The organism is Yinghuangia seranimata, from assembly GCF_029953285.1.
In the GTDB taxonomy this organism is placed as follows: Bacteria; Actinomycetota; Actinomycetes; order Streptomycetales; family Streptomycetaceae; genus Yinghuangia; species Yinghuangia seranimata.
On the sequence record NZ_JASAOI010000057.1, the window covers coordinates 55,515 to 111,773 of the forward strand.

The following is a 56,259-nucleotide window of genomic DNA, read 5'->3' on the forward strand; positions in this document are numbered from 1 at the left end:
GCCCGATCCCGGACGCGCCGCCGGTGACGAGGGCCACCTTTCCGTCCAGCCTGCTACCGCTCATGGCTCCTCCTCGGTCCGGGTCCCGGCCGGGGAAGGTAGGGCAGCTGGGCGGGCGCGGCAAGAGGAACGGGTGTGCATTCTCGACGGGTTCGTCCTTCGTGCCCCTGGCCGGCGGTCCGAGGCGCGCCGCCCGAGCGCGTCGCGTCTCTGGGCGCGCGTCAGGCGTTCGCGGGCGGTGTTTGGGCGCCGCGCGGTCGAAGGCGTCGGATGAACAGGACCGCGGCGATCAGTAGCGCTCCGACGATGCCTACCACGATGGGCAGGACGGTTCCCAGGATCAAGATGGCGTCGTGGGCGTCGTTGGCGTCGCCCGCCGCGTCCTTCACGGACTTGGGTGTCTGCTGGTACGAGACGTCGGAGACCGGCAGCAGCGGGACGAAGGCGCCGCTGCTCGGGGCGATCACTCCGGCCACGCGCTGCTGGGACCGCTGCGTGTCGACCACAATGCCGGTCTCGGGATGAACCCAGAACGTGTCGGCGCTCTCCAGCGTGTATGCGAGCGGCACCGGGTCACCCAACGTCGGTAGCAACGCGGCCAGTTGCTCCTTGGCCGCGGGCGGGAGGGTCCCGAGTTGGGCGACCAGCGCCAGGGTTGCCCGCGGGACGGCCGGCGGCAGGCTGGCGAGCACCTGGGAGTCGGTGATCCGGGTGGGCGGTAGGTGCGCTTCGTACACGTACGTGCTGACGCCCGACTTGCTCTCCGTTCGCGCGTACGTGAGCGGCGTCGTGGTCATGGTCTCCGGCCGCCAGCCGACGTACGTCTTCTTCTGCGCGCCGAGCGGCCAACTCACGGTCAGTCCTTTGGCGTCGACCACTGTCCAGTCCGCCGGGTGGCTGGTGGCCGGCTGGAGTGTCTTGCGGTTGACGGCGTACTTCCAATCCGTCTTCTCGACCTGGGTGCCTGCCGCGCTGGTCGTCCGGCTGTCGCTGACCAGGGCGGTGTTGCCCGAGGTCGCCTCGACCTTCACGGTCCGCTGGACGGCCATGGGGACGTCTCGCTTGATGGCCGCCGCGATGTTGCCCTTCGCCACCTCCTGGGCGTCGACCAGGGTTCTGAAGGTGCCGGCATACGAGCGCGTGACGTCGGTGTCGCCGGGCACCCGTTCCACGTAGTCCGGCGTGATGACGTACGCGAGCACGAAAGCACCGGCGATCAGCGCCAGACCCACAACGACGCCGATACCGCGGAGCACGGTGTTCGTCCGCATAGTCCGCTCTCCCAGGCAATAGGTCCGTGATCACACCCTGTCTGAGTTCAGTGTTTCGGGGATGCCCCGATGCCGCCCCCGCTGACTGCCATCTGTGTGACGCTGCCGCCGATCGGGTGATGCTCACCGCCGGGGCAGGCCACGGGTGCGCGACCCCGCCGGACAACGACGAATACGTCACCGTGGTGGCCGCCCGGCGACCACCACGGTGACGTCTCCAACCCCTATACGAGACAAGACAAACCGCAGCTGCTCAGTACGCCAGCGTGAACCGCCGCCGGATGTGCCGGGGCTCCTCCGCCTCGTCGATCAGCGCGACCGCGAGGTCCTCCATGGAGATCGCGGACGTGCCGTCGGCCGCCACCACGAGCTCGTCGGTGCCGAGCCGGAACCGCCCCGTCCGGGTGCCGGGTTCGAGCATCGCGGCCGGGCTCAGGTACGTCCATGCCAGGTCGTCGGCGGCCCGCACCGCGGCCAGCTGCGCGTTGCACGCCTCCGCGATCGGACGCCAGGACGGCGGGAAGTCGGGCTGGTCGATGACCGTGCCGTCGGTGCCCGGGACGTTCAGGCTTCCGGCGCCGCCGACGACCAGCAGCCGTACGCCCGTGCCCGCGAGCCCCGCGAGCAGCCCGCGCGTCGCGGCGACCAGGCCCTCCTCCGCGCCGACCGGCGGCCGGGTCGCGGCGACGACGAGGTCCTGGCCGGCGGCCAGTTCCGCGACGCGCGCCGGGTCGGTCGCGTCGCCGACGGCGGGCAGCGCCCCGTCGGGTAGTTCGGCGAACCTCGCCGGGTCGCGGACGACGGCGGTGACCTCGTGGCCGCGGGCGACGGCCTCGGCGACGACGCGGCTGCCGACGCTTCCGGCGGCCCCGAAGACGGTGATGCGCATGGTGGTGCTCCTTGCTTCCGTGCGTGTGCGGGCGTGCTCATCCGTACCGACGCCCTGGGCGTCGATCTCTTAACGCTAAGAGACTTTATCTTAATGCTAAGAGATCTGGCTACACTCGATCATGTGACCGACCACGTAGACCGCGTCCTAGCCCAGTGGAACCGGCAGCGCCCCGACCTCGACGTCTCGCCGATGGCCGTCCTCGGCCGCATGTCGCGGCTGTCCCGGCTGGTCAGCGAGGAGCTGCGCCACACCTTCGCCGCGCACGGCCTGGACTCCGCGTCCTTCGACATGCTCGCGACGCTGCGCCGCGCCAACGACGCGCACCGGCTCACGCCGGGCGAGCTCACCCGCGAGTCGATGGTCACCTCCGGGGCGATCAGCCAGCGACTCGACCGGCTGGAGGAACGGGGGCTCGTGACCCGTACGCCCAGCACCGCCGACGCACGCCGCGTCGACGTCGCGCTGACCGAGGACGGGCTGGCGCTCATCGACCGGGTGCTGCCCGAGCACGTCGCCAACGGGCACCGGCTGCTCGCCCCGCTCGACGAGGCCAGGCGGGCCGAGGTCGCGGACGCGCTGCGCGTCCTGCTCGAGGCTCTCGGCGACGGTGTGGCGGACGGCTCCGATGTCGGCGGGTCCGCCTAGGGTCGAAGACTTGCCCGCCGGCCGACGAGCGGCCGACGTCCTCCTCCGAAAGGACCTCCGAGATGGCGCGCTGGGCGGATGTGGCCGAGGCGGAACCCGAGTTCGCGGCGGAGGTCGCGGCCGCACTCGACGCCTACATGCACAAGACGCTCGCCACGCTGCGCGCCGACGGGTCGCCGCGCATCAGCGGCCAGGAAGCCCGCTTCGTCGAGGGCGACCTGTACTTCGGGAGCATGCCGGGCGCGCTCAAGGCCAGGGACCTGCGCCGCGACCCGCGCTTCGCGCTGCACGGCGGCACGGGCGACGTCAGCGGCGAGACGTGGGAGCGCGACGTCAAGGTGGCCGGCCGCGCCGTCGAGATCACCGATGCGGACGAGCGCAAGCGGATCTTCGAGGCCTGGGGCAGCGAGGTCCCGGAAGGGCCGAGCCACCTGTTCCGCGCCGACCTGACGGAGGTCATCGCGATCGGCCTGAACGAGGCCAAGTCCGCGCTGGTCATCCGCACGTGGACGGCCGACGGCCGCGGGCTGCGGACGATCGAGCGCGCCTGACCCGCCCCACCCCGGTTCCACCACCCGGCGTCCGGCCCGCCCGCCTTGACGGACCCGGTACGCTCCGCCCGTCGGCGCGGTCCCATCCGGCCTCGCCGACGGGATCGGATCGGATCGAACGGGGCGGATCAGCGGGGTGGACGGGCACGTGAGCGAGCTGGAGAGTGCGACCGCGGACGGGCGGGCCGGGGACGGCGTGGCGCTGGAGCCGGTGGCGGAGGATCCCGGTCCCGCCACCGGACCGGAGCCGGAAGTCCCGGGCGCGACCGAAGACCTGATACCCCGTGAGCAGCGCGTCACGTGGGGCGAGCTGTTCTTCGACGTGGTGTGGGTCTTCGCCGTCACGCAGTTGTCGGACAGCCTGGCCCACGCGCACGGGCCGGGCGGCGCCGCCAAGGCGTTGCTGCTGCTGGTGCCGCTGTGGTGGTGCTGGGTCGGCGCGACCGTGCTGGGCAACACCGCGGGCGACGCGGTCGACTCGACGCGCGGCCGCATGGTGCTGTTCGCCCTGGCCGGGTGCGGGCTGGTGATGTCGGTGGGCATCCCGCGCGCGTACGAAAGCGGCGACCACGGCGGGGCGGTGCTGTTCGCGCTCGCCTACCTCGCGTTGCGTGCAGGCCTGTGGGCGGCGCTGCGCACCCGTCCGGAGTTCGCGGGCACGCCGTGGAACCCGTTCACGGCGGCGCTGGCCACGGCCGCTCCGCTGTTCCTGCTGGGCGCGGTCCTCGAGGGCCCGGCCCGGGTCACCGTGTGGGCGGCGGCCGCGGCGGCGGACATCCTGGCGTGGGTACTGCTGAGCTCCAAGCTGTGCCGCATCCGCTTCGAGACCGCGCACCTTCCCGAGCGCTTCGGCCTGTTCCTGATCATCGCGCTCGGCGAGACGGTGATGGCCATCGGCACCCAGGCGTCGTCGCACCCGTTCACCGCGCCGGAGCTGGCCTCGCTGGCCGTCGGGTTCGTGCTGATCCTGCTGCTGTGGTGGACGTACTTCCACTTCGGCGCCCCCGCGGCGCGGCACAGCCTGGAGACCGACCCGCGGCAGTCGCGCATCGTGCGGGAGATCTTCACGTACTGCCACGCGCTGTACGTGACCTCGATCATTTTCGTCGCGGTCGGCCTGAAGAAGCTGATGGCGCACCCGCTCGACGCGCCGGAGGGCACGCCGGCGCTGCTGCTCGCGCCGGGCATCGCGCTGTTCCTACTGACGTTCTGCTACTCGCGCTGGCAGATGTTCGGCGGCGTCGGCACGATCCGCTTCTGCGGCGGCGTCGCGGCCGTCGTCCTGGCCTGCCTCGCACCGCTGCTCCCGGGCATCGTCGTCGCCGCGCTCGGCGCCGCGATCCTCAGCACGGTCAACGTGAGCGAGGCGTACGTCGTCGGCTCGGGCCGCACGATCCCGCTGCTGAACCTGCCGTCCTTCCGCGGACGCTGACCGCCCGCATCGCCGCGTAGCCCCGCCGTTCACCCGAACGGCGGGGCTACGACGCGTCCGGCGCCTCCAGCAGCGCGCTCGCGGTGCGCTGGACCTTGGCCAGCGCGCTGAGGAGCTGCGCCAGTTCGGCCTCGGTCAGGTCGGCGGTGACGCGTTCCTCCAGCGCGCGGCGTTCGGCCTCGACGGGCCCGCGCAGCGCGCGCCCGGCGTCGGTGAGCCACAGGCGGACGAGGCGGCTGTCGTGGTCGTCGGGCCGCCGGGTGAGCAGTCCGGTGGTGGTCATCCGCGTCGCCGCTTTGGTGATCGTCGGTGTCGTGACGTGCAGCGCGGCGGCGAGTTCGCCGGGGGTGCGCCCGTCGCGCTCCCACAGCAGCGCGAGCAGGTGGTTCTGCCCGAGGTGCAGTCCGTGGCGGCGCATGCCGCGGTCGGCGAGGTCGCGCAGCGTCTTCGACGTGGTGCCGTGCAGGTCGAGGAACTCGGGCATCGCGGCCTTCCGGTGGGTGTGGTGCGGCGTCCCGGACCGCGCGAGGCGGAGGCGACGGCCGACGGGGTCGTTTGACGGCTAATCATTAACCGGCTAACGTCTCGCCACACATTCGTTAGTCGGCAAATGATCCGAGGTATGCCATGATACTTGTGACCGGATCCACCGGAAACGTCGGCCGCGAGCTGGTCCGCGAACTCGCCGCCCGGGACACCCCGTTCCGTGTCCTCGTCCGCGACCGGACCCGCGCCGTCCAGCCACCCGACCACGCCGAGCGCGTCGTCGCCGACCTCGACGACCCGTCCACACTCCCCGCCGCGTTCGCCGGCGCCGACACGCTGTTCCTCCTCACGCCCGGAATCGGCCTCGCCCACACCGCACACGCCGTCGCCGCCGCGTCGGCCGCCGGGGTCGGGCGCATCGTGCACCTGTCCTCGTTCAACGTGCTCGGCGACCCGATGCCGGCCATGGGCCGCTGGCACCACGACCGCGAGGAGGCGATCCGCGCGACGGGCATCCCCGCCACGTTCCTGCGGCCCGGCGGCTTCATGACCAACGCGCTCGACTGGCTGCCCACTCTCCGCGAGGGCCGGTACGTCCTCGACCCCGCGGGCCCCGGCCGCTACGCACCCGTCGACCCGGCCGACATCGCCGCCGTCGCCGCGCTCGCCCTGACCGAGGACGGGCACGAGGGCGCGGAGTACGTCCTCACCGGCGCCGAGACCTTCACGGTCGCCGAACAGGCCGCCGTCATCGCCGACACCGTCGGCGTGCCCCTGACCGTCCGCGACGTGGCCACCGCCGAGGAGGCGGTCCGCTCCCGTTTCCCGAACGGCGCGCCGCCCGCCCTCGCCGCCGCACTCGCCGAAGGCTTCGCGCTGATGCGCGCCGACACCGTCGGCCTGCGCACCGACACGGTCGAGAAGCTGCTCGGACGCGCGCCCGGCACGTTCGCCGCCTGGTGCGCCCGCCACGCCGACGTCTTCCGCGCCGCGGTCACCGACGCCCGGCCATAGAAGACGAGGACGCCTGCTCGTTGCCGATCCGGGACGGAGTGCCCGGCCGTGACGCGGCAGGTACACGGGGAAGGACCAGGTAGGTCAGTCCCAGACCGGCCAGGCTGAGCACGGCCCCCACAAGTCCCGTCCAGCGCAGCGCGCCCGCGGCGACGAGGAGCCCGCCGAGGGCGGAGCCGGCAGCGGCGCCGAGGTTGAACGCGCCCACGTTCACGGAGACCGCCAGGGCCGGCGCCGCCCCGGCGTGGCGCAGGATCAGGCCCTGCAAGGGAGCAATGGTGGCGGTGGACAGCAGGCCCAGGACGAGGACGGCGACGACGGCGGTGGGCTTCCAGACCACAGCGAACGGCACGGCCGCCAGCGCTCCGGTCAGACCGCCGAACACCCCCCGCACGGTCGCGGACACGGACTTGTCGGTCAGCCTGCCTGCGGCCACGTTGCCCAGGAAGCTGCCGGCGCCGTAGACGAGCAACAGGGCCGAGACGGCGGCCGGCGAGAAGCCGGCGACGTCGGTGAGCAGCGGCGCGATGTAGGTGAACACGACGGCCACACCGGAGAATCCGACCGCGGTGGTCGCGATGGCCAGCAGCACAGGCTTGCGGGTCACCACCCGCACCTCGTCGCGCAGACCCGCGACCGGGGCCTGCCGCCTCGGCAGGACCACCGCCAGCAACGCGACGGCGACCAGCGTGAGCAGGGTGAGGACCGCGAACGGGGCGCGCCACCCGGCAGCGTGTCCCAGCGCCGCGCCCAGCGGCACGCCGAGCAAGGTGGCCACGGCGAATCCCGAGGCCACGGTGGCGATAGCCGACCCCGTCCGGTGCTCGGGCACCACACTCGTGGCCGTCACCAACGCCAGCGCCAGGAACGCGGCATGGCTGAGCGAGGAGACCACCCGCCCGGCCAGCAGCATCCCGAACGTGGGGGCCAGGGCGCTGAGCGCGCTGCCCGCGGCGAACAGCAGCATCAGCCCGATCGCCAGGCCCTTGCGGGGCAGCCGCGCGGTCGCGACGGTGACCACGGGGCCGCCGACCACCACCCCGAGCGCGTAGACGGTCACCGCCTGGCCGGCCGTGCCCTGCGAGACCTGAAGGTCCGCGCCGACCTCGGGCAACATCCCCGCGACCAGGTATTCCGACGTTCCGACGACGAAGACGCTCGCGCACAAAGCGGCGAGCGAAGCGAAGCTCTTACTCATGCCCGGACGCTAAAGTCTCACATCTATGTGAGAGTCAAGCGGCGTCTCGGCCGCCGAGGCATCAGTGAGGAGGGGCACGTGCGGATCGGCGAACTGTCCCGCAGGACCGGCGTCCACGAACGGCTTCTGCGCTACTACGAGGAGCAGCACCTGCTCCGGCCCGAGCGCCGCCCCAGCGGCTACCGGGAATACCGTGAGGCGGACGTGGACACCGTGCGCCGCGTCCGCAGCCTGCTCGGCGCCGGCCTGAACACCGCCACGATCGCCACGATCCTGCCCTGCCTGCGGGACGAGGCCGACCGCCTGGTGCCGACCTGCTCCGACCTCCTCGCCGACCTGCTCAAGGAACGCGAGCGGATCACCAAGGCCATCACCGACCTGCAGATCTCCCGGTCCGCGCTGGACACCGTCATCGCCGCGGCCCCCGCCGACGTCACCGAACGCGCGATCGGCGGGGCCACGGCCGCGACTTCCCCTCGCTGACCGCGGACCGGGGCTTCACCGGTGCGGGCCGGGACCCCGCCCCGGGATCCCGGCCCACGTCGTTCTCCGGCTAGAGGAAGGGCGAGAACGGCTCTCCGCCCAGCCGCAGGTCGCCGACCGTTTCGAGCATCCGGTCCTGGACGGCCACGTGCTGGCACGCGGTCACGATGTCGCGCAACTGGCGGTCGAGCGGGGTGCGGTCGGAGTAGACGGCGTGCGATCCGGCGAGGTCGTACAGCGTCTGGACGGCCTCGCGACAGGCCCGGAAGGCGTAGCGGCGGGCCAGGGCGCCGGGGCCCTTCTCCGGTGTGCCGCCGGACGTGAGTGCCCGCCAGCTGTCCTCCAGGGTCGTGCGCACGTACGCGCCCGCCGCGCCGACCAGGGTCTCCGCATGGGCGAACTCGGCCTGGACGCGCGGGTTACGGCCGACCCGCTGCCGAGTCACGGAGTCGGTCTTCGTGCTCAGCAGCTCGCGGGTCGCGTCCAGGGCCGCGCGGCCGATGCCGAGCGCGACGCCCGCCATCTTCGCCACCAGGTGGTCGGTGGTGGCGTACAGCGGATCGGTGCGCAGCGGTGCGGCGGTGAACTCGAAGGTGTGCTCGCGCGGCACGAACACGTCGTACGCCTCGATGTCGTGCGAGCCCGTGCCGCGCAGGCCGGTGGTGTGCCAGGTGTCCAGGACGCGCAGGTCGGCGGCGGACAGCACCGCCACCCGCCAGGCGGGCGTCGGGTCCTCGGCGAGGATCCCGCACAGCACCTTGTCGGCGGCTTGGACGCCGCTGGCCATCGGCCACCGGCCCGAGACGCGGTAGCCGCCCGCGACGCGGCGGCCCCGGCCGAGGGGCGGCAGTACGGCCGCGACGAGCAGGTCGGACGCGGGGAAGAGCGTCCGCACCTGCTCGTCGGTCCAGTGCATCGCGCAGAGGCCCGCGTCGATGCCGATCGCCGCGCACCACGCCACCGAGGCGTCGGCGTACGCGAGTTCCGCGATCGCCGTGACGAGCTGATACGGCGTCATGCCGGGCCCGCCGAGCGCGACCGGGAACAGTGCGCCGAGCAGCCCGGTCGCGCGGAGTCCCTCGACCACGTCGTCGGGGATGCGGCCTTCGGCTTCGATCGCGGCGGAGCGGCCGCTGATCGTGGCGGCGAACTCGCGTACGGCGTGGAGGACGTCGTCGGCCTGCGACGGCTCGGCCGACGCCCCGATCGTGGTCGGCTGCGGCTCGGCGGCCTCCGAGACGGCCGCGCCAGGCGTGGCTTCCGCCGCCACTGCCGCCGCGCCCGGATCAGTCAGTCCGACGATCTCCCATACCCGCGCGGAGACTTCCTCCAGGGACCCGCGCACCAGCGCCGTGGCGAAGCCGAGTTCGGCCGCCGCGGCGAGGTTCGTGTCGGAGTCGTCGACGAACAGCGTCTCGGCGGCGCTCGTTCCCAGGAGTTCGAGGACGGCGAGGTACGGCGCCGGGTCGGGCTTGCGGGCCCCAACCTCGAACGACCTGACGATCACCGGGAACAGGTCGGCCCACGGGTACAGGTCCCACCACAGCGGCTCCAACTCCTTGACGGCGTTGGTGCACAGCGCGAGCGGGACCCCGGCCCGGGCCAGGCGTTCGGCCAGCGCGACGTAGCCGCGGTCGAGTGTGAACGGCGGCGGAAGCGGCATGCCCGGCGGCAGTTCGGCGCCGGGCGGGGGCAGCGGCGGCATTCCGACCGATGTCGAGCCCGGGAAGGGGCCGGGGAATCCGCCCGCCGTGCCGGCCCCGGACATCCCCGGCATCGGCATCCCCGGCATCGGCATCCCGGCCATCCCCGGCGGCATGGGCATGCCCGCCGGCATCGGTGGCATCGGCATGCCCCCGGGCAGCTTCCCGGACATCGCCTCGCGGAAGAGGTCGGTCAGCGTGATCTCGCCGCGTTCCAGGCGGTGCCACGGGTGGTCGGTGTCGGCGTCCGACGGTCCGAAGAAGTCCTTGGGCGGGGCCATCGGGCCGCCGGGCGGGTGTGCGAGGACGCCGCCCACGTCGAAGACCACGGCCTTCACCGCTGCGCTGTCGGTCATACGGCCGCCTTCAAGGAGCGTTCCACGGAGCGGAGTTCGGGCATCAGGCGACCTCGGGGTAGTCACGGAGGCGTTGCGAGTCGAGCATGCGGTTGTAGCGGGTGAAAATCGAGCCCGCGATGCCCTCGATCGTCGCCCGTGCCGCGTCGACGGTGGCGGGCGCGGCCGCCCAGGTGTCGAAGCGGATGGCGTCGGCCTCGGGGTCGGGTTCGAGCACGAGGTCGTGCGGGCTGCGCTTGAGCGTCAGGTACGGCAGCGGGCGGCCGGTCTTGTCCTCGATGCTGCGCGCCAGCGATCCGACGGCGTCGGCGTACGTCGCGGTCATCTTCTTGAGCGCGACGACCGTCCAGTAGCGCAGCAGCGGATCGGTGGTGACGTCGATGTGGTGGGTGACGACGGCGCGCAGGTCGCGGTGCGTCTCGGTGGCGCGGTCGAGGTAGATGAACTCCAGGGTGCGGCTGACCGGCCAGTCGAGGCGTTCGTCCAGGCCGAGGGAGTGCCAGTCGACGTACAGCATCTTCGAGCGCGAGCCGAAGCGGGACGCCATGCGGTTGACGGCGCGTTCGGCCGGGGTGGCGGGGAACGCGTACGGGACCATGTGCCGGTACACCGTGGGCGTGCCGGTGGTGTCGGTGGCCATGAACAGCAGCGCGAGCCGCAGCCGGGCCTCGCCCTCGTCGAGGTCGTCGGTGCGGAAGAAGTCGAGGACGCCCGACGCGGCGACCCGGTCGGTCTCCGCGCGCAGCGCCTCGACGAGCGGCCGCTGGGTGGGGTGCGGGTCGACCGGCCAGAAGTTGAACGCGTAGCCCTCCGGCCACATCGCGCCCGGCTGGTAGTCGCCTTCGCGCTCGACGGCGTCGACGGCGCGCGACGGCTCGGCGTGCGCGCGGCGACGGAGGTCGAAGCCGCCCTGGGAGAGCGTCTCCTGCGCGAGTTGCAGCATGTGGCTGTTCTGCTCGTCGATCAGCTCGAACGCGCGGACGGCGAGCCGGACGGCGTCCTTGCGCTGCTGCGCGGTGAGCTCCATGTCCGCGAACACGGTCTCGTGTTCGTCCTCGACGGCGTGGCCGGTCTCGCGCTCGAGGTGGTACTGGCCCCAGTAGATGAGTTCGCGGCCGGTGCGCGCGGTGTACCGGTCGGCCAGCCGCGTGGTGTGCCGGAACAGCGCGTTGCCGCACGCCTCGACGGCCTCGACGACGGCGTACCGCACGGCGGGGTCCTGGGCCTCGATGTACAGCTTGGTGATGGCCGTGGTGCGGCGGCGCAGCTGCTCGTTGACCTGGCTGGTGAACAGCCAGTGGAAGACCTCGGAGGGCTTCCAGCCCAGGAGGTCGTCCCACCCGAGGGTCTTGAAGTCCGCCATGAACAGCCGCGAGTGCGTCATGTCCTCGTCGGCGTGCCCGGTCAGCGCGGCGCGCGGCGCGTCCAGCCCCGCGTCGCCCTGATAGGCGATGTGGTAGATGTTCAGTTCGCGGAAATACATGATGAAGTTCGTGAAATAGAGGGAGAACCAGAGTTTCCGCTCGGGCGGGACGTCGTCCTCCTCGACCAGCCACTGGTGCAGTGGGTGGTCCTCGATCCTGACCCGCCAGTCATCGATGATCTTCCTCACCTGCTCCATGGCGGGCTTTTCTAACATCGCTTGGCTCGGTCAAGAAGAGTCGCGGGGGTTCACGCACACAATCTCGACAAACGGGAACCGTAATTCCGTTTGGCAATCGACGAATTCCGATCGGCTGCCGAGAGCATTCAACGCGCGTTCACACCGCCGTTTGTCCGCCGTCGACCGCGAGCACCTGCCCGGTGACGTACGACGCGGCCCGCGAGGCCAGGAACACCGCCGCGCCCGCGACCTCCTCGGGCTGCCCCCACCGCCGCATCGGCACCACGGCCGCGGTCTGCGCGCGCATGGCCTCGTGCTCCCAGAACGGCCGGTTCAGGTCCGTGCACACCGGCCCGGGGCAGATCGCGTTGACCCGCACCCCGGACGCCGCCCACTCGGCGGCCAGGCCGCGCGTGAACGCGACGACGCCGCCCTTCGCCGTCCCGTACGCGGCCAGAAACGGCACCCCGACGACGCCCGCCACCGAGGTCAGGTTGATCACCGAAGCGTCCCCGCGTGCGAGCAACTCCGGTGCCAGCGACCGGCATACGCTCACCGCGGAGTCGAGGTTGAGACGCCAGGACGCCTCCCACGCGGCCGCGTCCAACGCCGCGGCCGGCCCAGCGGCGGGCACCCCTCCGGCGTTGTTGACCACGATGTCGACGCGGCCCAACGCGTCGACGGCGGCACGCGCCGCGGCGTCGACCGCGGCCGGGTCGGTCACGTCGCACGGCAGCGCGAACGCCCGTCGGCCGAGGCCCTTGACCTGGTCGGCGACCGACGCGAGCGACTCGGCCGAGCGCGCGACCAGGGCGACGTCCGCGCCCGCCTCGGCCAGCGCGAGCGCGATCGCCCGCCCGATACCGCGCGACGCGCCGGTGACGAAAGCCGAACGGCCGGCAAGATCGAACATTCCCACGGATCTTCTCCCCCACGTCGGCGATGCCGCCCCGCCGCGGTTCTCTCCGACGGCGCCGTGGGCCATGATTCCCTTTTGCGCGACGAAGTGCCATCAGGCGTTTCGCGACAGCCGGTTCGCGAGTACACCCAATATCAACGACCACACAACCGGAACGACGGCCCCCGCACCATTCCGAATTCCCCCCGCGGAAAAGCCGATACGCCACGGAGCGACGATGAGATTCGGCCTCACCATGTTCGCCACCGACCTGACCATTTCGATCACGGAAATCGCGGTGGCCGCCGAGGAACGCGGCTTCGCGTCGCTGTTCGTCTCGGAGCACACCCACCTGCCCACGAGCCGGCGCAGCAACCTGCCGATGTTCGACGAACTGCCCGTCGAGTACGGGCACACGCTCGACCCGCTCATCGCGCTGACCGCCGCCGCAGGGGCCACCCGCACGCTGCGCCTCGGCACCGGTGTCTGCCTGCTCGCGCAGCGGGAGCCCATCGTCACAGCGAAGGCGATCGCGTCCCTGGACCTGCTTTCCGGCGGCCGGTTCGACTTCGGCGTCGGCTTCGGCTGGAACGTGGAGGAGGCCGAGGACCACCAAGTGGCCTGGAGCGCACGCCGCGCGATGGTGCGCGAACGCGTGCTCGCGATGCGCGGCCTATGGCGCGACGAGATCGCGTCCTACGACGGCGAACACGTGCGGTTCGCGCCCAGTTGGTGCTGGCCGAAACCCGTCCAGGCGGGCGGCCCACCGGTGTTGCTCGGCGGCATGGGCGGCCCGGTGCTCGCGCGGCACATCGCCGAGTACGCGGACGGCTGGCTCCCGGTCGGCGCGATGAGCGTCGAGTACGGCCTCCCGCTGGTCCGCCGCGCCTGCGAGGCCGTCGGCCGCGACCCGGCCGGGCTGCGCGTCGTGCCGTGCGGCGGCTTCCCGCCCACTCCCGCCGAGGTGGCCCGGTTCCACGAACTCGGCGTCATCGACGAGGTCGTCCTCACCGTCCCGCACGCGCCCGCGGACACCGTGCTGCGGACGCTGGACCACTACGTGAAGGCTTACGTGGAGGCGTAGGGCCGACCGAACGGGCGTGCCCGGCATGCCCGTTCGACCAGGCATGCCGGGCACCTGACAGGCTCGGCCAGCGGAACGCCCTTACGGAGCCGGGTCGTACAGCGACGCCAGCGCGTTCGCGTCGGCGTACGACGGCAGCCCGGCACCCGAGGCGACGCCGTCCTGCGCGATCGCCCAGGCCAGTTCGACCGCGTGGTGGACGGCCGCGCGGAAGAGCAGCGAGCCACAGCTGACCCGCGCCACGCCCAGCTCGGCGAGCCGGCCGAAGCTGTGCCTGTCCGGGGCGAACAGCACGTTCAGCGGGGCGTCGACGCCCTTGACCACGGCGGAGATGGCGTCGTCGTCCGGCAGCATCGGCACGAACAGCCCGTCCGCGCCCGCCTCGACGAACGCCTCCGCGCGGCGCAGCGTCCCGGCGAGGCGCTCGGTCGCGTCGGCGCCGCCGGTGCCGAGCCAGTAGGAGTCGGTGCGGGCGTTGACGAACAGCGTCGGCACGGTCTCCTTGACGGCCGTGATGAGCTCGGTCTGCAGCGCGAGGTCGGTCAGCGTCCCGTCGGGCCGGCCGTCCTCGATGTTGACGCCCGCGACGCCGCCCGCGGCCAACTCGGCGGCGAGCGCCGCGACCTCGGCCGGGTCGGTGCTGAAGCCGCCCTCGATGTCCACGGTGATCAGCGCGGGCAGCGGCGCGAGGCCGAGCGCCAGCGCGACCGTCTCGTCGCGGGTCAGGCCGGCCGCGTCGGGCTTCCCGGCGGCGACGGCGACGCCGAGGCTGGTGGTGCCGATCGCGGGGAAGCCCTTGGCGGCGAGCGCGGCGGCGGAGGCGTGGTCCCACGCGTTGGGCAGCAGCAGCGGGCGTTCGCCGTGGTGCAGCGCGCGGAACGCGTCGTAGCGCGCGGTCGGTTCGGTGGTGCTCATCGGGGCGTGACCTCCAGACGCGCGGGGACGCGCAGGTTGGCGGGCGGTGCGTAGACGATCGCGGCGTCGGGCTCGGCGAGCCGGAACCCGGCGAGCAGCGGCTCGAGGGTTCCGCAGGCCAGCGCGAGGGCGTGGTCGGCGCCGGGACACGGGCGCAGGCCGTGGCCGAAGGTGAGGTGCGCGGTGTGGCCGCGCGACGGGTCGAAGGCGTCCGGGTCCGGGAACACGTCCGGGTCGCGGTTGGCGGCGGCGAAGTCCAGCACGACGACGGTGTCGACGGGGAGTTCGCGGGCCTCTGGAGTCGCGTCGGCCTCGTCGGCGGTGTCGGTCGTCGCCAGGCCGAGCGGCGCCGCCACACGCCGACGCGTACCGCGCACCGGCGGGTCGAGCCGCAGCGTCTCGTTGACGAGCGCGGCGACGGGCACGCCGGGGAACGCGCCGGGTCCGTGCCGCAGGACGGTCGCGGCGGTGTTGCCGATGAGGCCGGCCGTGGCGTCGCAGGTCTGGACGAGGATGCCGATGACGTTCCCGATGCGCTCGGCCTCGTCCGCGCGCCCGTCCCCGCCGTCCCCGCCGTCCTCGCCGCCGGTGTCGGGGAGCGCCGTGACCAGTGCCGTCATGACCACGACCGCGGTGTCCGCGTCGCGCACGAGCGCCTCGTCGGCGCCCGGGTGGTAGGCGGCGGCGATGCGGGTGACCGCGTCGACGACGGTGTCGAGGTCCGGCGCCTCGAAGCCGAGCGCGGCGGCCAGCACGCGCAGGGGCACGGCGCGGGCGAGGTCTGCCATGACGTCCACGCGGATCCCTGCGGAGGCGTCGGCGGCGGCCTCAGTCGTACGGGCCGCCAGCACGGTGGCCGCCGCCTCGTACGCCGCGTCCCGCAGCGCGTCGGCGCGCACCGCCGCGAGCCGGTCCACCACGTACGCGCGCCGCCGACCGTGCGCCTCACCGTTGGCGAAGCGCGCCACGCCGGCGCGGAACCACGCGTTGTCCGGCGTGCCGCCCGGGGCCGGGGGCGCCGCGGGCACCTGCAGGCGCGGGTCCGCAAGCGCGGCGCGGACGGCGGCGTGGCGGGCCACGACGGGGAGCTCGTGGCGTACCTCTGTGGTCGTCATGCGGACGACCCTAGGCGTGCGTCGTTTCGGCGCTCACCGAAATGTGCGTGCGGCAGACTTGACGTATGCCCAGTAGCGACCACTCCGCCCCGCAGCTCGCCGCGCTCGCGGGCCTGCTCGCCGACGCGACGCGGGCGACCTTCTGCCTCGCGCTGCTCGACGGGCGCGCCTGGACCGGCGGTGAACTGGCCCGGTACGCGGGCGTCGCGCCGTCCACCGCGAGCGCGCACCTCAGCCAGCTGGTGGCCGGCGGGCTGCTCGTCGAGGAGCGGCAGGGCCGGCACCGCTATATCCGGATCGCGAACCCGCAGACCGCGCAGCTCATCGAGGACCTCGCCGCGTTCTCCGGCCCGCCGCCCGCGCCGACCGGCACCCTCAAGGCGCGTTCGGTGGGTACCGCCCTCGCGCGGGCCCGCACCTGCTACGACCACCTGGCGGGCCGGCTGGGCATCGCGATCACGGACGCGCTGACGGCGCGCGGGCTGCTCGTGCAGGACAGCGGCTTCGCGCTGACCGACGACGGCCTGGGCTGGTTCGCCGCGCAGGGCATGGACCTGGCCGCGTCCGGCGGCTCGCGGCGCCCGGTCGCCCGCCCGTGCCTGGACTGGACGGAACGCCGCCCGCACCTGTCCGGTCTGTCCGGTGCCGCGCTGTGCAGGCACGCCCTGGAGGAGGGCTGGTGCGTGCGGATCGGCTCGCAGCGCGCGCTCAAGGTGACCGACGAAGGCACCCGCCGACTGCACGAACTCCTGGGCATCGAACCGGAGGAGCTGGAGCTCGCCCCCACCGGTAACCCTTGACCCTGCGGGCCCGCACGGCGATCGTATGGCGTCCTGATCATCGCGGCGGCCCCGCGCCGCCGCCGACGACCGGAGTCGCCGTGCCCGTGCCTGAGCGAGTCCCTGAGCCCGTGTCCGAGCGTGATTCCGAGCCTGCGCCCAGGCCCGAGCCTGCGCCCAGGCCCGAGCCTGCCGCCGACGCGGCTGCCAACGCGGCCGCCGACGACGCGCGACCGTTCGCCGACACCCTGGTCATCGGCGGCGGCCCCGGCGGCCTGGCCGTGGCCGCCGCGTTGACCCGGCTCGGCATCGCGACCACCGTGCTGGAACGCGACGACGCCGTCGGCTCCAGCTGGCGGCGCCACTACGAACGGCTGCACCTGCACACGCCGCGCAGGCTCTCGCAGCTGCCCGGCTACCGGATGCCGAGTTCGTACGGGCGCTGGGTCTCGCGCGCACACGTCGTCGAGTACCTGGAGGACTACGCGGCGCACCACCGCCTCGACGTGCGCACCGGCGTGAAGGTGCTCCAGGTCGAGCGCAACGACGGCCCGCGGGCGTACGGGAAGGGCGCGCTGCCGTGGCTGGTCCGCACCGCCGACGGCAGCCGCCGGGCCCGGACCGTCGTCGTCGCGACCGGGCACAACCACACGCCGTACCTGCCGGACTGGCCGGGCCGCGAGGCGTACACGGGCGAGTTGCTGCACGCCTCCGACTACCGCGAGCCCGGGCCGTTCGCCGGGCGCGACGTGCTGGTGGTCGGCGTCGGCAACACCGGCGCGGAGATCGCCGTCGACCTGGTCGAGGGCGGTGCGCGGCGGGTGCGGATCGCGGTGCGCACGCCGCCGCACATCGTGCGGCGCAGCGTGGGCGGGGTCTCCGCGCAGGCGACGGGCATCCTGATGCGGCACGTCCCGACCGCGGTCGTGGACCGGCTGAGCCGGATCAACGCGCGCCTGACCGTGCCGGACCTGAGCGCGTACGGGCTCCCGCGGCCGGTCGACGGCCTGTACACGCGGATCAAGCGCGACGACGCGATCCCGTTGCAGGACGTCGGGTTCATCGACGCGGTGGTGGCCGGGACGGTGGAGGTCGTCGCGGCGCCCACCGGGTTCTCCGGCGGCGACGTCCGGCTGTGCGACGGCACGTCGATCGACCCCGAGGTGGTGATCGTCGCCGCCGGCTACCGGCGCGGGCTCGACGACCTGGTCGGCGACCTCGGCGTGCTGAGCGCGGACGGCCGCCCGCTGGTGCACGGGCCGCACTGCGCGGCGGGCGCACCCGGGCTGTACTTCACCGGGTACACCAACCCCATCAGCGGCATGTTCCGCGAACTGGCCATCGACGCACGGCGGATCGCCAGAGCGGTCGGACGCACCAGCTGACCCCCGCGGCACCCCGGCCGCGAGGGCCGCGCGTCACCCGGACGGCCGAGCTCGGGAACAACCGTGCCCGGCCGTCCGTTTGTCGCGACCATGAGCACTCTCGGACTGATCGGAAGCGGCAAGATCGGCGGCACCCTGGCGCGGCTCGCGGTCGACGCCGGCTGGGACGTCGTCCTCAGCAACTCACGCGGGCCGGAGACGCTCGCGGACCTCGCCGCCGACCTCGGGCCGCGGGCCCGCGCGGGCACCGTCGGCGAGGCCGCCGCGGCCGGCGACCTCGTCGTGGTCACCGTCCCCGTCAAGGCCTACCCGACCCTGCCGGACGCGGGCCTGGCCGGCAAGACCGTGATCGACACCGGCAACTACTACCCCCAACGCGACGAGCACCTGCCCGAACTGACCGGCCCCGACGCGATCACCTCCGCCGAACTGCTCCAGCGGCGCCTCGCGTCGGCCCACGTCGTCAAGCTCTTCAACACGATCTACTTCGCCCACCTGGCCACGCTCGGCCGCCCGGCCCACGACCCCCGGCGCAGCGCCCTGCCGCTGGCGGGCGACGACAAGGCGGCCAAGGAAGAGGCGGCCGCGTTCGCCGACGCGCTCGGGTACGACACCGTCGACACGGGCCCGCTCGCGGAGGGACGGCGCTTCGAACCGGGCTCGGTCGTCTACAACGTGTACGGCGACGGCCCGTTCACGGCGGGTCGGCTGAGCGCGGCGCTGGAACTGTAGGACCGGTGTCCGGCGGCCCCGGGCGGGATCGACGCCCGGGCGCCGTCAGTCCGACTCGTCGGCGCCGACCGCGGTCAGGCCGCCCGCCTCGTCCCGGAACTCCGTCCCGCAGTCCGCACACGACCACTGCGGCGAGTCCGAGCTGACGACGCACCCGCCGAGCCGGACCTCGCCCGCGGAAGCACGGTCGAACAACGACGGCGCCGGATACCCGTACACGATCGGCAGCAGACGCCCCTCGCACCGTGGGCACTTCTCGTCCATGGCCACTCCCCCATGTCGTCGCCGCGAAGACGGTTGATGCGGCTCATGATGCCCGGACGGAGGAGGCCGCGGCGACGGATTTGGCGGCGCGACGGCTCAGGACGCGTCGACGAACGCGCGGGCCGCCGCGAGGGCGGCCTGGCCTGTCGCGTCGGGGCCCTGCGTCTCGGCGTCCGCCAGCGCGTCCACGAACGGCCGTAGCCGCGCGGGGTAGTCGAGCTCGGCGGCGGCCTCCCGCACGATGAGCGTGAGGCCCTCGACCGGGTCGAGCGTGCCGTCGACGATCCGCCCCGCCCACCACAGCGCCGCCTCCCAGCGCGCGGCGTCGAGGACGTCGGGCAGCAGCGGGACGAGGCCGAGTTCCTCGGCGGCCCGGGCGAACAGCTCGCGCGCCTCGCGGTGTTCGCCGCGCGCCAGGCCGGCCAGCCGGGTCAGGGACGGCGACTCGACCCCGGCGAGCACGGCGTCGAGCGCGAGTTCGACGAGCCGCGCGTCGGACGGCCGTTGCCATGCGGCGCCCGCCAGGTCGGCGGCGGCCAGCCGCAGCAGGCTGAGCGCGACGGTCGCGTCCATGGGGGCGGCTCCTCCAGGGTGGGTCCGGGCTCAGCCGATCAGGTCGCGCTTGGGCCGGACCACGCAGAACTCGTTGCCCTCGGGGTCGGCGAGGACGAGCCAGGACTCGTCGCCGGTCTGCCCGACGTCGACCCGGCGGGCGCCGAGGGCCAGGATCCGCTCGATCTCGGCCTCGCGGTCGCCGGGGACGTCGGGGTCGGCGTTGAGGTCGAAGTGCAGCCGGTTCTTGCCGGTCTTGCGGGTCTCCCCGGCGGGCATGAAGCACAGCCCGAACGGCGCGTCCACCGCCGGCCCGACGACGACCTCGCGCGGCTTCGCCGACAGGATCGGCCAGCCCAGTACCTCCGACCAGAACCCGGCGAGCCCGGGCAGGTCGTGCGCGTCGACGACGATGTGGTGGATCGAGACCGGCATGCCCGCCAGCGTACGTCCCCGGCGTCCCGGCCTCCCGCCCGCCCGGGCGGCTCGCCGCGCCGACGTGGCGCGGGCGGGTCAGGGCACGACGTCGACGTGGTCGCCCACGTCCAGGTAGTTGAAGAACTTCACGGCCGCGGCTTGCGACAGGTGCACGCAGCCGTGCGACAGGGTGGACAGCGAGCCCTCGTGGAACCCCACCGCCGTGGCGAAGTTGACGTAGAACGGCATCTTGGCCTTGTAGATGCTGCTGACGTGGTGCTCGTCCTTGGACTGCACCGAGAACCGCCCGACCGGGGTCTTGTGGTGCGGCCGTCCGCCCAACGCGGGGACCGACGTCACGATCGACTTGTTCGGCCCGAGCAGCCAGGCCCTCTTCTGGGACACGGAGAAGCACGCACGCGCCGTGTCCCGGCAGCCCTTCGGCACCGGCGGCTCGGTGGTCTCCTTCTTCGCCGGCTTCGCGTCGTGCTTCTTCTGGTGCTTCGTGTGCTCCTTGCGCATGAGCCGGGCGGTGTGCCGCCGAACGGTCGGCACCTGCGCGGGCTCGGCCACGTCCGCGACGCCGGAACGCGCCGCGTTCGCGTCCGCCTGCCGCTCCTCCGCCGCGTCCGGTTCGCCGACGGGGAGGACGCCCCCGACCGGCGCGCCCGAGCGCTGCTGCAGGACGTGGGTCAGCTCGTGCACCAGCAGACCCCGCCCCTCCGGGGTGTGCGGCGCGTAACGCCCTTCGTCGAAGACGATGTGGTGCCCCACGGTGTACGCCTCGGCGTCGACCGCCCGCGCGGACTCCGCGGCGCGGGCGTCGGTGTGCACCCGCACGTGGCCGAAGCTGCGACCGAACCGCGGCTCCACCGCGCTGCGGGCGGCCGCGCCCAGGGGGCGGCCGCCCGAGCCGAGCACATGGTGCACGATCGGCGGCGCGACGGAGGGCGCTCCGGTGGCCGTCGCACTCGCCGAGCGGCGGAGCGGCCCCGCGTGGTCCTCGGCCGCCGTAGGGCCTGCCCAGGTCTGCGTCATGGTGGTGCCCCCTCAGGCCGCGCGGGGCCGCGGTGCGGCGGACACGCAAAGCGCCGCGGACGACTCACGGCCAATGTACCGGTTGGGGATAGTCGCACCGGGGCAATCCACCCGTTCGGGCCAGACCTCGCGTCGCGGTCACCTAGCGCGCGGCGACGGCCTCGATCTCCAGCAGCCAGGTCTCGTCGTAGATGCCGGCGATGACGACCGTCAACGCCGGGGCGTGGTCGCCGAGTGCCTCGCGCCGGATGGCGGAGTTCTCCGCCCGGTACGCCCTGTCCGACAGGAACGTGGTCACCTTGACCAGGTCGGACAGCCCCATCCCGTGATAGGCGAGTGCCGCCGCCACGTTGGCCCACACCTGCCGGCACTGCGCGGCGAACCCTTCGGGGACGCTGCCGTCCGGCGCCACCGGAATCTGTCCGGAGACATGCACCAGGCGTGCGGGGGCGGCGACTTCGTACGAGTGACGGTAGCCGCCTCCGTCGGGGACCATCGGGCCAGGGGTGATCATGCGGGCATCGTCGCAGCGCGACAGAACCGCAGCAACGGAATAGCGCGCTTCGCCGAGCCGATCGAGGGCCTGACTATCCGCTGCGACGCCACACCTCGGGCCTGCCTGGGACGCCGTGGCCGGCGGTCGTGGCGATGTACCGCGCTGGGAACCCTCACTCCGGCGCGGGAGGACGGGGCCCTCAGGCGCGTCCGGGTACCGGCGCGGTCGCGGCGACGGCGAGCGTGAGCAGGTCGGGCAGCGTTCCGGTGAAGTCGTCGAGGAGGTTGGCGACGACGACCCAGGCCTCGGTGGAGACCGGGCCGTGAACGTCGATCAGGTCGCGCACGGCCGACCGGGCGTGCGGGTCGTCGGCGAGCATGCGGCGCCGGCACGAGCGGAGCGCGGCACCCGCCGGGCGGCCCTGCGTGAGCACGTCGGCCAGCGTGAGCAGGCCTCGGTCCAGGCAGGTGTCGACCCACGTCGCGGTCTCCGGCAGGTCGGCGCGTGCCGAGTGGTGCTCAAGGCGCGGCAGCGCCGCGGTCTCGAGTGCCGCGCGCGCGGAGCCGGGCGAACTCGCGGCCAGCGTCGGGGCGAAGCGCTCCGGCGCGGCGGCCAGCGCCAACGCGGCGACGGCGTCCGGCATGTCGGCCAGCCCCAGCAGGCGGGCCCATTGGTGAGGCGCGGCATCCGGACGCGAGACCATCTCGTGGACGGTGGCCCATGCCGTGTCGCGGTCGGCGGCGAGCATGCACACGAGACTGCGCCCGGACCCGCGCGCGAAGTTGTCGGTCACCAGCGTCCGGATCATCTCCGCGGAGGCGGCGCGCACCGCGGCGGGATCGGCTGCCGTCACCGCCGGGCCGAGGCCCTCGACGACGGCGGCGCGCGGGCCCGGGGCGCGGGACTCCGCGGAAGCGGGCTCGGTGCGGAGGAACCCGGCGGCGAGGTCGAGGCGGCCGAGCTCGACGAGACGACGGCACGCGGCGACCTGGTGGGCGACGCACAAGGCGCCGTCGCCGCACAGCACTTCGCCGATCAGCGTCGGGTCGTCGCCGCCCAGCAGGTCGTCGAACACACCGCGGCCCCCTTCGCAGCCGATGTCCGTGCCGTCCCAGGCGCCGCCGTGCAGGGGCACATGCCCCGGCTCCCCCGGCGCGAGGGACATGCGGGACACGATGAGGCGACGTACCCCCTCGGAGGTGCCCCATCGGCGCAACAACGCCACATCGACCGCCGGGTTGCGCCACGCGACGGCGATCTCCTGGATGTCGCCACGTCCGCCGTACAGCGCGAGGAACGCGAGAAGGGCCGACTCGTCGGCGATCCCGGCGAACGCCGTGGCCAGTTCGGCCGGTATCGGGTAGCCCAAGCCGAGCCGCAGGATCTCGGCGTGGACGGCGGAGCGGCCGGTGCTCGTGCCGTACGGGAGATCGCTCAGCTCGGCCTTGTGCCGTGCCCAGCCGGCGTGCAGCGCGTGCTCCCAGCCGCCGAGCGGACTGGATTCGCCGGTGTCGGGCAGCGCGGCCGCCACCTCGGAGACGATCGCGCCGAGCCGGGCGGGCTCGGCCAGGCACAGCACGAAGGCCCAGGGTGAGCCGGTCTCGGCCCACTGGTTCGGGAGGCCGCGCGTCGAGTGCGGCGCGGCCGGTTCGATCAGCGGAGGCGGGGGCGGCGGAAGTTCGGCCGGCACGGGCCCACTCGCGGCGGCGCGCAGCAGTTCGGGCACGGTGCCCGCGAACCCGGTGCGTACGAGTGCGAGCAGGGCCAGCCAGCGCGCCGGGTCGTCACCGAGTTCGGCGCGTACGGCGTCCGCGAGCCTGTCGTGCGCCGCTTGGACGCCCGGCAGTTCCGCGAACTCGGGCGTGCGCCAGGCGATCGACAGCGCGAAGAGCACCGCCGGGGCGTGCACGGCACGCGTGTACACGTCGTCCGCGGTGAACGTGCCCGCGTGCAGGCCCGCGAGCAGCGCGCCGGCGTGACCGGCGGCGGGGCCTTCTCTGCGCAGCACGGCGAGTCCGGCGGAGGCGGGGCAGCGCGGGTCGGCCGCGAGGATGTCGGCGGTCTCGGAGTCCAACGGGCGCTCGTGCAACAGCCGGACGAAGGCCTCCCAGTCACCCTCGTTCCACGCCTCGAACGCGACCGCGGCCAGGCGGTCCCGGATGCGACGGCGGCGCGGGCCGTAGCTGTGGTGCCGGCGCGCCCGGACCACGGCCTCCGGCGGCCGCGCGTCGACGAGCCAGGCGTGCACCGCTTCGGGCCGCTGCGGCACCGGTTGGAAGCGCGGCCCGCGGACGACCCTGGTCGCGTGCGCGGCCACATCGCGGTTCGCGCTGTCGAGTGCCGGGCCGAGCCGGCGCCGCGAGCGAGTCGCCAGCAGGGCCGCCTTCAGCGGACCGCCGACCCGGCCCGCGACCATCCTGCGGCGCACGTCGGTCGGCGCGGCCGGGTGCATGTACGCGGCCGCGCGGACCTCGGGGTCGGGCGCCGTGGCCAACGCCTCGAACACGTCGCGGCGCGGCAACGGATGCTCCAGCAGCGCGAGTCCGTCCTCCCGGCCGCCGTGCTCGACGACCCAGGAAAGCAGCGCCCGACGCGCCTCGCCCTCGGCGGGCGGCATCCCGGCGAGCGCCTCACGCCGGCGCCGCGCCGGGAGCCGTTCGACGAGCGCGACCGCGTCGCCCGGAGGGAGGTGGTCCAACAGGCAGTTCAGGTCCGTGAGTGTGATCGACACAGGCCGCTACTCCGCCGCGTCGCGATAGCGCACGCGCTTGAACGGCCAGTCCGCGGCGAGCCACGCGGCGACGGCGTCGTGCAACGGCCCGTCCAGATCGGCGCGGTCGGCGCTCACCCACGAACTGACCTTGGCGGTGCCGTCCTCGGTGCCGTCCGCGGTGCCGTCCTCGGTGCGCGACGGGTAGATGTACACGCAGCCGACGACCACGCCCGCGTCGTCGAGGACGGTGTACGTGAAGCCGCGCCGCGCCGCGAAGTCGTCGGCGTGCCGCTGCAGATCCGCCAGGTTCGCCTCGAGGCTCATCCCGTCGACCGGAGGCCACTCGCCGTCGAATCCCGGCGTCGCGCGGATGTGCGCGATGCTCGACGTCCACGCCGCGTGGTCGGCCTCGTTGTGCTGCGGTCCGAGCGGCTCCAGCCGGTACCCGGCGCCGCTCGGCGCCACCGGTGCCGCGAACCCGTCCGGGACGAATCCCTGCTCACTCATGGCGTGAGGCTACGCCGACCGGCCGGACGTCCTCGACAGGTTTGCGGGCCGCGCCACCGGGCGGCTCGGCGTTCACCGTCGCAAAAGACGCGTTCCGAGGTTGGCCGTTGATCGCGGTCCGGCGCGGGCGGCACAGTCGAAGGGCAGTCACCCCACCGGCGCGGACACGCGGCGGCCCTCACGGGCCGCCGCTTCGGCCTGCCCCGCGCGCCCACAGCGCGAGCGGCGCACGACGCGCCGACGACACAAGACACAAGACGCAAGACGCAAGACACAAGACACAAGGAGCTTACGGAGATGACGATTCTCGACGCGGACGCCGCGTCAGCGAGCGGCGTCGCCCCCACCCCACGCGCGAGTCCGGGCCCGGAGCCGGTGCCCCGACGCACCTGGTTCGGCGTGGTGGCGGTCGCCGTCGGCACGTTCGCCATGGTCACGGTCGAGCAGCTCCCGATGGGGCTGCTGACGTCGATCGGCGACGGGCTGAGCGTGTCGGAGGGGACGGCCGGCCTCATGGTCACCGTGCCGGGCCTCGTCGCGTCCGCCGCGGCGCCGCTGCTGCCGGTCGCGATCGGCCGGCTCGACCGGCGCACGGTGCTGATCGGGCTGCTGACGCTGATGGTGGCGGCGAACGTGGTGTCGGTGCTGGCCCCGAACTTCGCGGTCCTGCTGATCTCGCGGTTCCTCGTGGGCATCAGCATCGGCGGCTTCTGGGCGCTGGCCGCGGGCATCGCCGTGCGGATGGTGCCGGCGGAGCACGTCCCCAAGGCCACCGCGATCACCTTCGGCGGCGCCACCGCGGCGAACGTGCTCGGCGTCCCGGCGGGCACGCTCATCGGCGAGTTCGCCTCCTGGCGGGTGGCCTTCGCGGTGGTCGGCGGGCTCGGCCTGCTGGTGGTCGGGGCGCTGCGCCTGCTGCTGCCGCCGCTGCCGGCCGACGAGCCGGTGCGCCTGAGCGCGCTCGCCGCGCAGTTCCGCAACCCGACGGTGCGCACCGGTGTGCTGGCCACGTTCCTGCTGGTGAGCGGCCACTTCGCGGCGTTCACGTTCGTCAGCCCGATCCTCCAGGACGTCTCGGGCATCGGCGAGGGCCTGGTCGGTCCCCTGCTGCTGGGCTTCGGCGCGGCGGGCATCGCCGGCAACTTCCTGATCGGCGGCCTGGCCGGGCGCGACGCGCGCAAGGCGATCATCGTGATCAGCCTGCTGCTGGCCGCGATCCTCGCGCTGTTCCCGGTGCTCGGTACGACCGCCGTCGGCGGCGTGGTCCTGCTGATCGCCTGGGGCCTGGCGTTCGGCGGTGTGCCGGTCAGCGTGCAGACGTGGATCCTGCAGTCGGCGCCCGGCGAGACCGAGCCGGCCACGGCGCTGAACACGTCGGTGTTCAACCTCGCCATCGCGCTCGGCGCGCTGTTCGGCGGGCTGGTCGTCAACGCGAGCAGCGTCACCGTGGCGCTGGGCGTCGGCGCGGCGGTCGCGGTGCTGACCTCCGTGGCGGTCCGGAGCGCGCGAGGGCTCGGCCAGAGCGCCTAGCGGCCCGCACCTGACGACGGGTGGTGGACGCGGTCCGCGTCCACCGCTCAGGCGTCCGCCGCGGGTCCGCCGGCCGGTTCGGCATGTGCCGGCGGCCAGAGCGGCGCGGGCTTGGCGACGGTGCCGGGTGCCGAGGTCTCGGGGGCGATCTCCATGACGATGTCGGCGAAGGCGCGCACACGCTGGTCGCCGTCGTCCGCCTTGCGCCAGATCAGCCCGTGCTCGATGGGCGGCATGTCGGGGACCTTGATGAACGCGATGTCCGGCCGCTGGTAGAGGTATAGCAGCTGGGCGTCGCCGGGGATGATGGCGCGGCCGGACGAGACGAGGGCCAGGGCCTCGTAGTACGTGTCGCAGACCTCGGCGGACCGCATGATCGGCCGTCCGCTGGGCGTCCACCGGGGCATGTGGAAGTCGGAGAAGTAGGCGGGGACCGCGCCGCGGGGGGCGGCGAAGGTCTCGCCGGCGAGGTCCTCGAACGACACCGAGTCGAGCCGGGTGAGGCGGTGGTCGGCGGCGACACACATGTACCGCTCCCCGCGCGTGACGAGCCTGCCGACGGTCATGTCCGGCTCGTCGACCGGCAGCGCCATCAGCACCACGTCGACGGAGCCGTCGCGCAGTTGCGACACGTGTTGATGGAGGTGGGTCTCGACGACGCGCAGGCCGCAGGTCGGGTTCCGGAGCTCGAAGATCTCGCGGGCGGCGGAGACGAAGCGTCCGGCCTGGTGGCCCATGAATCCGATGCTGAGCACGCCGGTCATGCCGAGGCCGGCCAGTTCCGCGCGGTCGAGCGCCCGCCGGATCCCCTCGTACAAAGGCAGCAGGTCCTCACGCAGCGCCCGGCCGACGTCGGTCAGCTCGACGCGTCTGCTGCTGCGCGTGAAGAGCGTCACGCCGAGGCGCCGCTCGGTCTTCTGGATGGTCTGGGTGACCAGCGGAGGGGAGACGTGCAGGCGCGCCGCCGTACGGCCGAAGTGCAATTCGTCCGCAAGTGTCAGGAATATCTCTATCTCGGCACGTTCCAACATCCGCCCACCCCCACGATTCCACCGGCAAAGCTGAACAATCCTGCCGCACCCTTCACCCCGCCCGAATGATCGGGTCCACCTGTCGCGCCCCCGGGATGAGCGCAGCCGAGAGGCCGCCGCCCCGCGGCGTACGCGGAACGACGGCCTCTCGGACCCTGCGGATGCGCGGGCGCCTCAGGAGTGGCGGATGACGACGTTCCCCACGAAGCCGCCCTTGCCGTAATAGCGCAGCGCCTCGGGGACCTCGTCGAAGCCGAACTCCCGGTGCACCAGCGGCCGCAGCCGCGCGGACGCCACCACGCGGTTCATCGCCTCGAACTGCGCGCGGCTGCCCACGGCCAGCGGTCGCACGACCGCGCCCGCGTTGAACAGCGCCGCCGACGACAGCGCCGGACCCTCCGTGTCCGCGCCGAGCCAGTGTCCGACGAGCGCGATCTCGCCGCCGAGCGCGGTCGCGGCCAGCGACTGCGCCAGGTCGCCGACGACGTCCACGACCCGGTCGACGCCGCGGCCGTCGGTGAGCCGGCGCACCTCCGCGCCCCACTCGGGCGTGGCCCGGTAGCCCACGACCTCGTCCGCGCCCAGCTCGCGCAGCTGCTCGGCCTTGGCGGGGCTCGACGTCGTGGCGATGACGCGGGCGCCCGCCAGCTTGGCCAGCTGCAGCGCGAACAGCGACACGCCGCCGGAGCCGAGCGTCAGCACGGTCTCGCCGGGCAGCGCCGGCCGGCCGCCGGTGAGCGCGTTCCACGCGGTGACGGCGGTCAGCGGGAGCGCGGCGGCCTCGGCGTACGACAGGTGGTCGGGAAGCCGGACGAGGCCCTGCTCGCCGGCCAGCGCGAGGTCGGTCAGCATGCCGTCCCGCCAGCTCCCCAGCTGGGCGGCGTAGTCCAGGCCGAACGGGCCGTCGATCCAGTCCGGGAAGACGGTGGCGGCCACCCGGTCCCCCGGCGCGACCCGGGTGACGCCCGGGCCGATCGCCACGACTTCCCCGACGCCCGCGCAGCCGGGGACGACGTCGTCGCGCACCGGCAGCGGGTAGTCGCCCTCCAGGACCAGCAGCTCGCGCATGCTGAGCGCGGTCGCGTGCACGCGCAGCAGCACTTGGCCGAACGCGGGCCGGGGGTCGTCGTGTTCACGCAGCGTCAGTCCGTCGATGCCCGCACCGGACCGCAGGTGGTAGCTCTTCATGGTGGTGCCCCTCGTTGTTCGCGGATCAGCGGGTCGTGCGGCGTCGCCGGGTCACGGCGTCTTGCCGTAGCCGAGCGCCTCGACGATGCGGCCGTCGCGGATCTCCATGAGGTTGACGCCGAGCATCCACACCGAGTCGGCGTGCGCGTCGCCGAACACCTCGTTGACCTCGCCGGGCTGGAACGCCACGCGCCACTTGATGACCGCGCGGTCGCCGAAGACGTACACGTCGGTCGGGGTGAAGGTGGTGTTCAGGTCGAGCGCGAGCGCCCGCCAGAAGCCCAGACAGGCGTCGAGGCCCTCGTAGCGCGTGCCCTCGGGGGCGGGCTGGACGCTGACCATCACGCAGTCCTCGTGGACCAGGTCGTCGAGCAGCTCCGGGGCGCGCTTGGTGAAGGCGGCGTTGAACAGGTCGATGACCTCGGCGGTCGAACGGGTGCCGGCGGGCGCGGTGTTCGCGTTGTCCGCGGCGCTTTCGGGGTGCGCGTGCGGTGTGGTGCTCATGAAGGTCGCCCCATTCCTGGTGGTTGTGTGCCGGATGGCTTCACCAGAGTCCACAGCCGGTGACCCGAGCGGAAACAACCGTTAGCTGGCACCCTCACAACGACCTTTTGTGACCGGGAGGGCGAGATACATGTCACGCTCCGTCGACGTCCGATTCGCGCGGGCCGCCCGATCGCGGACAAAGCGGGTCCCTAAAATCGGCTCATGATCGACGTGGAGGTACGGCATCTCGAGTCCTTCGTCGCGGTCGCCGAGGAAGGCAGCATCACCCGCGCCGCCGACCGCCTGCACCTGACCCAGCAGGCCGTCTCCGCCCACGTCAAACACCTCGAACGGGCCCTCAAGGTCACGCTGCTCGTCCGCACCCGCCGCGGCGTGCTGCTCACCCCCGCCGCGGACGAACTCCTCGCGGGCGGGCGCGACGTCCTCACCGACCTCGCCGCGCTCGTCGAGCGGGTGCGCAACAAGGCCGACGAGCGAAGCAGGACGCTGCGCCTGGCCTGCTGCCCGTACGCCACGGCGCTGTTCGCCGCCGTCGTCGCCGACTCGCTCGAGGCGACGGTGCCGGGCCTGGCGGTCGAGCTGACCAGCGTCCGCACACCCCGTTGCGAACTCGCCCACCTCAACGCGGGGGTCGCCGACGCCGCGTTCATGTGGCTGCCCGTCGGCGACGTCGGCCTGCACTCCGCGCCGGTACGCACCGAGGGCCGCGTGGTCGCGCTGCCCGCCCGCCACCGACTGGCCGACCGGGCCGAGGTGGCCTTCGCCGACCTCGCGGGCGAACCCGTCGTCTCCCCCGACATCTTCACCTCCCCCGAGGCCGAACGCGCCTGGATCGCCGACCCGCGCCCCGACGGCAGCCCGGCCCCGCGCGGGCTCACGGTCGACAAGGTCGAGGACTGCCTCCTGATGGTGGCCCGCGGGCGCGGGGTCTGGCTGGCCCCGGAGACGCTGGCCCGCTGGATCCCGGCCGTGAACGTCCGCTGGGTGCCCGTCGTCGACGCCGAGCCGGTCGACTTGGCCGTCGTGTGGACCGACCGCGCCCCCGGAGACCTCATCGCGACCGTCGTCGACGCGGTCCGCACCGCCCTCGCCGAGGCCGGCGGGGACGGGCTCCGGGTCGCGTAGATCCCCTCCGACATCCGGAATATCCGCGCGCCGATCGGGTTGCCGGGTGCTGTGTAGGTGCGCCGGCCGGACGGAAGGCCGACCGATCTGCGCCGGAATCCACGGAAATCCAAGGAAAAGAGTGTCACAAATGCGCGTGTTGCTGATGGCCTACGGGTCGCGTGGGGACGTCGAGCCGATGCTGGGACTCGCCGCCCAACTGCGGACGCTCGGCGCGGACGCCCACGTGTGCGCGCCGCCGGACTTCGCGGCGCTGGTGAAGTCGGCGGGTGTGCCGTTCACGCCGATCGGCGCGCCGGTGCGGCCGGTGGTGAAGGGGACCGTGACCGGGACGGCCCCCGTCCCGACCGAGGGCCTGACCGAGCGCGCGGCGGCGCTGGTCGCTACGACGTACGCGGCGGCGGCCTCGGCGGCCGAGGCGGCCGACGGGTGCGACGCGGTGGTGGCGACCGGCCTGCTCCCGGCCGCGGCCGCCGCACGCTCGTTCGCCGAGCAGCGCGGCATGCCCTACGTCTTCGTCTCCTACTTCCCGGCCTACCTGCCCTCCCCGCACCACCCGCCGTTCGCCCGCCCGGGCCGTCCGTTCCCGCCGGAGGTGACCGACAACCGGGCGCTGTGGGACCTCGACGTCGACAACATGAACGTGCTGTTCGGCACCGGCCTCAACGCGCACCGCGCCACGATCGGCCTGCCCGCGGTGGAGAACTTCCGCGACTACGTCCTCACCGACCGGCCGTGGCTCGCCACGGACCCGACCCTGAGCCCGTGGCTGCTGCCCGCGGACCTCGACGTGGTGCAGACCGGCGCGTGGATCCGATCCAGCGAACGCCCGCTGCCCGCCGAGCTGGAGGCCTTCCTGGAGGCCGGGGCGCCGCCGGTGTACGTCGGCTTCGGCAGCCTCCCGGTACGCGACGCCGACCAGGTCGCGCAGGCGGCCGTCGAGGCGGCCCGCGCCCACGGCCGCCGCGTCCTCGTCTCCGGCGGCTGGGCCGACCTGGCCCTCGTCGACGACCAGGACGACTGCCTGGCCGTCGGCGACGTCAACCACCACGCGCTGTTCCCCCGCGTGGCCGCCGTCGTCCACCACGGCGGCGCGGGCACGACGACCACGGCCGCCCTGGCCGGAGCACCGCAGGTGGTCGTGCCGCAGATGGTCGACCAGCCCTACTGGGCAGGCCGCGTCGCCGATCTGGGCATAGGCGTCGCCCACGACGGCCCGAACCCGACGTTCGAGTCCCTGTCCGTCGCGTTGAAGACGGCCCTCTCCCCCGAAACCGCCGCGCGCGCCACGGCCGTCGCCGCCGAGATCCGCCCCGACGGCGCGGCCGTGGCCGCCCAGCTGCTGCTCGACACGACGGGGAGCCACACCTCCAACTGAGTACCCCCGTTTGCGCGCGAGGCCGTCCAGCACTCCACCTTCTTGCGTCATGAGCAACATCTCATGCTCCGCGCAGACGTCCGGCGACGAACGCGGCGAGCCGCCCGCCGAGAGCGAGACCACGAACGTGGCCGTGATCGGCGGCGGCCCGGCGGAACCAGCGCGCGGCGCGGGTACACCACCGGACGCGCGTCAGCTGCGCGCGATCCCGTCCATCGCCCTCTGCGGCCCGACGACAGAGACCCGTCAGGACGTCGTCAGGCCGCCGTGCCGCGCTCCTTGAGCTGCTCCTCGTCCAGGTAGGCGTCGGTCTGCTCGAAGTCCTGAAGCCTCGCGGGCCGGCCCGTCTGGAAGCCCGTGCGCACGAAGTCGTCACCGGCCGTGGCGTTCAACGCCCAGTTCACCAGAACACGGGTGCGGGCGGTCACCGTCGGCAGCGCCATGACGTGATACCCGCGCGCGACAGCCTGCGCCGGAACGCCCGACAGCTCGACACCCAGCGGCTTGGACACCGCGTCCTTGCCACCGAGGTCCACGACGAGGCCGAGGTCCTTGTGGAAGTACGGCCGCAACGTCCCGCCGCGCAGCCGGGCGACGGCGTTGTCGGCGAGCACCTTCCCCTGGCGCTGCGCGTGCTGAGCCGTCGGCGGCGTAATGGCGTCGCCGCCCTTGGACAGATCGGGAACGGCCGCGGCATCCCCGGCCGCCAGCACGCCGTCCAGCCCGGGGACGGTCAACTCGGCGGTGGTGACCAGCCGTCCGCGCAACGTGTCGCCGGACAGCTGGTCGACGAGCGGGCTGGCCTTGACCCCCGCAGTCCAGATCAACGTGTGAGAAGGCAGCACCCGGCCATCCGTCAGCGTGACGCACGTAGGTTCGATCGAACTGACCGACGTCCCGAGAGAGAACAGAACACCGCGCCGACGCAGCATCTGCATCGCCTTCATACCCAGCCGGTCACCGAGCTCGGGCAACAACTTGGGAGCGACATCGACCAGGTGCCACTCGATCAACGACGGATCGAGCCGCGGATACCGGCTTGCCGCAGCCGTCGTAAGCCGCTGAAGGCACGCCGCGGTCTCCGTCCCGGCGTAGCCACCCCCGACAACGATGAACCTCAACCGGGCCTCGCGCTCCGCCGGATCCGTCGTAACAGCGGCCAAGTCGAGCTGCGAGATGACGTGATCGCGCAAGTACGCGGCCTGGGCCAGCGTCTTCATCCCAAGCGCGTACTCGGACAGACCCGGGATGTCAAACGTGCGCGTAGTACTCCCCGCAGTGAGCACAAGCTGGTCGTACGGCACGTCCACCAGTTCCCCGGTCGTCTTCCGGACGACGCACACCTTCGCCGCCGTATCCACCCCGAGCGCGACACCGGGCAACAACCTGGTCCGCCGCAACCGGCGACGCAGCGACACAGCAACCGACTGCGGCGTCAGCACCCCCGCCGCGACATGCGGCAGCAGCGGCAAATACAGCTGGTAGTCCGTCGGCGTAACGAGCGTCAGCTCGGCCTCAGCCGGCGCGAGCTTCTTCTCCAGCCGGTGAAGACACTCGACGCCGGCGAACCCACCACCGACCACGACGATCCTGGGACGCGACATCGAGTGCACTCCTAACGCCGAACGGATCCACCGCGCGGGCACGCGGCACGCGCTTGCGAGCCTACGTAGATCACCTGCCCCCGCCTCGCCGCCCGTCGGCTACCCGCCCAACCCCGGTTCATCCCGGCGATCACCGCTCGCTCGCCGTACCCACCGGCTCAGGCCGCGGCCGGCTCCAGGAAGTCCCGTACCAGCCGGGCGAACTCCTCCGGTTGTTCGACGCGGACGACGTGGCCGCTGTCGAGTTCGGTGTAGGTGCTGCCGGGGATGCCTTCGTACAGTTCCCGCACCTTCTCGACGGGGATGAGCACGTCGCGGGTGCAGCCGACCACGAGTGTCTCGGCCTGGATCTTCGGCAGGTAGTCGCGGACGTCCAGGCGACGGACGAGGTCGAGCTGCCGCAGCACGCCCGGGGTCGGACGCATGAACGCGACAGTCTCGGCGACCGCTTCGGGGCTGATGCTGTTGAGGTGCCGGCGGCTGAAGGCGAGCAGCGCGGCGTACCGCGCGAAGGCTTCGGGGTCGTCGGCGAGGCCGCGCCAGAGCGCGAACGTGTTGCTGAGGTGCGCGTCCCGGGTGTGGCCGGGGCCCGCCACCAGGATGAGGCGGCGCACGAGTTCGGGACGGGTGGCGGCGAGGGCGGCGGCCGCGGCGGTGCCGAGGGAGAAGCCCAGGACGTACGCCGGCCCGGAGCCCGAATGCTCGATGACGGCCGCCAGTTGCTCGGCGTGGGCTTCGACGGTGAGTTCGCCTCCGTCGTCCTCGACCCGTTCGCTGCCGCCGAGGTCGGGCAGCAGCACGGTGTACCGGTCGGTGAACCTCCCGGCGATGGCGTCCCACGTGACGGATCCCGGGCCCGTGCCGTGCACGAGGACCAGCGCGGGGCCTACGCCCTGTGCGCGGTACGGGACGCGGGTGTTTCCGACGGTGAGCTCGGGCATGGGGGTCCCTTTCAACAGATCACAGACGTTCGCGAGCCATGACGGCCCGGGTGGCCCCTCGGACAGGGCATGCCAATGACTCTAATCGAGTCACTTGCTGTGCGGCAACTCTATTAGAGGTATCGATGTGATCGACCGGGCCGGTCTCGTCCACGGCATGTCTCTCCGGTCCGACACCCCTTTTTGGTACAGCCAGCACCACCACGCACTCGGGTACGCAGGGCACCGCTTTACGGCCGCCGCGAACCTACGGTCGATCGTGTGACAACGCACATCGACGAGAAGCGCCATGAACAGCGCGACGAACACGCCGTGACCATCACCGGGTTGACCAAGAGCTTCGGCACCGGCGCGACACGGTTCCGGGCGCTGACGAGCATCGACCTCACCGTCGCGCCGGGGACCTTCACCGCGATCATGGGGCCGTCGGGCTCGGGCAAGACGACGCTGTTGAACTGCCTGCTGGGCCTGGAGAAGCCCGACTCCGGCTCGATCCGCATCGGCGGCACGGACATCACCGGCCTCGACGAGACGCGCCTGGCCGAGATGCGGCGTTCGCACATCGGCGTGGTCTTCCAGTCGTACAACCTGATCCCGTCCCTCACCGTCGCCGACAACATCTCGCTCCCGCTGCGACTGGCCGGACGCCCGATCGACCCGCGCCGTGTACGGGAACTGGCCGAGACCGTCGGTGTACGGGCCACGCTCGACCGCCGCCCCGCCCAGCTGTCCGGCGGCCAGCAGCAGCGCGTCGCGTTCGCGCGGGCGCTGGTCACGGACCCGGAGCTGATCGTCGCCGACGAGCCGACGGGCGCGCTGGACACCGCGTCGAGCGACGTCGTCCTCGGCCTGCTCCGCTCGATCGTCACCGACCTCGGGCAGCGGGTGCTGCTGGTGACCCACGACCCGCGCGCCGCCGCGGTCGCGGACCGTGTGCTGTTCCTGCGCGACGGACGCTGGCACGGCGAACTCCGCGGCGCCACCGAGGCCCAGATCGCAGCGACCCTCACCGAGCTCGGGCGCCGCTCGTGAAGACGCTCGCGCGCCTGACGCTACGCGCCCGCCGGGGCCAGGTCGCCGCGCTGGCCGTGACCGTGTTCTTCTCGGCCGTCCTCGTCGGGGCGTTCGGACTCCTCCTCGAGACCGGAGCCCGCGGCGAGGTCTCCACCGGCGAGTACCACGCCGCGCCGCTGCTGGTCGCCTCTCGGCAGTCGGTACCCGTCGACGACGACGTCGATATGACGGTCCCCGGAAGGGCTTTGGTGCCCGCCCCACTGCCCGACGAGGTCGCCGAAGCGCTCCCCGGGTCCCGGGTCGTCGCCGACCGCATCGTCGCCGCGGTCCTCGCCACCCGCGCCGGCGACGCCGAGCAGGTGGACGCCCACCCCTGGTCGGCGTTCGCGCTCGGGAACCGCCGACTGGCCGCAGGACACGCACCCGCAGGCCCAAACGAGGTCGTGCTGCCCGCCCGCCTCGCCCACGCCCGCGGTCTGGCGCTCGGCGGCGAGGTCCGGCTCGGATTCGGTGACCAGCCCGTCGAGTTCACCCTCGTGGGCACCACCACCGCCGACGACGCAGGCGTGGACGTCCCGGACGTCTACCTCAGCGACGCCCAGATCCAGGTGCGGGGCAACCCCGACCGGAGAGTGGCGGCAATCGGCATCTGGCCGCAGACCGCGGCCGACACCAAAGCACTCGCCCAGCTGGCCGAGCGGAACGGCGCGAGACTGTGGGACCGCGGCGACCGAGGCCCCGTCGAGGCCGTCGCGCAAGGCAGGGCGAAGGGAACGCTCGTCTCCGCCGCCGGCGCGCTCGGCGCCATCGCCCTCATCGTCGCCGTCTTCACGGTCATCGCGCTCACGTCCCTCCAAATCCGTGAGCGTTCCCGCGAGTTGGCCATGCTCCGCATCGTCGGCGCCACGCCGCGCCAGGTGAAGCGGCTGCTGCGCGCGGAGATCCGCATGGTCGCCGGGCTCGCGGGTGTCTCCGGCGGCATCGCCGGACCGTTCGTAGGTGCGGTCATGCTCGGCGTCATCCGGTCCTGGGGCGTGCTCCCCCGCACCCTCGAGCCGGTGTTCGGCCCGCTGCCCTTCGTCGCGGCGGTCCTGACAGGTTTCCTCGCCGCCGAGGTCGCCACCCGCGTCGCGGTACGACGAGTCGTACGCGACAGCCCCCTTGCGCAACTCGAGGACGGCGACAGGAGTCCCACCGACGCGCCGCGCACGGGACGCCGCGTCGTCGTCGGAGTCGGGCTCCTGGCCCTGGGCGTCGTGATGGCGCTGGCGCCGACGTACACCTCCAACATCGACGTCGCCAGCGGACTGCCCGGCATCTCCGGACTGGTGATGGCCCTGTCGATCGGCCCGCTGAGCCCGCTCGTCGTACGTGCGGCGACGCGCATCGCGCGCCGACCCGCCGCCCGAACCGCCGCCGCCTACACGGCACTCAACAGCGTCCGCCACCGCGCCGCACGCGTCGGCGGCGCGCTGACCCCGATCGTGCTCGGGGTCGCGCTGAGCGCCGTCCAGCTCTCCGGCGCGGCGACGGCCGGCGCCGTCGCGGACGCACAGCGCCACGCGGGCAGTCGCGCCGACCTCACCGTGACCGCTCCCGGCCCGGGTATCGGCGCGCGGACGGCCGAACTCGTAAGCAACGTACCGGGCGTCGGCTCCGCCACCCCGTTCGTGACCACCGGCGTCATCGTCCAGACATCCCCCGGCGGCGGGAACGGCCCCCAGACCCTGAAAGCGCTCGGCATCCCCGGCGGCGAGGCGGAGCACTACGCCGACCTCAGGCCCACGAAAGGCGGCGGCCCGATCCGTCTCGCGCAAGGCGACGTAGCGCTCGGCGTCCTCGGCGCGGCCCAGGTGGGCACCCACGTCGGGGACGACATCACGATCACGCTCCCGGACGGACGGGCCGTCAAACGGCACGTCACCGCGCTGTACGAACGCGGCCTCGGCTTCGGCGACGTGCTCCTCCCCCTCGCCGACGTACAGCCGGCCACCGCTTCCGGGCTCGCCTCCGGACTGGCCGTCACCGTCCCCGCGTCCGAATCGATCACGCGGGTCGAGAACCGCATCCGAGCCCGACTCGCGGACATGCCAGGGGCCGACGTCACCCGCTCCACACCCGACGACGGCGGCGACGCCTCAGCCGGCGAAGCCAAGTTCGGCCTGCTCATCCTGCTGGTCCTCTTCGGCTACATCGCCATCGCCGTCACGAACTCACTTGTCACAGCCACGCTTTCCCGCCGACCCGAGTTCGCACTGCTGGGAGCCGTCGGCGCCACACCACGCCAACGCCGCGCGATCCTGCGCTGGGAGGCCGCCGTCCTGGCCGCCACCGCCTGCATTGTCGGGACCGCGTTCGCACTGCCCGGGCTCGTCGCCATGACCTATGCCCTGAGCAACGGCGAGAGCTTCGTGCCCGCGATCGACCCCGTGGTCTTCACCGGCATCGTCACGTTCACGTTCATCCTCGTCTTCACCGCCACCGCCCTCGCGGGCCGAGCCGTCATGCGCGACCGCCGCTAGGAGCGTGGGGACCGGCCTACGGCTTGACCAGTCCGCTGCGGTACGCCAGGACGACGAGGTGAACGCGGTCGCGGACGCCGAGTTTGGCCAGCAGCCGGGCCACGTGGGTCTTGGCGGTGCCGGGGCTGATGTGGAGACGGCGGCCGATCTCGGCGTTGGACAGGCCTTCGGCGACGAGCAGCAACACCTGGTGCTCGCGATCGGTGATCACATCCGTGACGGACGCGGCGTCTTTAGCCGGGAGTTCGGCGCCGGTCACGGCCGGAGCAGCCGGAAGAACCGACACAGCGGCGAAGTCCGCGATCAGCCGACGGGTGATCGCAGGTGCCAGCAACGCGTCACCCCCTGCAAGCACCTTGACGCCCGCGATGAGATCGGCGGGAGGAACATCCTTGAGAAGGAAGCCACTTGCCCCGGCACGCAACGCACCGTACACGTACTCAGCCAGGTCGAACGTGGTCAGCATCAGCACCCGAGCAGCGCTCGCGCACGTGATCGCGGCAGTCGCCTCGATGCCGTCCATGTCCGGCATGCGGATGTCCATCAGCACGACGTCGGGGGCGGTGGTGCGGGTGACGGCGGCGGCTTCGCGTCCGGTGGCTGCTTCGCCGACCACGGCCAGTTCGGGATCCGTGCCCAGGATGCCGGCCAGTCCGGCCCGCACCAGACGCTGGTCGTCCGCGACCACGACGCGGATCGTCATGCCGGGTACGGAAAGGTCGCCCGGACCCGGAAACCCCCGGTCCCCACCGGGCCGAAGTCCAAGGCTCCGCCGTACAGTTCGACACGCTCGCGCATGCCCGTCAGGCCGCGGCCGGGACGCACCCGCGCCTCCGCTCCGCAGCCTTCGTCGGTGATCTGGACGTCGAGCGCGGCGGTGCCGTGGCGCAGCGCCACCATGGCGGCGTCCGTCCCGGCGTGCCGGACGACGTTCGTGAGCGACTCCTGGATCACCCGGTACACGCAAAGCCCCAGTCCGGGCGCCAGCTCCCGGGAGGCCGCGCACGGCACCCCGCCGTCGTCGAGCTCGGTCAGGGAGACAGCCACCCCCGCCTGCGCGATGCGTTCCAGTAGTCGCGGCAAGTCCCCCAGCCCCGGGGCCGGTTGAAGGGAAAGAGCGTCGGACTGAGGATGCGTGCGCAACACACCCAGCATTCTCCGCAGTTCGTCCAGCGTCTCGCGCCCGGCGTGCTCGATGGCGTCGAGCGCGGCCGCGGCCTGATCAGGCTGTGTGCCGACGACGAGGTTGCCGTAGCCGGCCTGAACCGTGATGACGCTCATGCCGTGCGCGACCACGTCGTGCAGCTCGCGGGCGATGCGCAGCCGTTCCTCGGCCGCCTCGCGGCGCGCTTGGTCGACCTCGCGCCGCGCGGCCTCCGCCGCGGCACGCCGACGTTGGCCGTTGGCGTACCCGGCCACCCAGGCCGCAGTGAACGCGAACGCCACCGGGGCGATCGCACCGTTGTGTTCGAACCTCGGCAGGCCGGTCGCGCCCGCCGCCACACAGGCCGCGCCGAGGGCCGGTACGCCGACCCGCAGCGGCGTGCGCCCGGCCACCGCGTACAGCGCCCACACCGCGCCCGGCAGCGCAAGGAAGACGATCTGGGCGGACGCCGGCGCCAGGCCGTACGCCGCCAGCGCACACCCGGCCGCCGCCATCGGCCGCCTGCGGCACAGCGCGAGCGGGAGGGCCGCCAGCAAGGCCCCGGCCGCGGCCGCCGCGCGATGCGGCGTGTCGTGCACCAGCACACCCCAACTCAGCAGCGCGAACACAGCGGCAACGAGACCGTCCGCGAACTGCCAGTGCCAGGGCCGGATCGGCCGCACCGCGCGGGAAAGCCTGCCGAAACGCATCGCGGTATCGCGCAGAGGTGAGGGCATCGACTCGGCCATGCCCCGAGCGTAGGCGCGCCCCCACCCCGCGGCATCGCTCGCGAGGCGTATGCCGCGCGGCATACGCGCGCCCGAGATCAGGCCGCACGGCAGACGCGCACCCCGCCGCCCGGGCGGCAGCGTGGAAGCCGCCGGTCGGGCCTCGCCGCCGGAAGACCCCAGGAGGACACGAACGCCGATGATCACCGCAGCTCACCTCACCAAACGCTTCACCCGCAAACGCCGCCCCGCCGTCGACGACCTCTCCTTCACCGTGTCCCCCGGCCGCGTCACCGGCCTGGTCGGTCCCAACGGCTCCGGCAAGTCGACCACCATGCGCATGATCCTCGGCCTGGACACCCCCGACGCCGGCCGGGCCCTCGTCGGCGGGCGGCGCTACCGCGAACTGCGCTGCCCCCTGCGCACCGTCGGGGCGGTGCTGGACGCCGGGGCCGTCCACCCCGGCCGCAGCGCCCGCGACCACCTGCGCTGCCTGGCCGTCACCCACGGGATCGGCGTGCGGCGCGTCGACGACGTGCTGGCCGTGGTCGGGCTCGCCGACGCCGCACGCGCCAGGATCCGAACCTACTCGCTCGGCATGCGCCAACGCCTCGGCGTAGCAGCGGCGTTGCTCGGCGATCCCGCCGTGCTCGTCCTCGACGAGCCGGTCAACGGACTCGATCCCGAAGGCGTCCGGTGGATCCGCGGCCTGATGCGGGACCTGGCCTCGGAGGGCCGCACGGTGCTGGTCTCCAGCCACCTGATGAGCGAGATGGCGCAGACCGCCGACCACGTCCTGGTCATCGGCCGCGGCCGCCTGCTCGCCGACGCGCCGCTGGCCGAGTTCACCCGTGACGAGCCGTTCGAGGACGCCTACTTGCGCCTGACCGCCGACGTCGCCGACCACCGCACGTGCCCTGGAAGGACCCCCGCCCCGTGACCACCGATGCCGGGCGCGGCCCGGGTTTCCGCGGCGCCGTCGCCGCCGAACTGCTCAAACTCCGCTCCCTCCGCTCGACGTACCTCACCCTCGCCTTCGCCGTCGCGACGGGCCTGGTCTTCGGGATCACCGACACCGCCTCCACAGCCCGCCATTGGGCGACGATGACCGCGGCCGAACGCGCGGACTTCGATCCCGTCGGAACCTCGCTCAACGGCTACGAGTTCGGCCTGCTCGCCTTCGGTGTCCTTGGCGTGCTGGCCGCGAGCAGCGAGTACGGCACCGGACAGATCCGCGCCACGCTGACCGCCGTCCCCGACCGCGCGGCCGTCTTCGCCGCCAAGGCGCTCGTGGTCGGCGGACTCGGCCTGCTGCTCGGCGAGGCCGCCGCGTTCACCAGCTTCGGGCTCGGCCAATGGATGCTGGCCCGCGAGCACTTGGACGCCTCTCTCACCGAACCGGGCGTCCTGCGGGCCGTCGTGTGCGCGGGGCTGTACCTCGGCGTCATGGCCGTCGTCGGCCTCGGCCTCGGCGCGCTGATCCGGCACACCGCCGGCGCGATCGGGGCTCTGTTCGCCCTCGCCTACCCCGCCTATGCGGCGGCCCGGTCCTTCGAGTCGTGGACCTACCTGCCAGACCACCTGCTGCTCAGCAACGCCGCCACCGTCCTCGCCCAAGCGCACCCACCCGAGGCCCAACCGCGGGTCCCCGGGCTGGAGTTCGCCCTGTTCGACCTGGCGCTCTACACCGCGGCGGCGCTCGTACTCGGCGCATGGCGGTTCCGCCGGGACCCGTAAGAGCGACGGCCGGCATGCCGCCGCGAAACTCCTACGACACGTCCCGCTTTGCCGTCGCCAGGACGCGCAGGGCCTGCGTCAGCACCGCGGCCTCCCGGTCGCCGAGCGGGGCGAGGAACGCCCGTTCGGCGGCCTGGCGGGCCTCTTCCGCGTCGGCCCGCACCCGCTTGCCGCGCGTCGTCAGCTCGACGACGTTGCGGCGACGGTCCTCTTCGCTGCGGCGCCGCTCCACCAGGCCCTTGGCCTCCAGGGCGTCCACGAGCGCGACCATCGTCGTACGGTCGACGCCCAGCCGCTGCGCGGCATCCAGCTGCGACAGCGGACGGCTGGCGGCCAGCACCGCGAGGACCGCCAACTCGCGTGCGTCCAGCCCGAACCGGGCCAGCGCGGGCTCGGCGTGCTCGGCCAGCCGCAACTGCGCGTGCTTGAGCAGGTATCCCAACCGCGCGCCGAGCAACTCCTCGACCGCGCCCGTCCCGTCGTCATCGGCTGCCATGCCGCACATCCTACCTTTGAACTGATGGTCAGCGATGCTGACGATCATCTATGGTGACTGTCATGGCTGCCGACACCACCTCGACCAGCACACTCCGCTTCGGCGTCAAGACGACGCCCATGCACCTCACTTACGACGAGATCCTCCGCGTCTGGGAGGAGGCCGACGAACTACCCGAACTCGACGACGCCTGGCTGTGGGACCACCTGATGCCGCTCGCCGGACCGCCCGGCGGCGCCATCCTGGAAGGCTGGACGCTGCTGGCCGCTCTCGCCGCCCGCACCACGCGACTCCACCTCGGGCTGCTGGTCACCAGCAACCGCCTGCGCTCCCCCGCCCACCTCGGGAAGATCGCCACCACCGTCGACGTCGTCTCCCGGGGACGCCTGGTCATGGGCCTCGGGGTCGGCGGCACCCGGCAACCCACGGGCCCCAACCCGGCCGTGGCCGAGTACGCCGCGTACGGATTCCCGCTCCCGAGCCCGGGCGAAGCCCTGGCCCGCCTCACCGAGACCATCGCGATCCTGCGCCGCATGTGGACCGACGAAGGCTTCGACCACGACGGCCCGTTCACCACCCTGCGCGGCACCCGCAACGGCCCCGGTCCGGTCCGCCCCGGCGGCCCGCCGCTGCTGCTCGGCGGCTGGGGCGACCGCATGCTGCGGATCGTCGCCGAGCACGCCGACATCTGGAACGTGCCCGGCCCGCCGCACAACAGCACCGCCTGGGTCGCCGACCGCACCCGCGCCCTCGACGCCCACTGCGCCGCGGTCGGCCGCGACCCCGCCGAGATCAGCCGTTCCGCCCAGATCATCGTCGACTACGCCGACCCCGCCACCACCCGCACCCACGTCCACGCCCTGGCCGCCGCCGGCATCGGCCACGTCGTCCTCGCGCTCCCCCGCCCCTATCCGACCAAGGCCGCACGATGGCTCGTCGACGAGATCGTCACGCCGGTCCGGGAGACCATCCAACGCTACTGAACGGCATTACCGCTTCTGCCCCTTCAGCCGAACAACGGTCCCGCGCCGGACTCCTACGCGCAGCAAGCACGAAGTCCGTCCAGGAGTCCCACGCCGCGACCCGCGCCTACGCCAAGGAGGCCGCGAAAAGCGGCGGTTGGCGCACGATCACGCTGCGGTTCCTGACCACACAGGTGTTCGCGCGCCAAGACGACGACCTGTTGTCCATGAAGGGCCCATCCGGGTGGCACCCGGCGTCGACATGCGGCTGGACCGGGGCTGCGCACGCCGCGGAGCGTAGGTTGCAACCAACCCGTCCGTCGGGTCGGGGGTGACCCGAGGGAGTTCAGCATGTCGACGCAACAGAGCACACGCGCGGCCCAGGCGACGCTACAAGTGGCGGATCAGCAGGTGGCGATGACCCTGGCCGGGATCGCGGCGACCGCTGCCACCCCGCGCCCGTCGGGAGAGTCGGTCGCCGAGCAGTGCACCCGGGTCATCCTCGGCGTCAACCAGCAGCTCGCCGACCCCGGCCTCGCCACCCAGGGCGACTGGAGCCTGCTGTGGGCCGCGCTGAGCGAGGACAACGCGAACATGGCCTACCTGGCCAGGTCCACCGACGGCTCCAACCAGTTCGCCGTGGTGCTGCGCGGCACGGTCGGCAACGTGACCGACCTGCTGGAGGACCTCGACGTCGGTACGGTCGTCCCGTTCACCGCCGTCGGCAAGCCGGCCGACCCGGTGTACGTGTCCAAGGGCGCGATGGAGGCGTTCAGCCAGGTCCTGGCCATGAGCGCGGCGGGCCTGACCCTGGTGGAGGCGCTGTCCGCCGCGCTCTCCGCGGCGCCGGCGAACCCGACGGTCCTCGTGATCGGCCACAGCCTCGGCGGCTGCCTGGCCACCATGGTCGCCCCGTACTTGCAGACGCTGACCTGGCCCGGCGCCACCGCACCGGTGTTCGGCCTCTACACCTTCGCCGCGCCCACCGCGGGCGGGCCGGACTTCGCGGCATACGTCACCGGCCCCGACCTGACCTGGGTCGTCAACGAACGCTACGTCAACTGCTACGACGTGGTGCCGCTGGCCTGGGAGAGCATCGACACGGCCAAGGGCTGGTACCCGGACAAGGGCCCGGCTGCCGACGTCGACACCAAGGCGGTCATCACCGCCCTCGCCTCCCTGCCCGGCCCCAACACGTACGTCCAGCCCGGCGCCTGCAGCCAACTGAACCCCGATTACGACATCAACGACTCGAACCTGCAGAAGAAATCCCTGCAGGACTTCATGGGTCAGGCCGCGTATCAGCACGCCAACAACACCTACTTGGGCCTGCTCAACGCGCCGCTCCTGCCGATGGGCCCGCAGGTCGCCGGCATCACGCCCGACACCGGTGGGGCCGGCACCCAGGTGACCATCACCGGCACCGGCTTCGACGCCGGCGCCATGGTCGACTTCGGCCCGTTCGCGTGCACGGACGTCACCGTCGGCGAGGGCGGCACCACGATCACCGCCACCGCGCCCGAGGGGATCGGCGTGGCGGCGGTGCGGGTCACCACCTGCCTGGGCACCTCCCCGGCCGTGGCCACCGCCCAGTTCGCCTACGGCGGCCCGTCCCCGGTGCGGGTCACCGGCATCACGCCGAACTCCGGCGCGGCAGGCACCCTGGTCACCATCACCGGCGTCAACTTCGGCTCCGACGCGAAGGTCTTCTTCGCCGGCGTACAGGCCCCCGGCCCGAACGTCTCCCCGCCGGACACGATCTCCGTCGACGCGCCCAAGGGCGTCACGGGCGTCGGCAAGCCGTCGACCGTCAACATCACGGTCGTGTCCAACGGCTATTCCTCCCCCGCCGGTCCCGCCGACGAGTACGCGTATCCGGAGCTGTGACCCTTAGGGGCGCGAAGTGCCCCCGCCCGACGGGGCGGGGGCACGGTCACCCGGCGGCGGCCACCGCGGCCGGCTGGTCGCCGAGAGTCGCCGTGGCGGTGCCGTCGCCTTGGCCGTCCCACCCACCGCACTAGCGGGGCACACCCAGCGCGTCGATGCGTCCCGCGCGCAGGATCCAGGCGCCGGTCGGCAGGGCACCCGCGTACGGCTGCTGCGTCGTGCCTGACGCGCGCCACAGCGGTGCGCCGGTGTCGGCGCGCAGGGCGTACAGCCGGCCCTTGTCGCCGACCGCATAGACGACGCCGCCAGAGGTGAACGGGTGGAGCTGCTCCGGCTCCCCGTCGACGTGCGGGGCGGTGAACGTCCACGGCATGCGACGGGCCTTCAGGTCCAGCGTGTAGACGCGGCCTTCCTCGCTGCCGACGTGCGCGCGGGAGTCCGCCAGGACGGGCCAGTCGGCGAGGTTGACCGATCCGTCGAGGGCCTGCCCGGCGTTGACGGCGAGGTTCCACTCGAGGTTGCCCGTGTCCGCGAAGCGGACGGTGATCATGCCGTCCACCTCGGCGGTCACGACCCGGCCGTCGCCGGCGACGACGGCGTGCACCAGGCTCTGCGTGACCTGGCGCCAGAGCCGCTGCGCGTCGGCAAGTGCGACGCCGCAGACAACTCCCTCGGGAATTCCGGCGTCCGTAAGGGTGTTGCCGCTGAGCACCAGCGTCCCGCCGCTCACGGCGCCGAACCAGAGGCTGTAGCGCGGGAACTCCTGGCGGCCGCGGGCCTGTCCGGTGCGGGCGTCGAGGATGTGGACGACACTGTCGTGGAGCGCGGTCGCTTCTTCGCCGCGCCGGGCGACCACCCACAGGGTGTCGGGGCCGGCCAGGCCGACGGTCCCGTCGGGGGCGCCCGCGTCGAAGCTCCACGCCTCGGGGCGGGAGCCGTCCAGCGCCAGCGACCGCACCACGCCGTCTTTGCCGTAGGCGAACGCGGTGCCCTCGTGCGCTTCGAGCGAGACGACGTCCGGCCGCCGCCACACGACGCGCCCGCTCGCGGGGTCCAGCACGTACCAGACGCCGACCTTGTCGAGCGCCGTCACGAACTCACCGAACGGGATGCACAGGCCGACACCCGTGTCGAGCGCCGACTGCCACACCTGCGTCCCGTCCGGGGCGACGCGGAACAGGGCGCCGGTGGTGCTCGCCGCGACCAGCCCGGAGGGATGCGGGTACGCCGACTCGAAGACCTGGCCGGATCGCGCGAAACTCCATGTCACCGACGGCTTTTGCCATTCGTCCCCGGCAAGGCGCTCCTCGAGGTACCAGGCGCCGGCCGCCCCGGGCAGCGCCAGCGCGGCGAGGCCGGTGAGAACGCGCCGCCGGGTCACGCGGTGACGCGCCTCGGCGGACAGGGTGTCGGCCTCGGCCTGGTGACGATCGATCAACTCGCGTACGGCGCCGGGCAGCCAGCCCTCGTCGTTGTGGACGCCGCTCTGCGTCCACACGGTGGCATCGTCGTCCTTCGGCGAAGCCCCAACGGTCGAGGGCAGATCCGCCGCGAGCAGCTCCGCCGCGTCGTCGAGCAGCGCCACGAGGCCTGCCGGCGTGGGGCGTTCCCCAGGGTCCTTGGCCAGGCACGCGTGAACAACCGGAAGCAACAACGGCGGCACCCCGCCGAGATCGGGGTCGTCGGACAGCGTCCGGGCCACCCTCGCCCCCGCCTCACCACCACCGAACGGGCCCGCGCCGCGCGCCGCGAACGCCACGGTCGCACCAAGTGCGAACACGTCGCTGGCCGGACCGGGCACGCCACGTATCTGCTCGGGAGCCATGTACCCCGGGGTGCCCAGTCCGTGCCCGGTCGCGGTGAGGGCCGTCGCCCCCTCGATGCGCGCGATCCCGAAGTCGATGACGCGCGGACCGGCCGCGGTGACCAGCACGTTGCGCGGGTTGAGGTCCCGGTGCACCAGGCCGGCGCCATGGATCGCGACGAGCGCCTCCGCGAGCCCGCGCGCCAGGACGAGCAGCGCGGGCAGTGGCAACGGGCCGCCGTGCGCGACCGCCTCCTGAAGCGCCGGCGCGGGGACGTACTCAGTCGCCAGCCAGGGACGTTCCGCATCGGGATCGGCGGCGACCAGCGCCGCCGTGAACGGCCCGCGCACCGTACGGGCGGCCAGCACCTCATGCTTGAACCGCCGCTGGTACGCGTCGTCCGCCTGGTGGCGGTCCAAGATCACCTTCACCGCCACGAGCCGCCCGCCGCGCCCCGCCGCGACATAGACCCGGCCCATGCCACCCTGCCCCAGGAGCCGCAGCACCCGGTAAGGCCCGATCTCGCGCGGGTCCTCCTTCCCCAACGCCTCCACGCGGCCCGCCCCCTTCCCGGGCCCCGGCCGCGCAGCCCGCGTGTGGCACCCCCGGCGGCAGGCTAGTGCCGTACCGCCACCCGGCACCGGCGAACGCCCGAGATCGACCGCCCCAGCCCGAGTAGGCACAAGAACCCCCAAGCCTCACACATTGCGCACAGATAGTCACAACCTGCAACCCACCAGGGAGCTGCTCGCCAGCCCGGCCCAGCCGCAGGATCATGGATGTACAAGGACAAATCCATAGAAAGAGGAGGCGTCATGTCCACCATCAAGGACAGCGTCGACATCGACCGCCGTCCTGAGGACGTCTTCGCCTACGTCACCGACTGGTCGAACCTGCCCGAGTGGCAGGAGAGCGCCGTCGCCGTGCGCCCGATGAGCTCCGAGCCGCTGGGCCTGGGCTCCAAGGTGCAGGTGACCCGCCGGCTCGGGCACCGCGAGATGACCGCGACGATGCAGATGACCGAGCTCGACCCGCCCCGCTCCTGGCGCGCCGACGGCATCGACGGCCCGGTGCGCGGCCACGTGCACGGAACGATCGAACCACTGGGCGACGGCGATCGCTCACGCATGACGATGGAGCTCGACTTCGAGTCGCACGGCCTCGGCAAGGTCATGGTGCCGCTCGTCGTCCGGCCGCACGTGAAGAAGGAGATGCCGCGCAACGACCGAAAGCTGAAGGAGCTGCTGGAAAAGCGGTGACCGCGCCCTGACGCCCCGCCCCCGCCGTGCCGCCGGAGCGCACGCTCAGACGGCCCTTCGGCACGACCAAGCCGCTCTCTGGCGGAAATACACCACGGCGTACGGTACTTAACCGCTCCCCCGCGTGGGTACTGACACTTCGTCCCCTCCTTCCCGCCCGAGCCGCCGTGAGCAGCGCCGCCCAGCGGAGCCGTGGACTGCCCGACTCCCGCCGGTTCTTCCGCCGCAGGACCTCGTCCGGTACGGCGCACCGCACTCGGCGCCCGCGCATGCGGGCCGCGGCCAAGGGGGTTGCTGTGCAGCAAGGCCTCGCCGACCCGGACCGCACGCACGCCGACGGGCGGGCCCGCGACGCGCTGCCCGAGGGGGTCTGGGCGCTACGCACGCCGGTCTCCCCGTTCGCCGACCAGGCGAACGAGCACGTCGTGGCCTGGGCGCGCGGGCTCGGGCTGGTGTCCTCCGAGGCCGCCGAACACCGGCTCGCATCAGTGCGGTTGGGCGACTTCGCGGCACACGTCTACCCCACCGCGGCGCTCGAGGACCTGCTGCTCGCCGCGGACTGGATCGCGTGGCTGGACGTCCTCGACGACCAGAACGACGACCGCCGAACGGCCTTGGACCCACAGGGCTTCGAGGACTTCCTGGCGCGCGTCGCCGAGGTGACGTCCACGGGTTCCTACGGCACGGGCGCCGGGCCGATCGGTGAGGCTCTGCGCGATCTGTGGACCCGCACCCGGACCCGGGGCGGCGCCAGGCTGTGCCGCCGCCTCAGGCTGCACCTGCTGGACTACCTCGCCGGCAACCTGCGGCAGGCCGCCTATCGGGCGCTCGGGGACGTCTGCGACCTGGCCGAGTACGGGGCACTGCGCCGGGCCGCCGGCGGCATCCTCGTGACGTTCGACCTCGTCGAGATCGCAGGCGGCGCCGAACTCCTCCCGCCCGTCTACTACAGCAGGACCTACCAACGCCTCCTGACGGCCGCGGGCGACGTCGTGTGCTGGACGAACGACGTCCTCACCCTCGAGAAGGAAACCGCCACGGGCGACCTCCTCAACCTGGTCACCGTCCTCCGCGCGGCGCACGGCGGTCGCCGAAGCGACGCCCTCGCGCGGGCGCAGGCCCTCATGGAAGGCCGGCTCGACGACTTCCTCCGGGCCGAACGGGACGTGCCGAACCTGTGTACGGCGCTCGCGCTGGACCCCGCTCAGCGGCAGTCCCTGACCGCGTGCGTCGACGTGCTCCGGGCCTGGATGCGCGGCCACGCCGCGTGGGGCCTCGCCACCAGCCGCTACGGCCGCCTGCCCGCCGACCCCGGCTACCTCGAGGAACTGATCCCCGAACCGGCCGACGCCGGACGCACGCCCGACCCGTGACCGGCGTCGCCCGGTGCGGAGTCGGAGTGCGTGCTGGGACCCACCGACCGGAGGGGACGACCGTGCCGGACCGACAACACCCGCGCTTTCCCGGCCAAGCCCTGGTCATCGGCGCGGGCGTGGCCGGACTGACCGCGGCCCGAGTGCTGGCGGACCACTTCGAGCGCGTGCTGCTCGTGGAGGCCGGGGCGCTGCCGCCCGTCGCCGGACCGCGCGGCGGCGTCCCGCAGGCGCGGCACGTCCACGGCATGCTGGCGCGCGGCGCGAGCGCGCTGGAGTCGCTGTTCCCGGGCCTGCAGGCCGAGTTGGTCGCGGCGGGCGCGCCGCTGTTCGACCACGGACTGCTCGCCTCGACCACGGTGGCCGCCGGTCGCGTACCGCGCACACCAGGCGGCGTGCAGGCCCACGCCTTCTCGCGTGACCTCCTGGAGTGGGCGCTGCGCCGGCGGGTGGCCGAGCAGCCGCGCGTGAGCGTCCGCGACCGGTCCCCCGTCACCGGACTGTGCTGGGACGCGGACGCGACCCGGGTCGTCGGCCTACGGCTCGCCGACGGCGAAGTGCTGGACGCCGCCTTGGTGGTGGACGCCTCCGGCCGCTTCACCAGGCTGCCTCAGTGGCTGACCGAGGCCGGGCTTCCGCGTCCGGAACAACGCATCGTGGACGCGGGGTTGGCGTACGCGACGATGGTCTTCGACGCCCCCGCCAGGGACTTCGAGGCGTTGCAGCACGTGAACAGCGCCCCCGACCGGCCACGTGGCACGTTCGTCGTGCACGTCGAGGGCGGTCGCTGGATCGTCACCGTGTTCGGCGCCGGCGGAGACCACCCGCCCACGGACGAACGCGGCTGGCTCACGTTCGCCGCGGACATCGGCAATCCCGACCTCGACGAGCTGCTCGCGTCCGCGACACCGCTGGACGGCGTCGGCGTCCACGCGTTCAAACGCACGGAGAACCGGCTGAACAGGTATGCGGCCATGAGGCGTTGGCCGCGGCGCCTGGTGGCGATCGGCGACTCGGTCGCCGCGTTCGACCCGGTCTTCGGGCAGGGCATGACCGTCGCGGTGCTCCAGGCCCGGGCGTTGGGCGAGGCCCTGGCCCGGGCGGACGACCTCGACGCGGTCACCCGCCGCGTCCGGCGCCGTGCCGCGGCGATCACGCGGACACCCTGGCTGATGTCCGTCAGCGAGGACCTCGTGTGGCAGTACCACCGCGAACGGGGCACGCCGCCACTGTGGTTGCGCCCGGCCCTCTGGTACAAGCGGCGGTTGGTCCGGCTCGTGGTCGCCGACCCGGAGGTGTTCCGCACGTTCCTGGGCGTCTACCACATGGTCAGGTCCCCGACCGCGCTCGCGGCCCCGCGGACGCTGGCCAAGGTGCTCTTCAAGGCCGGCCGCTACGGGCCAGGCGGGACCCGCCACGACGGCACGACGTAGAAGACGGACGGGCCAGATCCGAACACAGACGGAAGGCGGTCGTCGACCATGTCGGAAACCCAGCAGATCCGCCTGGGCGCCTGGGCGGGGATAGCGAACCTGCTGCTCTCGCTGGCGGTCCTGCTCACCACCCGCGACTCCTGGAAGTTCTGGCCCGTCCGCGGCGACTCCGACGCGGAGTACGCGGCCTGGTTCCACCACAACTCGACCGGGGCGTCGGCCCAGACCTACTCCACGAACATCGGCGCGCTGCTGGGCCTTTGGTTCGCCTTCTCGCTGACCCGAGCGCTGCGCCTGCCCCGCGACTCCATCCTGGCCTTCACCATGCGGACCTGCGCCGCCGTCATCGTGGCCGGGATGATCGTCGTCAACGCGATGTTCAGCGTGACGAGCACCCCGCAGTTCATCGACAACCCCGCGTCCTGGCCCCTGCTCCGCGCCTTCACCGAGGCGTCCCTGCACACCTTCTACGGCCTGCTCGCGGTCTTCGCCTTCTTCCTCCTCGCGGCGGCCACGGCGATCCAACGCACCCGCGAACTACCGCCCTGGACCGCCTGGACCGCCGCCGCAGCCGGCCTGATCACCCTCGCCGCAGGCCCGATCGCCCTCATCCGCTCCGGATGGCTGGCACCACTCTCACTGCCCTCCGTCACCCCGTTCTTCCTCTTCTGGCTCTGGGTCGCGGCCGTCAGCCTGGCCATGCTGCGCCTGCCCCCACGCGACGCCCCGAAACCCGAGCACCGACCATAGAACACGGCGCAGCAAACGGGCTGGCGCGCCGTCAGCGGAGCTTCCAGATGCGGATGCCGCCGGCACCGCTGCTGGCCAGGATCTTGCCGTCGGGGCTGAAGGCCGCCGCGTACACTCCGTCCGCGTGTCCGGGGAGTTCGGCGGTCCGCGCCCGCGTGGAAAGGTCGCGCATCGCCACGGACTTGCCTTCACCGACGGCCAGGGCCCTGCCGTCGGGGCTGAAGGCCATGCACTTGCTGGTCGCGAAAGTGGCGGTCTGGTTCCGGGTTGCCACGTCCCACAGGCGGACAACACCGTCACTGCTACTGGCCAGCGTCTTGCCGTCGGGGCTGAACGCCACGGATTCCACGGCTTCCTCGCGGTAGGAGCGGATGAGCTCCCGGCGGCCGAGGTCCCAGAGCGACACCGTGTCCCCGCCTCCGCTGGCCAGGATCTTGCCGTCCGGGCTGAAGGCCAGCGAGAACACATCGCCGGTGTGGCCGTTCAGATGGAACAAGGAGCCGTCCCCATCGCTGCCGAACAGGCGCGGCGCCAGCAACGCGCTTGCTGCTCCTACGGCCAGCGTGCCGCCGCCCAGGAGAAGGGCGCGGCGGCTCGGTCGGCGGCGGGAGGAGTCGGGGCTGCCGTCTTCCGCAGGCGTGGTTTCCGGCGCGGCGGTGTTCCGCTCGGTGATGGTGCCGGGTGCTGTGGTGCCCGGTGCTGTGGTGCCCGGTGCTGTGGTGCCCGGTGCTGTGGTGCCCGGTGCTGTGGTGCCCGGTGCTGTGGCTGCGGCGGACCTGGTGGCTGCGGAATGAACCCCAGGGTCGGCACCGGGTACGTGCAAGGCGCCCAGGAGCCGGGCGGTCTCGGGTCCGTCCGGCCGTTGTTCGGGGTCCTTGGCCAGGAGCCGGCGCAGAACGACCTCCAGCGGCCCGGCGTTGGGGGCGGGTGGGAGCGGGCCGGTCAGGACGGCGGTGATGAGAGCCGTCAGGGTCGGCCCGTCGAACGGAGGCCGTCCCTCGACCGCGGTGTACAACGTCGCGCCCAGGGCCCACAGGTCCGCGGCCCCTTCGACCCGGCTGCCCTCCAGCTGTTCGGGAGCCATGTAGTGCGGCGTGCCGACGAGGGTGTGCGTACTGGTGAGCCCAGCGGCGTCCAGCACCCGGGCGATGCCGAAATCCGTGATGACCGGACGGTCGCCGGACAGCAGCACGTTGTCGGGTTTCAGGTCCCGGTGAACCACCCCCGCGGCGTGCGCATGTGCCAGGGCGTCGGCCAGCAGCGCGCCGACGGCCGCTGCCCGCTCCCAACCCAGCCGCCCGTGCCGGGCCAGGTGTACGGCGAGCGAGGGGCCGCGGACCAGCTCCATCACGATCCACGGCGCGCCGTCGTGCTCGGCCACATCGAACACCGTCACGATGCCCGCGTGCTGGAGCCGGGCCGTGGCCTGCGCCTCGCGCTTGGTGCGCGCAGTCAGCTGGTCGCGCAACGCGTCCGGCAGGTCGGCGCGGAACAAGAGCTCCTTCACTGCTACTTCGCGGTTCAGAACGTCGTCGTGGGCACGCCACACCCGCCCCATGCCGCCCTGCCCGACCGGCTCGACCAACCGGTACCGTCCGCCGACCCGCAGCCCCGCTGTCCCCGTCACAGCGATCACCCTAACGACGCACCCAACCGCGCGTCCGAGCAGTTCGCCTGCCGGGCGATGCGTGGCTTTTGCCCTCGCCCGCGCCCTCGAAGGCCGAGAATCTTCTGTGCCTGCACATTTCGGAACGGGGGCGCGGTGGACGGGATTCTGAGGCTCACGGCGACGGTCTTGTCGGTCGTGCAGAAGCACGCCTCGCAAGGGGCGGGGGCGAAGACGGTGGAAAAGCCGGTCCGCTTGGAAGGCCGCTTCAAGGCCAAGCGCGGCCAAGGCACCGTCGAGGCGGACGCGTTGACGGCGCTGACGGAGAAACTCGCGCTGCGACTCGCCGACGACGAGCTGGAGTTCGCCCGGCTGGAGCCCGAGGAGGGCGAGCGGGTGCTGCTGGCGGTGCAGTCCACACTCGGGGCTGAGATCACGATGGCGGCGTTCCAGTCCGCCCACGCGAACCCGGTGGCGCTGCGACGGCTCCTGGTCGAAGCGAGCGGCGTGCCCGGGGAGAGCGAGCCGCCTGGTTTCACCGAAGCGGCGGCGCAACTCTACGAGCGGCTGCTGGAAGTCTGCTGCGAGCACATCGTCGAACACTTCACCAGGCGCCCCGAGTTCGCGACCCGTGCGCTGCTCCAGCAGAGCCAGGACCTCGGCGAGCTCCTGCGCCGGGTACCGGAGCCCGCGTCCGTCGACGCGTTCGGCGAACGCTACATCCGGAGCATCAAGCAACAGCTCGACCGGACGGACGCACTCGGGGCCGACCTGCACCCCGAGGAGGACTCGTACCGGCTCACGACCGCCTACGTGAACCTGCTGCTGCGCAAGGCACCGTCGGGCTTCACGGCAGGCGGCCTGGCCGGGATGTCGGGCGTCGCCGGGCCCCTGGAAAGCGTGCTCGCGCAGTCGCCGCGGCTGCTGTTGGAGGGGCCCGCCGGATCGGGCAAGACCACGCTGATTCGGCGCCTGGCCCGGCACATCGCCGACGGAACCCTGCCGGCGCACCTGGAGGGCTGGAACAACCGCATCCCCTTTGTGCTGAGGCTGCGTTCGCTCCTGAGCGAGGGCCGGCTCCGGCTTCCGCAGCCGGAGGACTTCGTCCGCGAGTCGGGTTCGATGGTCAGCGGCGAGAAGCCCGACGGCTGGGTGTCGGCGTGCCTGGCACAGAAGCGGGGCGTCCTGCTCGTCGACGGGCTCGACGAGGTTCCGGCCGAGCACCGGGACGCCGTGGTGGAGTGGGTCGAGGAGATCTGCGGCGCCTACCCGTTCGCCTCCTGCATCGTCACCTCGCGCCCGCGCGTGATGACGAGGAGTGGGCGTATGCGCATGCAGGCTGCGGGCTTCGCGACGGCCGAGCTGCAGTCCATGAGCCGCACACAGGTGGGCGAGTTCGTCGAGCGCTGGCACCGGACGCAGGCGGCATACGGCGGTGACGCCGCCGAACTGGAGGAGTGCGGCCGCGCGTTGGACGCTGTCCTGGACGAACGACGCGACCTGGCACGGCTGGCCACCAATCCCCTGCTCTGCGCCCTGATCTGCGCGCTGCACCGGAACACGCACCGAGCCCTGCCCGAAGGGCGAAGCGAGCTCTACAGAGCAGCCTTGACGATGATGCTCGGCGGCCGCGAGAAGGCCCGGCGGATCGCGGCCGACCGCGTGCACCTGCAACCGCGCCAGAAGGAGAAGGTGCTCGGCGCGATCGCGATGTGGATGACGATGAACGGCCGCCGGTACGTGTCGAGGGCGGACGCGCTGGCCTGCGTCGAGAACTGCCTCCACCGCTTTCCGGTACGGCGCGGCGAAGAGCCGTACACGCCCGACGAGGTCCTCGACCATCTGGTCGATCGCAGCGGGCTGCTCCACGAAACCGAGGTGGACGTCCTGGAGTTCCGCCACGCAAGCTTCCAGGACTACCTGGCGGCCGGCGAGATGATCCAGGCGAACCACATCGACCACCTGCTGCGCAACGCCCGCGATCCGCTCTACCACGACGTGCTGATCATGGCGGTCAGCCACACGCAGGACGAGCCGGAACGGCAGCGGCGGATCCTCGACGGGCTCATCGAGCTGGCGAGCAACACGCAAAGCGACGCCGAGCGCCGGACGTACTGGCTGCTGGCCGGCGCGTCCACGTCGGACGTGGGCATGGTCGACCCCGACGTGGCACAGCGAATCGAGCAGGCCACACGCGCGTTGCTGCCCCCGACGAACGCCGAACAGGCCGAAATGGTCGCGGCGGCAGGAGAGTTCGTCCTCGACCTGCTGAGCCAGGCAGCCTCGGGCGGCGAGCTGACCGCCGACGAAGCGGTCTGGACGATCCATGCGGCCGTCATGGTGGCGGCTGACGACGCGATCCCGCTGGTGAGGAGGTTCCGCCATCGCCCCGAACTCAGCGTCAGGGCAGCGCTCGTCGCCAGCTGGAACCGTGTCCCGGACACCGAGCGCTATCTCCGCGAAGTGCTCGCGGAGGTCGACTTCGAGGGTCTCATCGTGACTGTCCCGTCACCGGAGTTCCTCACCGACCACGACGAGCTGCTGACGGCCACGGCCTTCAACCTGCCGGGGCACGCCGGCCCGTTTCCCGTCGAGTCGTTGACGAGGTTTCCCAGGCTCACGTTCCTGTACTTCGACCGCATGGCGGACCTGAACCTTGAGCCACTCGCCGAGCTCCCCGACCTGACCGAACTGGCCTTCGTCGCCGCAACGGCCCGGGACCTGACGGCGCTACGCGCCGTCCGCGGCTTGCGGAAGCTCTACTTCGTGGGCTCCATCAACGACGTCACCCCCCTCGCGACGCTGTCCGGCCTGAGGGTCCTGCACCTCATCGACACGCCCGTCGCCACCCTCGCACCGCTGGCGGCGTTGACGAACCTCGAGGAACTCTGCACGTTCAACTCGCACGTCAAAGACTTCGACAGCCTGGCCGGCCTTCCGAACCTGAAGATCAACGAAACCGAGCCGTTCAACTGGTTGCCGTGAGCTCGGGCGGCCATGGTCACATTCGGTGTCGATACCCGCCGCCAGTCGGACGGACTCCGGCACCGCGGCCCGTGGCGCAAGGCCAGTTCCGATCATCTTCTTTCATCCGCCCGATTCCCGGGCGGGGACGCGGCCGGTTCGTGAAGACTCGCCCGCGTTGCCGTCAACGGAGGGGCGTTCAGTGGGGACTGTCGTACGCAGGTCAGGAGTGGGCCGGTCCGTCGTCATCGGCGGCACCTTGGTGCTGCTTCTCGCCGGTTGTGGTTCGAGCGGAAGCGACGACACGGCCGACAACCGGGCCGACAACGCGGCGAACGCGCCGACCTCCAAAACCGTCCCGACCACCAAGTCGACATCCGACGGCAGCACCTGGCCCGCCTTCGCACCCGGCGAATGCGCCGACGGCCCCGGCACCCAGAAGTTCAAAAAGGTCCCGTGCTCGGGACCCCACCACGGCGAGTCGGTAGGCGTCGACACCATGCCGGCCACCCTGATCCCGACCACCATGGACTTCAACAAATACGTCCACGACACCTGCGACCGCCTGGCCCGCCCCCGCATCGACAAACAGCCGAACGCCGCCGACCTGCGCATCATGGACCTAGCCCCGGACTACACCAACTGGACCCAGAGCAACGACCACCGCCTCACCTGCGTAATCATCCGCAAAGACGACGGCCCCCTGACCGGTCCCCTGGTCTGAAACCCACGGCCGGCGGGGGCGG

Annotated in this window: 52 protein-coding genes (1 of these 52 cut by a window edge); 25 read left to right on the top strand and 27 right to left on the bottom strand. The window is 72.7% G+C overall.

Going from position 1 to position 56,259, the window contains the following annotated elements; genetic code table 11:
• From QI554_RS33670 to QI554_RS33680, 3 genes are all read right to left on the bottom strand, one after another.
• Positions 1 to 64, bottom strand: partial view of an SDR family NAD(P)-dependent oxidoreductase gene (locus QI554_RS33670; protein ID WP_281475591.1) — the beginning only. It extends 731 nt beyond the left edge of the window; the window shows 64 of its 795 coding nt (coding positions 1-64); the start codon lies at positions 62 to 64; its stop codon lies beyond the left edge, outside the window.
• 157 nt (positions 65 to 221) lie between these two features.
• A complete protein-coding gene (locus QI554_RS33675) occupies positions 222 to 1,271 on the bottom strand; it encodes a porin PorA family protein (protein WP_281475592.1) in 1,050 nt (349 codons plus the stop codon).
• A 253-nt stretch (positions 1,272 to 1,524) separates the two neighbouring features.
• A complete protein-coding gene (locus tag QI554_RS33680; protein WP_281475594.1) occupies positions 1,525 to 2,160 on the bottom strand; it encodes an NAD(P)-dependent oxidoreductase in 636 nt (211 codons plus the stop codon).
• Between the two features lie 123 nt (positions 2,161 to 2,283).
• Here QI554_RS33680 and QI554_RS33685 point away from each other — a divergent pair, with 123 nt between their 5' ends.
• The 3 genes from QI554_RS33685 to QI554_RS33695 all read left to right on the top strand — a co-directional run bounded on the left by QI554_RS33685 (position 2,284) and on the right by QI554_RS33695 (position 4,791).
• Complete coding sequence (locus QI554_RS33685; RefSeq protein ID WP_281475596.1) at positions 2,284 to 2,808, top strand: MarR family winged helix-turn-helix transcriptional regulator; 525 nt, start codon at positions 2,284 to 2,286, stop codon at positions 2,806 to 2,808.
• Between the two features lie 62 nt (positions 2,809 to 2,870).
• Positions 2,871 to 3,359 (top strand): pyridoxamine 5'-phosphate oxidase family protein, encoded by a 489-nt coding sequence (locus QI554_RS33690; protein ID WP_281475598.1) that lies wholly within the window; start codon positions 2,871 to 2,873, stop codon positions 3,357 to 3,359.
• A gap of 148 nt (positions 3,360 to 3,507) precedes the next feature.
• Positions 3,508 to 4,791, top strand: a complete 1,284-nt coding sequence (locus tag QI554_RS33695) for a low temperature requirement protein A (RefSeq protein WP_281475599.1) — start codon at positions 3,508 to 3,510, stop codon at positions 4,789 to 4,791.
• A gap of 46 nt (positions 4,792 to 4,837) precedes the next feature.
• Here the strand turns inward: QI554_RS33695 and QI554_RS33700 are convergent, their stop codons facing one another.
• Entirely contained in the window at positions 4,838 to 5,275 is a 438-nt protein-coding gene (locus QI554_RS33700) for a MarR family winged helix-turn-helix transcriptional regulator (protein WP_281475601.1), read from the bottom strand.
• Between the two features lie 143 nt (positions 5,276 to 5,418).
• Here QI554_RS33700 and QI554_RS33705 point away from each other — a divergent pair, with 143 nt between their 5' ends.
• Positions 5,419 to 6,291 (top strand): SDR family oxidoreductase, encoded by an 873-nt coding sequence (locus QI554_RS33705; protein ID WP_281475603.1) that lies wholly within the window; start codon positions 5,419 to 5,421, stop codon positions 6,289 to 6,291.
• Here the strand turns inward: QI554_RS33705 and QI554_RS33710 are convergent.
• Positions 6,272 to 7,489 (bottom strand): MFS transporter, encoded by a 1,218-nt coding sequence (locus QI554_RS33710; protein WP_281475605.1) that lies wholly within the window; start codon positions 7,487 to 7,489, stop codon positions 6,272 to 6,274. The genes QI554_RS33705 and QI554_RS33710 overlap by 20 nt on opposite strands.
• 78 nt (positions 7,490 to 7,567) lie before the next feature.
• Between QI554_RS33710 and QI554_RS33715 the strand changes: the two genes are divergently transcribed.
• Positions 7,568 to 7,972, top strand: a complete 405-nt coding sequence (locus QI554_RS33715; protein ID WP_281475607.1) for a MerR family transcriptional regulator — start codon at positions 7,568 to 7,570, stop codon at positions 7,970 to 7,972.
• 70 nt (positions 7,973 to 8,042) lie between these two features.
• Here the strand turns inward: QI554_RS33715 and QI554_RS33720 are convergent, their stop codons facing one another.
• The 3 genes from QI554_RS33720 to QI554_RS33730 all read right to left on the bottom strand — a co-directional run bounded on the left by QI554_RS33720 (position 8,043) and on the right by QI554_RS33730 (position 12,547).
• Complete coding sequence (locus tag QI554_RS33720) at positions 8,043 to 10,031, bottom strand: HAD-IA family hydrolase (RefSeq protein ID WP_281475608.1); 1,989 nt, start codon at positions 10,029 to 10,031, stop codon at positions 8,043 to 8,045.
• A gap of 43 nt (positions 10,032 to 10,074) precedes the next feature.
• The gene (locus tag QI554_RS33725) at positions 10,075 to 11,652 is read right to left on the bottom strand and encodes a hypothetical protein (protein WP_281475610.1); all 1,578 of its coding nucleotides are present in this window, start codon (positions 11,650 to 11,652) and stop codon (positions 10,075 to 10,077) included.
• Positions 11,653 to 11,791: 139 nt separating this feature from the next.
• Complete coding sequence (locus QI554_RS33730) at positions 11,792 to 12,547, bottom strand: SDR family NAD(P)-dependent oxidoreductase (protein WP_281475702.1); 756 nt, start codon at positions 12,545 to 12,547, stop codon at positions 11,792 to 11,794.
• A 223-nt stretch (positions 12,548 to 12,770) separates the two neighbouring features.
• On the opposite strand from QI554_RS33730, the gene QI554_RS33735 reads away from it, so the two are divergent.
• A complete protein-coding gene (locus tag QI554_RS33735; protein ID WP_281475611.1) occupies positions 12,771 to 13,616 on the top strand; it encodes an LLM class F420-dependent oxidoreductase in 846 nt (281 codons plus the stop codon).
• A gap of 81 nt (positions 13,617 to 13,697) precedes the next feature.
• Here QI554_RS33735 and QI554_RS33740 read toward each other — a convergent pair whose 3' ends face one another.
• Together QI554_RS33740 and QI554_RS33745 are read right to left on the bottom strand one after the other, a co-directional pair.
• Positions 13,698 to 14,531, bottom strand: a complete 834-nt coding sequence (locus QI554_RS33740; protein WP_281475613.1) for an isocitrate lyase/PEP mutase family protein — start codon at positions 14,529 to 14,531, stop codon at positions 13,698 to 13,700.
• Positions 14,528 to 15,646, bottom strand: coding sequence for a cytochrome P450 (locus tag QI554_RS33745; RefSeq protein WP_281475616.1), 1,119 nt, complete (start codon positions 15,644 to 15,646; stop codon positions 14,528 to 14,530). Before QI554_RS33745 ends, QI554_RS33740 begins: the two co-directional genes overlap by 4 nt.
• 65 nt (positions 15,647 to 15,711) lie before the next feature.
• Here QI554_RS33745 and QI554_RS33750 point away from each other — a divergent pair, with 65 nt between their 5' ends.
• The 3 genes from QI554_RS33750 to QI554_RS33760 all read left to right on the top strand — a co-directional run bounded on the left by QI554_RS33750 (position 15,712) and on the right by QI554_RS33760 (position 18,542).
• A complete protein-coding gene (locus tag QI554_RS33750; protein ID WP_281475617.1) occupies positions 15,712 to 16,446 on the top strand; it encodes an ArsR/SmtB family transcription factor in 735 nt (244 codons plus the stop codon).
• Positions 16,447 to 16,556: 110 nt separating this feature from the next.
• A complete protein-coding gene (locus QI554_RS33755) occupies positions 16,557 to 17,810 on the top strand; it encodes a flavin-containing monooxygenase (protein WP_425528102.1) in 1,254 nt (417 codons plus the stop codon).
• 90 nt (positions 17,811 to 17,900) lie between these two features.
• Complete coding sequence (locus tag QI554_RS33760; protein ID WP_281475619.1) at positions 17,901 to 18,542, top strand: NADPH-dependent F420 reductase; 642 nt, start codon at positions 17,901 to 17,903, stop codon at positions 18,540 to 18,542.
• A gap of 45 nt (positions 18,543 to 18,587) precedes the next feature.
• On the opposite strand, the gene QI554_RS33765 is transcribed toward QI554_RS33760, so the two are convergent.
• The 7 genes from QI554_RS33765 to QI554_RS33795 all read right to left on the bottom strand — a co-directional run bounded on the left by QI554_RS33765 (position 18,588) and on the right by QI554_RS33795 (position 24,529).
• Positions 18,588 to 18,806, bottom strand: a complete 219-nt coding sequence (locus QI554_RS33765; RefSeq protein WP_281475620.1) for a hypothetical protein — start codon at positions 18,804 to 18,806, stop codon at positions 18,588 to 18,590.
• A gap of 96 nt (positions 18,807 to 18,902) precedes the next feature.
• Entirely contained in the window at positions 18,903 to 19,379 is a 477-nt protein-coding gene (locus tag QI554_RS33770; protein ID WP_281475621.1) for a hypothetical protein, read from the bottom strand.
• A gap of 30 nt (positions 19,380 to 19,409) precedes the next feature.
• Positions 19,410 to 19,793, bottom strand: coding sequence for a VOC family protein (locus QI554_RS33775; RefSeq protein WP_281475623.1), 384 nt, complete (start codon positions 19,791 to 19,793; stop codon positions 19,410 to 19,412).
• A gap of 78 nt (positions 19,794 to 19,871) precedes the next feature.
• Positions 19,872 to 20,813 carry an eCIS core domain-containing protein gene (locus QI554_RS33780; protein ID WP_281475624.1) on the bottom strand — a complete coding sequence of 314 codons (942 nt, stop codon included), beginning with the start codon at positions 20,811 to 20,813 and terminating at the stop codon, positions 19,872 to 19,874.
• 142 nt (positions 20,814 to 20,955) lie between these two features.
• On the bottom strand, positions 20,956 to 21,327 hold the full coding sequence (locus tag QI554_RS33785; RefSeq protein WP_281475625.1) for a RidA family protein: 372 nt from the start codon (positions 21,325 to 21,327) through the stop codon (positions 20,956 to 20,958).
• 181 nt (positions 21,328 to 21,508) lie between these two features.
• Positions 21,509 to 24,040: a hypothetical protein gene (locus QI554_RS33790; protein ID WP_281475627.1), complete on the bottom strand. Its 2,532-nt coding sequence runs from the start codon at positions 24,038 to 24,040 to the stop codon at positions 21,509 to 21,511.
• Positions 24,041 to 24,046: 6 nt separating this feature from the next.
• A complete protein-coding gene (locus tag QI554_RS33795; protein ID WP_281475630.1) occupies positions 24,047 to 24,529 on the bottom strand; it encodes an N-acetyltransferase in 483 nt (160 codons plus the stop codon).
• A 297-nt stretch (positions 24,530 to 24,826) separates the two neighbouring features.
• Between QI554_RS33795 and QI554_RS33800 the strand changes: the two genes are divergently transcribed.
• Entirely contained in the window at positions 24,827 to 26,059 is a 1,233-nt protein-coding gene (locus QI554_RS33800) for an MFS transporter (RefSeq protein ID WP_281475632.1), read from the top strand.
• Positions 26,060 to 26,106: 47 nt separating this feature from the next.
• On the opposite strand, the gene QI554_RS33805 is transcribed toward QI554_RS33800, so the two are convergent.
• The 3 genes from QI554_RS33805 to QI554_RS33815 all read right to left on the bottom strand — a co-directional run bounded on the left by QI554_RS33805 (position 26,107) and on the right by QI554_RS33815 (position 28,782).
• Positions 26,107 to 27,090 (bottom strand): LysR family transcriptional regulator, encoded by a 984-nt coding sequence (locus QI554_RS33805; RefSeq protein ID WP_281475635.1) that lies wholly within the window; start codon positions 27,088 to 27,090, stop codon positions 26,107 to 26,109.
• Positions 27,091 to 27,264: 174 nt separating this feature from the next.
• Positions 27,265 to 28,278 carry a zinc-dependent alcohol dehydrogenase family protein gene (locus tag QI554_RS33810; RefSeq protein WP_281475636.1) on the bottom strand — a complete coding sequence of 338 codons (1,014 nt, stop codon included), beginning with the start codon at positions 28,276 to 28,278 and terminating at the stop codon, positions 27,265 to 27,267.
• 51 nt (positions 28,279 to 28,329) lie between these two features.
• The gene (locus tag QI554_RS33815) at positions 28,330 to 28,782 is read right to left on the bottom strand and encodes a nuclear transport factor 2 family protein (RefSeq protein ID WP_281475638.1); all 453 of its coding nucleotides are present in this window, start codon (positions 28,780 to 28,782) and stop codon (positions 28,330 to 28,332) included.
• A 204-nt stretch (positions 28,783 to 28,986) separates the two neighbouring features.
• On the opposite strand from QI554_RS33815, the gene QI554_RS33820 reads away from it, so the two are divergent.
• The 3 genes from QI554_RS33820 to QI554_RS33830 all read left to right on the top strand — a co-directional run bounded on the left by QI554_RS33820 (position 28,987) and on the right by QI554_RS33830 (position 31,571).
• A complete protein-coding gene (locus QI554_RS33820) occupies positions 28,987 to 29,910 on the top strand; it encodes a LysR family transcriptional regulator (protein WP_281475640.1) in 924 nt (307 codons plus the stop codon).
• A 130-nt stretch (positions 29,911 to 30,040) separates the two neighbouring features.
• Positions 30,041 to 31,288 carry a glycosyltransferase gene (locus QI554_RS33825; protein WP_281475642.1) on the top strand — a complete coding sequence of 416 codons (1,248 nt, stop codon included), beginning with the start codon at positions 30,041 to 30,043 and terminating at the stop codon, positions 31,286 to 31,288.
• Between the two features lie 49 nt (positions 31,289 to 31,337).
• A complete protein-coding gene (locus QI554_RS33830; RefSeq protein WP_281475644.1) occupies positions 31,338 to 31,571 on the top strand; it encodes a hypothetical protein in 234 nt (77 codons plus the stop codon).
• On the opposite strand, the gene QI554_RS33835 is transcribed toward QI554_RS33830, so the two are convergent.
• Positions 31,546 to 32,892, bottom strand: coding sequence for an NAD(P)/FAD-dependent oxidoreductase (locus QI554_RS33835; RefSeq protein ID WP_281475646.1), 1,347 nt, complete (start codon positions 32,890 to 32,892; stop codon positions 31,546 to 31,548). The two genes, QI554_RS33830 and QI554_RS33835, sit on opposite strands and share 26 nt — an antisense overlap.
• 158 nt (positions 32,893 to 33,050) lie before the next feature.
• A complete protein-coding gene (locus QI554_RS33840; protein WP_281475648.1) occupies positions 33,051 to 33,833 on the bottom strand; it encodes an alpha/beta fold hydrolase in 783 nt (260 codons plus the stop codon).
• Positions 33,834 to 34,094: 261 nt separating this feature from the next.
• Between QI554_RS33840 and QI554_RS33845 the strand changes: the two genes are divergently transcribed.
• Together QI554_RS33845 and QI554_RS33850 are read left to right on the top strand one after the other, a co-directional pair.
• Positions 34,095 to 34,865 carry an ABC transporter ATP-binding protein gene (locus QI554_RS33845; protein ID WP_281475650.1) on the top strand — a complete coding sequence of 257 codons (771 nt, stop codon included), beginning with the start codon at positions 34,095 to 34,097 and terminating at the stop codon, positions 34,863 to 34,865.
• Entirely contained in the window at positions 34,862 to 37,369 is a 2,508-nt protein-coding gene (locus QI554_RS33850; RefSeq protein ID WP_281475652.1) for an ABC transporter permease, read from the top strand. Before QI554_RS33845 ends, QI554_RS33850 begins: the two co-directional genes overlap by 4 nt.
• Positions 37,370 to 37,385: 16 nt before the next feature.
• On the opposite strand, the gene QI554_RS33855 is transcribed toward QI554_RS33850, so the two are convergent.
• Entirely contained in the window at positions 37,386 to 38,072 is a 687-nt protein-coding gene (locus tag QI554_RS33855; RefSeq protein ID WP_281475654.1) for a response regulator, read from the bottom strand.
• Positions 38,069 to 39,262 (bottom strand): sensor histidine kinase, encoded by a 1,194-nt coding sequence (locus tag QI554_RS33860; protein ID WP_281475656.1) that lies wholly within the window; start codon positions 39,260 to 39,262, stop codon positions 38,069 to 38,071. Before QI554_RS33860 ends, QI554_RS33855 begins: the two co-directional genes overlap by 4 nt.
• Before the next feature lie 178 nt (positions 39,263 to 39,440).
• Here QI554_RS33860 and QI554_RS33865 point away from each other — a divergent pair, with 178 nt between their 5' ends.
• Complete coding sequence (locus QI554_RS33865) at positions 39,441 to 40,181, top strand: ABC transporter ATP-binding protein (RefSeq protein WP_281475658.1); 741 nt, start codon at positions 39,441 to 39,443, stop codon at positions 40,179 to 40,181.
• A complete protein-coding gene (locus tag QI554_RS33870; RefSeq protein WP_281475660.1) occupies positions 40,178 to 40,978 on the top strand; it encodes a hypothetical protein in 801 nt (266 codons plus the stop codon). The genes QI554_RS33865 and QI554_RS33870 overlap by 4 nt, the downstream gene beginning before the upstream one ends.
• 31 nt (positions 40,979 to 41,009) lie before the next feature.
• Here QI554_RS33870 and QI554_RS33875 read toward each other — a convergent pair whose 3' ends face one another.
• Positions 41,010 to 41,474, bottom strand: coding sequence for a MarR family winged helix-turn-helix transcriptional regulator (locus QI554_RS33875; protein WP_281475662.1), 465 nt, complete (start codon positions 41,472 to 41,474; stop codon positions 41,010 to 41,012).
• 62 nt (positions 41,475 to 41,536) lie between these two features.
• On the opposite strand from QI554_RS33875, the gene QI554_RS33880 reads away from it, so the two are divergent.
• Positions 41,537 to 42,457 carry an LLM class flavin-dependent oxidoreductase gene (locus QI554_RS33880; RefSeq protein ID WP_281475664.1) on the top strand — a complete coding sequence of 307 codons (921 nt, stop codon included), beginning with the start codon at positions 41,537 to 41,539 and terminating at the stop codon, positions 42,455 to 42,457.
• A gap of 330 nt (positions 42,458 to 42,787) precedes the next feature.
• On the top strand, positions 42,788 to 44,323 hold the full coding sequence (locus QI554_RS33885) for an IPT/TIG domain-containing protein (protein WP_281475665.1): 1,536 nt from the start codon (positions 42,788 to 42,790) through the stop codon (positions 44,321 to 44,323).
• 130 nt (positions 44,324 to 44,453) lie between these two features.
• Here the strand turns inward: QI554_RS33885 and QI554_RS33890 are convergent, their stop codons facing one another.
• On the bottom strand, positions 44,454 to 46,682 hold the full coding sequence (locus tag QI554_RS33890; RefSeq protein ID WP_281475666.1) for a protein kinase domain-containing protein: 2,229 nt from the start codon (positions 46,680 to 46,682) through the stop codon (positions 44,454 to 44,456).
• 261 nt (positions 46,683 to 46,943) lie between these two features.
• Here QI554_RS33890 and QI554_RS33895 point away from each other — a divergent pair, with 261 nt between their 5' ends.
• The 4 genes from QI554_RS33895 (at position 46,944) to QI554_RS33910 (ending at position 50,943) form a co-directional block, all read left to right on the top strand.
• Positions 46,944 to 47,387 (top strand): SRPBCC family protein, encoded by a 444-nt coding sequence (locus QI554_RS33895; protein ID WP_281475668.1) that lies wholly within the window; start codon positions 46,944 to 46,946, stop codon positions 47,385 to 47,387.
• A 296-nt stretch (positions 47,388 to 47,683) separates the two neighbouring features.
• A complete protein-coding gene (locus QI554_RS33900) occupies positions 47,684 to 48,760 on the top strand; it encodes a terpene synthase family protein (RefSeq protein ID WP_281475670.1) in 1,077 nt (358 codons plus the stop codon).
• Positions 48,761 to 48,822: 62 nt separating this feature from the next.
• Entirely contained in the window at positions 48,823 to 50,193 is a 1,371-nt protein-coding gene (locus QI554_RS33905) for an NAD(P)/FAD-dependent oxidoreductase (protein ID WP_281475672.1), read from the top strand.
• Between the two features lie 48 nt (positions 50,194 to 50,241).
• A complete protein-coding gene (locus QI554_RS33910) occupies positions 50,242 to 50,943 on the top strand; it encodes a hypothetical protein (protein WP_281475674.1) in 702 nt (233 codons plus the stop codon).
• Between the two features lie 31 nt (positions 50,944 to 50,974).
• Here QI554_RS33910 and QI554_RS33915 read toward each other — a convergent pair whose 3' ends face one another.
• Entirely contained in the window at positions 50,975 to 52,570 is a 1,596-nt protein-coding gene (locus QI554_RS33915; RefSeq protein ID WP_281475676.1) for a WD40 repeat domain-containing serine/threonine protein kinase, read from the bottom strand.
• Between the two features lie 135 nt (positions 52,571 to 52,705).
• On the opposite strand from QI554_RS33915, the gene QI554_RS33920 reads away from it, so the two are divergent.
• Entirely contained in the window at positions 52,706 to 55,534 is a 2,829-nt protein-coding gene (locus QI554_RS33920; protein ID WP_281475678.1) for an NACHT domain-containing protein, read from the top strand.
• A 181-nt stretch (positions 55,535 to 55,715) separates the two neighbouring features.
• On the top strand, positions 55,716 to 56,237 hold the full coding sequence (locus tag QI554_RS33925; protein WP_281475680.1) for a septum formation family protein: 522 nt from the start codon (positions 55,716 to 55,718) through the stop codon (positions 56,235 to 56,237).
• Positions 56,238 to 56,259: the final 22 nt, after the last annotated feature.

Coding starts and splice junctions, on each gene's coding strand:
- QI554_RS33675 (WP_281475592.1), bottom strand. CDS start 1,271: ATGCGGACGAACACCGTGCTCCGCGGTATCGGCGTCGTTGTGGGTCTG.
- QI554_RS33680 (WP_281475594.1), bottom strand. CDS start 2,160: ATGCGCATCACCGTCTTCGGGGCCGCCGGAAGCGTCGGCAGCCGCGTC.
- QI554_RS33690 (WP_281475598.1), top strand. CDS start 2,871: ATGGCGCGCTGGGCGGATGTGGCCGAGGCGGAACCCGAGTTCGCGGCG.
- QI554_RS33700 (WP_281475601.1), bottom strand. CDS start 5,275: ATGCCCGAGTTCCTCGACCTGCACGGCACCACGTCGAAGACGCTGCGC.
- QI554_RS33705 (WP_281475603.1), top strand. CDS start 5,419: ATGATACTTGTGACCGGATCCACCGGAAACGTCGGCCGCGAGCTGGTC.
- QI554_RS33710 (WP_281475605.1), bottom strand. CDS start 7,489: ATGAGTAAGAGCTTCGCTTCGCTCGCCGCTTTGTGCGCGAGCGTCTTC.
- QI554_RS33720 (WP_281475608.1), bottom strand. CDS start 10,031: ATGACCGACAGCGCAGCGGTGAAGGCCGTGGTCTTCGACGTGGGCGGC.
- QI554_RS33725 (WP_281475610.1), bottom strand. CDS start 11,652: ATGGAGCAGGTGAGGAAGATCATCGATGACTGGCGGGTCAGGATCGAG.
- QI554_RS33730 (WP_281475702.1), bottom strand. CDS start 12,547: ATGTTCGATCTTGCCGGCCGTTCGGCTTTCGTCACCGGCGCGTCGCGC.
- QI554_RS33735 (WP_281475611.1), top strand. CDS start 12,771: ATGAGATTCGGCCTCACCATGTTCGCCACCGACCTGACCATTTCGATC.
- QI554_RS33740 (WP_281475613.1), bottom strand. CDS start 14,531: ATGAGCACCACCGAACCGACCGCGCGCTACGACGCGTTCCGCGCGCTG.
- QI554_RS33745 (WP_281475616.1), bottom strand. CDS start 15,646: ATGACGACCACAGAGGTACGCCACGAGCTCCCCGTCGTGGCCCGCCAC.
- QI554_RS33750 (WP_281475617.1), top strand. CDS start 15,712: ATGCCCAGTAGCGACCACTCCGCCCCGCAGCTCGCCGCGCTCGCGGGC.
- QI554_RS33760 (WP_281475619.1), top strand. CDS start 17,901: ATGAGCACTCTCGGACTGATCGGAAGCGGCAAGATCGGCGGCACCCTG.
- QI554_RS33765 (WP_281475620.1), bottom strand. CDS start 18,806: ATGGACGAGAAGTGCCCACGGTGCGAGGGGCGTCTGCTGCCGATCGTG.
- QI554_RS33770 (WP_281475621.1), bottom strand. CDS start 19,379: ATGGACGCGACCGTCGCGCTCAGCCTGCTGCGGCTGGCCGCCGCCGAC.
- QI554_RS33775 (WP_281475623.1), bottom strand. CDS start 19,793: ATGCCGGTCTCGATCCACCACATCGTCGTCGACGCGCACGACCTGCCC.
- QI554_RS33780 (WP_281475624.1), bottom strand. CDS start 20,813: ATGACGCAGACCTGGGCAGGCCCTACGGCGGCCGAGGACCACGCGGGG.
- QI554_RS33785 (WP_281475625.1), bottom strand. CDS start 21,327: ATGATCACCCCTGGCCCGATGGTCCCCGACGGAGGCGGCTACCGTCAC.
- QI554_RS33795 (WP_281475630.1), bottom strand. CDS start 24,529: ATGAGTGAGCAGGGATTCGTCCCGGACGGGTTCGCGGCACCGGTGGCG.
- QI554_RS33800 (WP_281475632.1), top strand. CDS start 24,827: ATGACGATTCTCGACGCGGACGCCGCGTCAGCGAGCGGCGTCGCCCCC.
- QI554_RS33805 (WP_281475635.1), bottom strand. CDS start 27,090: ATGTTGGAACGTGCCGAGATAGAGATATTCCTGACACTTGCGGACGAA.
- QI554_RS33810 (WP_281475636.1), bottom strand. CDS start 28,278: ATGAAGAGCTACCACCTGCGGTCCGGTGCGGGCATCGACGGACTGACG.
- QI554_RS33815 (WP_281475638.1), bottom strand. CDS start 28,782: ATGAGCACCACACCGCACGCGCACCCCGAAAGCGCCGCGGACAACGCG.
- QI554_RS33820 (WP_281475640.1), top strand. CDS start 28,987: ATGATCGACGTGGAGGTACGGCATCTCGAGTCCTTCGTCGCGGTCGCC.
- QI554_RS33825 (WP_281475642.1), top strand. CDS start 30,041: ATGCGCGTGTTGCTGATGGCCTACGGGTCGCGTGGGGACGTCGAGCCG.
- QI554_RS33830 (WP_281475644.1), top strand. CDS start 31,338: ATGAGCAACATCTCATGCTCCGCGCAGACGTCCGGCGACGAACGCGGC.
- QI554_RS33835 (WP_281475646.1), bottom strand. CDS start 32,892: ATGTCGCGTCCCAGGATCGTCGTGGTCGGTGGTGGGTTCGCCGGCGTC.
- QI554_RS33840 (WP_281475648.1), bottom strand. CDS start 33,833: ATGCCCGAGCTCACCGTCGGAAACACCCGCGTCCCGTACCGCGCACAG.
- QI554_RS33855 (WP_281475654.1), bottom strand. CDS start 38,072: ATGACGATCCGCGTCGTGGTCGCGGACGACCAGCGTCTGGTGCGGGCC.
- QI554_RS33860 (WP_281475656.1), bottom strand. CDS start 39,262: ATGGCCGAGTCGATGCCCTCACCTCTGCGCGATACCGCGATGCGTTTC.
- QI554_RS33865 (WP_281475658.1), top strand. CDS start 39,441: ATGATCACCGCAGCTCACCTCACCAAACGCTTCACCCGCAAACGCCGC.
- QI554_RS33875 (WP_281475662.1), bottom strand. CDS start 41,474: ATGGCAGCCGATGACGACGGGACGGGCGCGGTCGAGGAGTTGCTCGGC.
- QI554_RS33880 (WP_281475664.1), top strand. CDS start 41,537: ATGGCTGCCGACACCACCTCGACCAGCACACTCCGCTTCGGCGTCAAG.
- QI554_RS33885 (WP_281475665.1), top strand. CDS start 42,788: ATGTCGACGCAACAGAGCACACGCGCGGCCCAGGCGACGCTACAAGTG.
- QI554_RS33895 (WP_281475668.1), top strand. CDS start 46,944: ATGTCCACCATCAAGGACAGCGTCGACATCGACCGCCGTCCTGAGGAC.
- QI554_RS33910 (WP_281475674.1), top strand. CDS start 50,242: ATGTCGGAAACCCAGCAGATCCGCCTGGGCGCCTGGGCGGGGATAGCG.